Consider the following 57,671-nt stretch of genomic DNA (forward strand, 5'->3'; position numbering starts at 1 on the left):
TACCATAAAAAATCGGCAGCCGGTCAGGAATATTCCTGACCGGCTGCCGATTCTGTTTAATCTAATTTCTAGGCTTTTAAATTAATTTTCTTCCCTGTTTCAGCGGCTTGATAAATTGCCTGTAACAGTCGTGTGTCACGTAGGCCTTCTTCGCCGGTTATATGGTCGGGTAATTTTTTGCCATCGAGTAAGTCTTTGCATACGCCATCCATGTGGGCAGCCTGGTGGTTCACGACTGGCATCTCGATGGGACCTTTGCTGGTACGGCCTTTTAACGGACCATACCCGAAAGCAGGGGATAATTCAAACCAGCCTTTTTCGCAGGAAGCGTAGAGTCGTTCAACGCCCGATATATAACTAGTCGTCGAATTGGAAACCGCACCGCTCGGAAATTCAAACTGCCAGAACATCGTCTCCTCGACATCCTTAAATTTTACGGGGTCAGTTTTAGGGCCGAATTGTGCAGTCACCGAAATAGGTTCCTCGCCGGTTACGTAGCGGGCTCCCTGTACGGCGTATATGCCTACGTCCATGAGCGGACCACCACCAGCCATACTTTTCTTCAAACGCCACTGATTTGGATCGCCACTCCGAAAGCCATCACTACTTTCAACAAACTTAACCGCTCCGAAAACTTTTTCCCGACCCAACCGCATAACTTCCTGTGTGAATGGTTCATAATGGAGTCGGTAGCCAATGGCTAACTGCTTATTTGCTTTTTTGCAGGCATCGATCATATTCTGGCAGGCCTTGGGCGTAATCGCCATGGGTTTCTCGCAAATGACATGTTTCCCTGCTTGAGCTGCCCGAACAACATATTCCTCGTGCATCGAGTTAGGCAACACAACATAGACTACGTCAATGTCTTTATTATCGGCAATGCGGTCGAAGGTTTTATAATCGTAGACGTTTTCCTTCGGGATGTTATATTTCTTCATCCACTCGTCTGCCTTCGATGGTGTACCCGTCACAATTCCCGCCAATCGGCAGTTTTGCGTTTGTTGTAGAGCAGGAGCGAGGAGATTTGCGCTGTAATACCCCAATCCTACCAACGCAATTCCTAGTTTCTTACCGGGTTGGAACAAATTTGAGCCATCGGGCTCGGTAAACAAAGATTGAATACGTTCGTACTCGCTCTGGTACGAAAGATTGTCGGCATGACCGAGAAGCGGCAGAGACAAGGCTGATGCGCCCATGCCAAGGCTTCGCAAAAAAGTACGTCGGGAATTGAGTTCGTGGTTTTTCATGAATAGCCGGTTGTTGACACTCGGTAAAGCTCGACTGAAATGCGATACGTACCATAGCCCATAAAAAAGTACCGAAGCTGGTTTTTCTACCACTCTTCGGTACTACTGTTGTTCACTATTCAGGAAACAAGCTTAAATAATGGCTATTTGAATCTCAGTTACGCAATTCGCCATATTTTCAAAATCAACTTTACTATAAACCTCACGAATGCGGCCGTCACTCTGATAACCATCCCGATAGAGTTGAGCAAAAAGCACAGTATATAGTTCGCCCAAGTCGCTCCACGGTCCGGTGTAGTTGTAGGATACACACCGAAATGACGGAAAGACCTGATAGGTAAATTGGGCAGATGGCCTATCTGGTTGGTTAATAGGCAGGGCAATCTCCAGTTGGAATTCATTTGTTTCGTCGCCATTAACACCCGTATAAACCCACTGTATAGGTCCCGTTACGTCCAAATTTAGCCGGGCAGCTTCATAGTGAAGATTTTCCGCTACGCCACCAACATGCTGTGAGAGCGTCAGCAACGTAGCACACGTAGTGAAGGTGAGCGCTGTAAAGGCTGGTATTTCCGTTACTTGTAAAGCATTTTCAAGAATTGACAGTTGCGTTGTCATGATTTGTGTTGGGTTTTGTAAATGACCGTAACAAAAATCGGTTGGCATAGTGACAGCGGTATGTCAATAGGGATTGGTAAAAACCAATGTAATTAAAAAGGCCGCTTTCCTCATTGGAAAACGGCCTATATTGAGGCTTATAAGGTTACAGGCCGGCTTCTAATCAAATTAAAAAATATATTTGTTCTCTTCAATCATAGCATCGGCAATCTGACGGCGGGCATCTTTGAGGTTCAGGGGCTCAATTTTGGTAAACCGTTTCATGCCCATCAGCATACCCCGTAATTCATCTCCTTCGGCAAAGGACGTAACCGCTGCCCGACCCGCGCTATTAACTTTCTCAACGGCTTCGTGCAAATACACCAGCGCCATTTGCTTTTGTAGGGCAACAGCTTCTTCACCTTTTAGCCCAATCAATTTTTCAACACGTAGTAACACCGATTCGGCTACGTAAATCTCGATGGCCATGTCGGCTACGTTCATCAGAATTTCCTGCTCGTTCGATAAGGTCAGCATAAATTTCTGCACAGCGGCACCTGCCACCATCAGCGCAGCTTTCTTCAGATTCCGAAGTACTTTTTTCTCGGCAATGAATATGCCTTCCTCCTCATCCGAGCTGAAATCAGGAATAGACATAATTTCTTTGGCAACGGCCATAGCTGGTCCCATCAAATCGAGTTCGCCTTTCATGGCTCGCTTCAACAGCATATCCACGACCAGCATCCGGTTGATTTCGTTGGTTCCTTCGAAAATCCGGTTGATCCGGGCATCGCGATACGCACGGTCCATCGGTGCATCGGCTGAATAACCCATACCCCCGTATATCTGAACGCCTTCGTCAACAACATAATCCAGCGCTTCGGAACCGTGGACTTTCATGATGGCACACTCAATGGAAAACTGCTCGAGCGCCTTTAGTTTGGCTTTTGCATCGTCCATCCCCTGACTTTTCAGGTCTTCGATCAAGTCGTCGATGTTCTGGCCAGCACGATAAGAAGCTGTTTCTGACGCATAAATTTTCAGCGCCATTTCAGCCAGCTTATGCTTAATTGCCCCAAATTGAGATATAGCCGTTTTAAACTGTTTCCGTTCGTTCGCGTACCGCACTGCATTGTTAATAACCTCTTTGGAACCACCAACTGCCGCGATACCCAGTTTAATACGTCCAATATTTAGAATATTAACGGCAATTTTGAAGCCATTTTCGCGCTCGGATAACAGATTCTCAACAGGTACTTTAGTGTCGTTGAAGAAAATCTGACGCGTGTCGGAGCCTTTAATGCCCATTTTGTGCTCAGGCTCATTCATCGTTATACCTTCGTAGTCACGCTCCACAATAAATGCCGACAGGTTTTTGTCAGCATCAATTTTGGCAAAAACGATATACACGTCAGCGAATCCGCCGTTGGTAATCCACATTTTTTGTCCGTTTAGGACGTAGTGTTTTCCATCTTCGGTTAATGTAGCTTTGGTCTTACCCGAATTAGCATCCGAACCAGAATCGGGTTCCGTAAGACAATAAGCAGCTTTCCATTCGCCAGAAGCCAGTTTTGGTAAGTACTTCGATTTCTGATCCTCATTACCATAATATACAATTGGCAACGTACCAATGCCCGTATGTGCTGATAAAGCCACCGAAAACGAATGGCCTGCACCCGTCACTTCAGCTACCAGCATGGACGTATTGAAATTGGTACCAAAACCGCCATATTCTTCTGGAACAGAGGTGCCAAGAATTCCTAGCTCACCGGCTTTGTCCATTAAAGATGAAATCAGTTCTGGGGACTTAGCGTTATCAATCTCGTTTAAACGTGGCCAGATTTCTCGCTCCAGAAATTCTCGGCACGTAGCCGCAATCATCTGCTGTTCTTCCGTGAATTCTTCAGGTATAAAGACCTGTGATGCTTCAGTTTCTTTGATCAGAAATTCGCCACCTTTAATGGAAGCTTTTGGTTCTGCCGCGATCATGTTCTAATGGGTTTATTATGCTTGCATACTAATTCGTTAACAAATAAAATCAATTCAAAATTAGTATGCAAGCATACTAATAAGATTTTAAGAACGAATATAGATGACACTAAACAAAATTTCCCGAATGCTCTGAGCTTTCGGGAAATTGAGCTACAACGATCTTAATGTGCTGTTTGATTGAGATAGGCTGCTCTAATTTAAGCGTTCAAAAATTCCGGCAACGCCCTGACCACCACCTACGCAGGCCGAAACCATACCGTATTTCTGATCACGACGACGCATTTCGTTCAATAATTGAACCGACAAACGTGCTCCCGTTGACCCGAGCGCATGACCAAGCGCAATGGCTCCACCGTTTGGATTTATTTTGCTACGATCAAGATCTAATTCCTGAATGACGGCCAGCGATTGAGCAGCAAAGGCCTCATTCAATTCTATAAGATCAATGTCGTCCTGTTTCAGACCCGCCTTTTTGAGTGCGATCGGGATAGCAGCTACAGGTCCGATCCCCATAATACGGGGTTCAACACCTGCTGTAGCGTAAGACACCATGCGGGCAACTGGTTGTAAGTGTAGCTCATTTATTAACCGTTCCGACATGACGACTACAAAGGCCGCTCCGTCTGAAGTCTGTGATGAGTTGCCGGCTGTCACTGAGCCACCGGCTGCAAAAACCGGTTTTAGCTTGGCCAGCCCTTCAGCACTGGTATCTTTTCGTGGACCTTCGTCTTGAGCAACAGTCCACTCACGAGTTTTTTTCTTATTGCTCTCCGTATCGAAATACGTTTCACTCACTTTAATCGGGACGATTTCGTCAATGAATTTACCATCTTTCTGCGCTGCCAGTGCTTTCTGGTGTGATTCGTAAGCGAATTCGTCCTGGGCATCGCGGCTGATATTGAATTGTTGAGCAACCTGCTCGGCGGTCAATCCCATCCCGATGTAGTAGTCTGGGTGGGTTTTCGCGATTTCATAGTTCAATGCTGTCTTCCAACCCATTACCGGCACCATCGACATAGATTCGGTACCGCCAGCAATAATACAATCGGCCAGACCAGCATGAATTTTGGCCGAGGCAATCGCAATCGCTTCCAGACCCGAGCCACAATACCGGTTAATGGTCATGCCTGGGACGCTGTTTGGCAGCGAAAGAAGGGCGATGTACCGGGCAATCTGCATACCTTGTTCAGCTTCGGGTACGGCATTGCCTACAATAAGATCTTCAACGCGGGCAGGATCAAGAGTAGGAACCTGACTTAATAAATGCTTAATAACTTCAGCCGCCATATCATCAGGGCGGGTAAAACGGAGTCCGCCACGGGGGGCTTTTCCCACAGCAGTACGGTATCCGGCTACAATGTATGCGTCCATAAAAGCAATGTTGATTTACTGGTTAAGCAGAAAATTTATCTATTAACTACTTCTCTTGGGGAATAATTACAAACCTACTGAAAATTGTTATGCAAGCATACTATCTTAATCGGGATTTATTTAGTTTTAATGGTATATGTGATTTCAACGTTTTTAATGAAAAAAGCCGCTCAATGAGCGGCTAAAAAATCATTATAATCAGTAAAGTCAGATAAATTCCCTAGGGCCACCTGTGCGGTTAAAAATGACGATCACCCGTTTCACGCTTGCCCAACATCACAGCGCCAACCATCGCTATCAAAAACAGCACAGAAGCTAGCTCAAACGGTAAGATGTAATCACTGTAGAGTAGATTTCCTAACGTTTCTACTAGGCCGGTTTTGCTATTAAAGGGTGTCGTAGAACTCACTGTTGGCACTTGCGCGCTTTTTGCCCGGAAAATAGTAATAAGCATCACCATTAGTAAGCCACCAACAATTACCGATGCCATCTTGGTTAGATTTGTTTTTGACTCTTCATCGTCTTTCCGCAGGTTCAGAAACATAATCGTAAAGAGAAACAAAACCATGATGGCCCCGGCATAAACGATAATATTCACCGCAGCCAAAAATTGGGCATTCAATAAAATGTAATGACCCGATAGACAGAAGAACGTAGCAATCAAGGCTAATACGCTGTAAATCGGGTTCCTGGCTGTTACAACGCCAATAGCACTGAATAAAGTGAGCGCTGTCAGAATTAGAAATAAATAGCCGGTGCCCGTTAAGCCTTTAAAGAAAGTAATTATCTCAGTCATGGTTGATGCTCAAATAAGATCAAGAATGGTCAGGAATTGTCAAATGCCGTCGGAAAGTCTTTACAATTTCTGACGGCATTTGATTATACTCGACAGTTTGTTAAGTCGCGGCCCGAGTTAGGCTGGGTTCGGTTGGTGTTGCATTTACTTCGGGATTGGCAACGCGAATGTAGCGGTCATCCATATTTTCAACCAGGCGATCCTTGCCATAGATTACCTCATCGCGTTCCAGGAAAACTGGTACCATAAGATCATGTCGTAGATAAACGGCTTGTTTGGGGCAAGCTTCTTCGCATAGACCACAGAAAATACAACGTAGCATGTTGATTTCATAAACAGCTGCGTATTTCTCTTCCCGGTATAAATTCTCTTCGCCTTTTTTACGCTCGGCAGCTACCATTGAAATGGCTTCGGCTGGGCAAGCAACTGCGCACAGGCCACAGGCCGTACACCGCTCACGGCCTTGTTCATCGCGCTTCAGAATATGATGACCTCGATAGATTGGTCCCAGGTATCTTTTTACCTCGGGATATTGAATCGTCGGCTTTTTGCGAAAGAAGTGGCTGATTGTGATGGCAAGCCCACTAATAACAGCAGGCAAATACATCTTCTCGGCCAGCGTCATTTCCTTATTGCTGACCTGTTTGGAGCGGGTTGTTAGTTGCATTCTTTTCAGTTTTTCGGTTTTGGTTGATTGTCACATGGTTTGTTTTGCGTCAGCCAACAAAAACGAAAGCTTAAACCAGTTGAGTTAAACTGTTCGTTGCGGAATAGCCTCTCGTTTCGGAGCACGGGCTGTTGACATCACGGCCAGAACAATCATGACAATCGCAATCAGCCAGGTGGCGTATTTGAAATTATAGAGCAAACCAGCTCCCGTGATCACTACGTTAAGTATGGCCAACGGAATAAACGTCTTCCAGCCCAGGTTCATTAGTTGATCATACCGAAAACGTGGTAGCGTCCAGCGAACCCACATGAAAAAGAAAATGAAAAAGAAAATCTTGCTGAAGAATACGGCGATTCCAATAACTGTCGCTACGTTATGTCCGGCTATTGCTCCCATTGATTTTTCAAGAGCCGCGTTGACTTCGTTAATGAAGGGGTAATGAAAACCACCGAAATACAGCGCTGAAACAAACGCCGATGACACGAACATGTTGATGTATTCGGAGAACAGATAAAGCCCCAGTTTCATCGAGCTATATTCTGTGTGATAGCCTCCAACAAGCTCCGTTTCGCACTCCGGCAAGTCGAATGGGGTTCGGTTACATTCTGCAAACGAGCAAGTCAGAAAGATGACGAAACCCAGTGGTTGCGTGAAAATATTCCACTCAAAAAAACTGGCTTGTTCATCAATAATGGCACGTAATGATAACGAGCCCGACATCATCAGAATGGCAATGAGCGACAGGCCCAGGGCAATTTCGTAACTGATATTCTGTGAAGCGGCCCGGATGGCACCCAACAACGAGAATTTATTGTTCGACGCCCAGCCACCAACCATAACGCCATATACACCAAGGGAGACAACCCCAAAAATGTAAAGTACGCCAATATTAATTTCAATGCCCTGAACATTTACTTCGTAATTCACCTTGTCCCAGACAAAGCGAATGCTATCGCCAAAGGGAATAACGGCACTCGACATTAAGGCCGTTAGCATAGCTAAGCAAGGACCAAGTATAAACAGCGATTTGCTGGCCTGCGATGGAATAAAGTCTTCTTTGAAGAAGAGTTTACCCGCATCGGCAATGGGTTGTAGCAAGCCCCAGGGACCCGCTCTGTTTGGGCCAAGACGATCCTGGAGAAATGCAGCTACTTTACGTTCTGCGTAGGTCGAGTAAGTGGCAATCAAGAGCGATATCCCGAAAATGGCCAGAATAATACCCCCTTTAACTAATAATACGGTTAAGTCCATTTTGAATAATTTTCAGTTGTCGGTTTCAATTGGCTGATACGGAACTGGAAACCGAAGTTAGTTATGCACTAAACATCTCAAGGTTCTGGGTCCAGTGCAGATGGCAATACTTTAGCAAACCGTTCTGGTGCCAATTGCTGAATGCCTAACTGCGATGTATCCCGCTCGTCGTGTATGGCTTTGTATTCAGCGGCCGCTAAACGTTGGCCAAATGCTGGTTTGACCGTATCGGCCCGGTATTTGTTAGCCGAGATCACTGAACTCCGCGATATTTTCGTTGGCCCTTCAATCGTCCAGTCGCTGGTTTTCTTCTTCTCGAAGCGACAGGTGTTGCAGATGAATTCTGTTACTTCGTTCCACTCATTTTTGCGGGCGGTTACGCGAATTACGTCCTCACCTCTATACCAGAGTGTTACGTTGCCAGAGCAGGTTGGACAATCACGATGGGCGTCGACAGGTTTGGAAAACCACACCCGATTTTTAAAACGATATGTCTTATCGGTTAATGCGCCTACTGGGCATACGTCGATCACGTTTCCAGAGAAATCGTTATCAATTGCTTTTTCTATATACGTACCAATCTCAGACGCATCACCCCGTCCCAACACGCCATGAACCCGTTTGTTTGTGATCTGATCGGCTGTAAATACGCACCGATAGCACAAAATACAACGAGTCATGTGCAACTGAATGTACGGGCCAATATCTTGTTTCTCGAATGTGCGACGCTCTTCTTCGTAACGAGTTGTTACTTTACCATGGTCAAACGCAAAATTCTGGAGATCGCATTCGCCCGCCTGATCACAGACTGGGCAATCGAGGGGATGGTTCAATAAGAGAAACTCAACAATACCATTACGGGCATCAATTACCTGCGGATTCGTTGTGTTTTCGACGATCATACCATCTTGTACTGCTGTTAGACAAGAGGCTACTAGTTTAGGCATTGGACGTGGGTCTTTTGCTGACCCAGCGGCAACACGTACCAGACACGCCCGACACTTACCTCCACTTGCTTTCAAGGGCTGATAATAACACATTGCTGGAGGAGCCACCTCTGGGCCGATTTTGCGGGCGGCCTGCAAAATGGTCGTTCCTGGTTCTACCTCAACCTCAATTCCGTCGATAGTGACTTTTAACAACTGTGGCTTTACGTCTTCCATATATATCGTAGTGCGGCTGAGAAGCCGCAGGTCAATCATTGCTAAGCGGCTTTCGGCCGCACTACTTTTTTATACCAAGGCCATTTCTCCCTTGTAAACAGCTCCGGGCTTAGTGGCTTCAGACGGGTTATCAATATGCCACTGAAACTCATCACGGAAATGTCGGATAGCACTAGCAACAGGCCAGGCAGCCGCATCGCCAAGGGGGCAAATAGTATTTCCTTCGATTTTTTTCGCTACGTCGACCAGCAAATCAATGTCCTGCTGATGCCCGTGACCATATTCGATACGGTGCAGGACTTTTTCCATCCATCCCGTTCCTTCGCGGCAGGGGCTACACTGACCACAGGATTCATGATGATAAAAACGTGAGAAATTCCACGTATTACGCACAATGCAGGATGTTTCATCGAATACAATGAAACCTCCAGAGCCCAGCATAGTACCCGTTGCAAAGCCTCCATCCGATAGGGATTCATAGCTCATTAAGCGCTTTTCTCCATTGGCTAATGTTAATGCCAAGTTGGCGGGTAGAATGGGAACCGAGGAACCTCCGGCGACAAGCGCCTTGAATTTATGTCCTGGCCGGATGCCACCACACCATTCATCGGCATAGAGAAAATCTTCGACTGGAAGACCTAGTTCAATTTCGTAAACCCCTGGCTTTCTGATATGACCCGACGCTGAGATCAGCTTAGTCCCCGTGCTACGTCCAATACCAACGGCAGCATAGGCATCTCCTCCGTTGTTGACAATCCAGGCCGCAGTGGCGATGGATTCGACATTATTAACGACAGTTGGGCTTTGATATAGGCCCTTTACGGCTGGAAAAGGCGGTTTGTTGCGAGGGTTTCCTCGTTTTCCTTCCAGCGATTCGAGCAAAGCTGTCTCTTCACCACAGATGTAAGCGCCACCACCCGGTTGTACAACCAGTTCGAGGTCGTAGCCGGTACCAAGAATATTTTTACCTAGAAAACCCTTTGCTTTCGCTTCGGCAATGGCTTTTTCAAGGATATTAATAACGTACATTAACTCACCCCGAACGTAGATGAACGACTTATTTGCACCAAGCGCAAACGATGAAACAATCATTCCCTCAATGAGTAAATGGGGAATGTTTTTCATCAGGTAGTGGTCTTTGAACGTACCTGGCTCCGATTCATCAGCATTGCACACAAGGTAACGGGGGACGCCTTCTGGTTTAGCTAGAAAACTCCATTTCATTCCCATGGGAAAGCCAGCGCCACCCCGGCCCCGAACGCCCGCCTTTTTAACTTCTTCAACAATGGCTTCGGGAGTCATTGTTTTTAATGCCTTTTCAACGGCGGTATAGCCACCTTGCTTCCGGTAAACATCAAAAGTTTCGATGCCGGGAACGTTGATATGTTCGGTTAATATTTTGGTAGCCATGTGGTTATTTCGACAATTCGTCAATAATCTCGTCCACGCGTTCGTTGGTCAGGTGCATGTAATATTTCTCCCGAACCTGAAATACGGGACCCATACCACAAGCTGCCAAACACTCCACTTCTTTAAGTGTAAACTGGCCATCTACTGTTGTTTGGCCCGTATCAATGCCAAGCCGCTGCTTCAGATGGTCGTAAACTTCTTCTCCACCCATCAGGCAACATGGCCCTGTTCGGCAGTACTCAATAACATGCTTCCCAACGGGATTGATATGGTACATGGTGTAGAACGTTGCCACCTCATATACTTCAATCGGCTGAATGTCAAGCATCCGTGCTACGTAGTCCATGCCCTCGGGGCTGGTCCAGCCTTCCTGTTCCTGCAATAGATGGAGCAAAGGCAATAACGCCGATTTTTGCTTACCCGCCGGATAACGGGCTATGATTTCCTGCGCCTTCACCAATCGTTCGGGCGTAAATTGTACAGCAGGGTTGGTTTCAGTTGTCATAGGTTACGGCGGATTTTATGCGTCTAGTTCGCCTGCAATGACGTTCATGCTACTCATAATCACAATGGCATCAGAAAGCGTCAGTCCTTTACACATTTCTGGATAGGCCTGGTAATAAATGAAACATGGGCGACGGAAGTGTAACCGATATGGAGCCCGGCCGCCATCACTAATGAGGTAGAAGCCAAGTTCGCCATTACCGCCCTCAACGGCATGATACACTTCTCCAACTGGCGCGTCGATCTCACCCATCACAATTTTGAAGTGATAAATGAGTGCTTCCATGTTTTTATAAACTTCCTGTTTGGGAGGTAGATAATATTGTGGGGCGTCAGCATAGTAGGCACCTTCAGGCAAATTATTCATTGCCTGCCGAATGATGCGCATACTTTGCCACATCTCCTCGTTTCTGACCATAAAGCGGTCATACGTATCACCACTTTGCCCAACTGGAATGTCGAATTCAAAGTCCTGATAGGATGAATAGGGGTTCATGACCCGGACGTCATAATCTACACCTGCCGCCCGCAGGTTTGGACCTGTGAAGCCGTAACTTAATGCCCGCTCTGCCGAAATACCGCCAACGTTCACCACGCGATCCATGAAAATACGGTTTCGGTTGAACAGATTTTCAAACTCGGTCAGCACTTTCGGGAAACGATCCAACAGTTCATTAATCTTGCGGATAGCGGTAGGAGAGAGGTCCCGCTCCATGCCGCCAATACGTCCCATATTGGTAGTCAACCGAGCTCCGCAGATTTCTTCGTAAATCTCATAGATGTTTTCACGCTCCTGATAAATGTACAGGAAGCCCGTAAAGGCACCCGTATCTACGCCCAGAATCCCATTACAAATCAAGTGATCGGCCATACGGGCTAACTCCATCAGGATAACCCGAATATATTGCGCCCGCTTTGGAATTTCTATACCCAATAATTTCTCAACCGTCATGTGCCAGCCCATATTGTTGATAGGGGATGAGCAATAGTTCATTCGGTCGGTGAGGGTTGTAATCTGGTAGAATGGACGACGTTCCGCAATTTTTTCAAATGCCCGGTGGATATAGCCAATCGTCTGCTCCCCCGACACGATTTTTTCCCCATCCATTTGCAGAATGTTTTGAAAAATTCCGTGTGTGGCAGGGTGGGTAGGTCCCAGGTTAAGTGTCGTCAGTTCATTAACGTACTGAACCGGGCCTTGTTCGGCAGGCAAGTTCTTTTTGGTTATATTGAGTTCTTCAGAAACCATTTCTCAATGAGTAAAAGAGCAAAAGAGTGATGATGAATCAACAAGTTGGTCGATCATTCACTCTTTTGCGTTGTTTATCGTCCAAACAGAGAATCAATTTTATCTTCCCGGGTACCATCTTCCAGGGGGTATTCTTTACGCATAGGATGGTAATCCATCTCTTCCATATTCAAAATCCGGCGCAAGTCTGGGTGACCGTCAAAAATTACCCCAAACAAATCGAAGGTTTCGCGCTCCATCCAGTTCGCACTGGCGAAAAGTGGAATGGCGGTTGGAATATGGATGTCGTCTACCGACAAATAGACCTTTGTCCGAAGCCGGAAATTATTCGTAAGACTGTGTAAATGATAGACAACGCAAAACTCTTTACCAACAGAGTCGGGATAATGAATTGCTGTGATGTCAGTCAAAAAGCCGACCTGTAACGTTGGATGAGCTTTCAGAAAAGTTATCAGAGGAATGATCTGTTCCCGGCTAGTTGAAAACGTTAGCAGGTCATATGGATCATCAAAGTCACTAACGGCTTCGCCAAACTGATTTATGATTATCTGCGCAACTTCTTCGTTGGTCAGCATTTTTAAGTCGTGAATGAGTGAATGAGCGAATTTTCGAATAGCACGGGCGCTAATTCACTCATTATTGAATATTATAGGAATTCAGTAATTTCTGATACTCATCGGTATTGCGACGACGTAGCAACTCATTTTTGGCTAGTTCCTGAACCTGCATCACGCCATCCAGAATTTGCTCTGGACGAGGAGGGCAACCAGGCACATATACATCGACAGGAATGATCCGGTCAATACCCTGCAAAACACTGTATGTATCGAAAATGCCACCACTTGAGGCACAGGCGCCAATCGCTATAACCCAACGGGGTTCCGCCATTTGCAGATAAACCTGTTTGACGATTGGACCCATTTTCTTCGCTATTGTTCCGGCAACGAGTAACATGTCGGCCTGACGGGGTGAAAAGCTCGGACGCTCTGATCCGAAACGAGCCAGATCATAGGTTGAGGCCATCGTAGACATAAACTCAATACCGCAGCAGGAGGTCGCAAACGGCAATGGCCAGAGCGAATTCGCCCGGGCTAACCCAATTATTTTATCGAATGAAGTGGCTGAAAATCCCGGTCCATCATAACTTGCGGGGGCCTCAGCCAGTTTTATATCAGTTGCCATAAAACGTTGTAATTGCTTACTGTAACAACGATTAAATATGTCCTAAAATTCATTTATTAAGACCTATTCCCACTTTAATACACCCTTTTTGAGAATGTAATAGAAGCCAGCTAGTAATAAGCCCATAAACAGAACCATTTCTATAAAACCGGTCATTCCTAACCCTTTAAAGTTAACCGCCCACGGATATAAAAAGATTACTTCCACATCGAATAGAACGAACAGAATCGCAATCAGAAAATACTTGATAGAAATTGGAGTACGGGCGTCGCCTTGAACAGGAATACCGCACTCGAACGGATCGTCTTTTTTCTGGCTATGACGCTTTGGGCCGATGGCATGGGTTACAAGCATAGTTGTAACAATGAATCCCAGTGCTAAACCAAGTTGAATGAGTACCGGTAAATAATCAGCCGGAACGTAGGTTGCGTTCATATAAATAGTTGTGAAGACAGGTACAAATGTAGCGATAAAACCAATAAGCTCACGATAAGGGGCCTATTGTGCTAGGCACCAACTATATCTCAAAGATACAAAAACAGGCTTGCTTTATCAACTCTATTAGAACGACTTGAATGGGGTAAAATAGCTGAAGCCTTTCCTGTAGGAAAGGCTTCAGTCATAAAATGGAACGTATCAGATTATTTATTGATAATAAAGCGTCGTGAAATGTCAAAACCGGCCGACCGTACCCGCACCAGATACATTCCTTGGGCTAAACCCGAAAGGTCAAGCGCTTTACGTTCGTTAAAGGAAGGAACCTGTGTCGAAAATAGTAGCTGACCCGTCATTGAAACTACATCAACTTCAGCATCTTTAAGGTCTTCAAACGTTTCAAGTGTGACCATACCGGTAGTTGAGGGGTTTGGATAAACGCTCACTCCCCCATTCGATTGGTCGAACGTAAAGCCTTTAGGTGTACTATAATTCGAATAACAAGTCAAATTAGAGCCGTTACCTAAGGTAAATGTTGTTCTGGCACGGGCGGAGTAGTTGGATGAAACAATTACTTTCACTACAGCACTACTCTGCGGAATCAGTTCGCCACCTCGTTGCCAGTCAAATAGATCAGGCTGTCCACCGGTTGGTGTTGGCAAAACGGCTTGTAAAGTATAAGCCCCTATTTGCTCCACACTTGGCGTGGGTACTTTGGGCCGTACAGTTAGGTTTATGCTGGTCGGAGCTGATTTGCAACCGTAAACATTTACCGCCTGCAACGAGTAACTGCCCTCTTTGTTCAGCATAATAGTTCGACCGACAACTGCACTGGTACTAACGCCACTGGTGCTCGTCGTTCCACTGGTCCAAAGCCCTGTACTGTTTGTCGACGTATTTGCAATCAACGCCAAAGCAGAGTCAGCACAAATTTGCTGTTGACCAGCGATTGTAGCACTAAGGTTACTAACCCGCGATATTGTTGGCGTTACTGGCTGAATAGGGCTTTGTACATCAATGGCAGGCGATAAAGAGGTGTTGCCCACATTATCTTTCAGTATAGCCCGGTAAGTACCTGGCTGAGTAACCGTAATCGTTTGTGTGGTTTGACCTGAGTTCCAGGTATACGACTTATAGGCACTTGGCAGGCTAAGTGTCAATGTGTTATTGGCAGTGCCGCAGTTAACTGTAATTGCCGGTGGAGCTATTGGGGCTAGTGGCCGCGAGCTGGCAAAGAATACCGCATTCAGGCTTTCGTACCATGCTTGTCCTAATTGAACCAAGCCAGGGCCACCGAAGTGAACATCACCTTCATAACGCGGAATTTGAATATTATCCGTAAAGGGCCCCGCAAAAACGTTGTTGTTATAGGTATTAATTACGTCATTTTGCGCCTGAATAATGTTCTGACTTACCTTTCCTACGTTATACGATGACCTTGCCAATACCCAGGCCGGATACCGATCTGTATCTGCACGCGTTTTATTGACAATATACTGCATAAGGTCGCCATAATCTTTCCGTGTAGAATTCAAGGGGACGTTATCGTTTTCGCCTTGTTGCCACAGCACAGCCCGCAATCCCTGAAGCGAGCAATAATAACGTAGCGCAATCAGCAGATTAGCATAAGGCATTCCAGCTGGAAAATTCTCATTGGGCGTACCGATGGCAAATATGTTTTTAGTGATTTGACCATTAGCGCTTTCAGACCAGTTTCGAATAACCGTTCCAGACCAGGCAGTATTAATAAAGAGGACGGGTACGTTGAATTGTTTTACAAGCAGGTCACCTAGTGTTCCCCAACACCAGGCGCTCTGGCCACGGGGTCCAATTAATGCCGTTGCATTAAGCTGTTGGAATGTTGGCGCTGGTGGATCATTCAACGAATTTGCCGTAGTGTTGTCATAGGTTACGCAGTTGACACGATCGTCAGTGGCACCAACTGCCCCATAGCCCTGAAAGCCCTGTGCATTGGATTGACCGGTAACTATAAATACTTCGCCAACGCCGATCTTACGGACAACATCACTGCCTACTACCTTACCATCTGCAAATGCCTGCACCTCCACCCGGTACCAACCGCCTTTGGCCCGTATTGAACCTTGAAAAAGTCCTCCCTGTGGTTTTTTTTGAATGGTAACCCAGTCCGTATTTAAACCCTGTCCATTTTCTTCTGCCTGCACACGGGCCTGTACACTGTCGATTGGCTGATATAAACCACCCGACAAATAAATGGGAGTAGTGTTATCAGTTTCTCGCTGAAAGATGGCTCGGCTTCCAGGATACGTAATTTTAATTGCCTGGCTAGTGGTTTGAGCTGAAACCCGTAATCCCATGGTAATCAGACCAAATGCGAATAGGCGCAGTAAAAAATAATGGTTGTTCATTTCGTATCAATCAATGCCAGCTTTTGTATATCTGATTGCCAGTTCTAAAACTTAAAAACAATTTAAACAAAGCCAGACTGCTCTCAATCACCGTGTTTAGTAGACAATCCGCTAAATGCGATTTCCCGGTAAAATGCAAATTTAAAGCTAATTTTTAAGATTGAACGGTCAATTGGAGATTAATATTACAATCCGAGTAGAATCCGTTTAGAAACATCGAAATCGCTTGACTTTACATGTAGTATATAATGACCTGACGGCAAGCCCGTTAAGACAAGCTTTTGACGGTCATTTAATAGAGGAACGGTCGTTGTAATAACTTCCTGACCCGTTAATGTATAGATCGTAATGACTGCATTTACCAGATCTGCCTGAGTTTCTACCAATACAATTTTATCCGGGTTAGGATTTGGATAAATACTTAGCCCTTGGTTGTTCAAGTCGATCGTAAACGTAATTGGGGCCGATGGCACTGAGTAGCAGACCAATGTTTGTGAATAAACAATGGATGATCGAGCGGTGTAAAGACCAGACTGATTTGCTTTGATGACGGCTGATTGGGCTGCCAGTGAATCACTGCCCCGCTTCCACCGGTATAATGTACCATTGGTCGAACTAACAGCCTCCAGCGTATAGGTACCAATAATGTTTATTGTGGGCGGAGGGGGAAGCGGACGTAATTCAACGGTGGTTGCACCTGCTTGAGCTGATACACACCCGTTCACGTCCCGAACTTTAGCCGAATATGTACCCGCCAGTCCCGTAATAATACGTTGGGTCGAATCGCCGGTATTCCAAAATACAGTATAAGGACCATCAACACGTAACGTTACCTTATCGCCTTCGCAAATTATTGGGGAAGGGTTGGCGAGAATAGTGGGTGTTGCGGGTAATGGATTAACTTTTACGGCGATAACGGTTGAGTATGGCGATAAACAGCCAATCTGATCACGCGCCTGGGCTGCGTAATTACCCGACGACGTGACCGTAATTACTTTATCGCTTTGGCCACTTGACCAGATGATGTCAAGTGGGCTACTGGCTGTTAAAGCGACCTTATTTCCATCGCAAAACGTTGTTGACCCACCGGCTGAAACCGAAGGCGATTGTGGTAAAGGATTTACTTTAATCGTAACTACATCTGACTGTTCGGAGCTACAATTAAATTGATTCCGGGTACGTACAGCAAAATTGCCCGATTCATTGATGGTAATACTCTGGGTCGTTTGGCCGCTGGTCCATTGATAAGCCAGTTCCTGGGGCGACGTTAGGGTAATGTTACGGTCAGCGCAGAATGTAGTTGGTCCGTTGGTAGCAATAATAGGTTTGACAGGTACTGGATTCGCCGTTACGTTAATTGTATTCGACCGGGCTGAAGTACAACCGAACTGGTCGGTTACTGTTAGAAAATAAGCGCCTGAATTACCAACCGTGACCGTTTTATTTTGTTGGCCATCACTCCAGTTATAGCGAGCAATATCGGTAGTAGTACGTAGGACGGTATTATCTCCCTGGCAAAATGTCGTTGGTTTATCATTAACAATTGTGGGCGTATCAGGTAAAGGTTTGATAGAAACACTAAGCGTATTTGACGTAAATTCGCAACCGCTCACGTCACGATAGCGAACAAAATAAGCACCTTCAGACGTGGTAGAAAAGTTGCGTGACGTAGCGACCGTCGCGTTATTCTGCTGATTTATCCACGTTACGTTATCGTAATTGGTTGTTAAGTTTAAGCTGCTACCAATGCATACATAGGGCGGGCCATTATTAATGACGGCAGCCACTGGCGCATCGGAAACACGCACCTGCCCCGTGAATAGTGTATTACCAAACCCATCCTTGATTTTGGCCCGGTAAGTACCCGCTCCTCGGGTAATAGTATTACCTGACTCTCCCGATTCCCATTGCACGCTTGAGTAATTGCCGTTTACAGTAAGCGTCAGATTATTATTACTGGCGCACGCAACCGAAATGGAGGGAGCGGGAGCCGGTCCAACAGGTGTGGAATTCTGAAAAAATGAATCATTCAAACTATTATTCCAGGCATTGGCAAGTTCTATAAGACCATCGTAATCAAAATGCAACCCATCAACATCAAAAAGAGGAGCCCGTTTGCGCGGCACCTGAATACCATCTGTATTGGGACCCGCAAACACATTTCCGGTAGAACCAATCACTACGTCCTGTGCACCCGTAATAACCGGGTCAATACCACCAATAAAATCTCCATAACTAGCCCTTGCTACTACCCAGGCCATGTTTTTGTTGTAATCACGGCGCGTTTGATTGATTACAAACTGCAAATCACTAACGTACTGACCAGTACCTGTATTAATTAAATTATCTGCCTCACCCTGATGCCAAAGGACGGCTCGAAGTCCCAATGTATTTGCATAGAATTGGAGCGCAAGTTTAAGGTTGATATACGGTTGCCGACCAGGATAGGGCTGTCCATTATATACGCTATACGCCGTACCGCCATCGGGTGCGCTTTGCCGCCAGTTTTGAACAGCTGTACCGGCGAAAGCTGCATTAAAAAACATGACGGGAACATTTAACCGTCTAACTAAAAGATCCCCTAACTGTCCCCAGCACCAGCTACCAATGCCACGGGGTGCGACTGTGAAACCTCCTGAATTATCGAGTTGAGTAAAAACAGGGGTCGGCGGATCGTTCGGAAATCCATCAGGAGGATATTGATAATTTACACAATTCACCCGATCATTGAGCGGATTGGGGGCACTTTGGTGAATTCCCTGCGCATTGGATTGACCAGCAACAATAAATACTTCGCCAATCCCAACACGCTCAACGGTGGTTGAATTACCAACCTGCTGATCACCATTCATACCCCGTACTTCGAGATTGTACCAGCCACCTGAGCCCGTCAAATCCCCGGTATATACACCACCCGCCGGATTACCCTGAATCGTGCGCCAATCCGTTGATGAACCTTGTCCATCACGAGCCTGTAAGCGGGCTTCAATTCGGGTAACCGAGGATGTATAATAGCCGGTTATTCGAATAGTGGCCTGATTCGCGTTATCCCGTTGGAGAACAGCTCGACTTGTTGGAAAGGATACTTGAATCTGAGCAATAGTAAGAAAAGGAAGCAAAAAAAAAGCCGTACAAAGAGCTTTAGAAAAATAGTTCATAATGGTTAAAACATGACTAGGTGAGGAGCCTAGATTAGTCTTATAGAAATATGTCCCATCAGACTGATTCCGTAGTCGTCAGATTTTGCCAGATAATATCTTTTAGTTCATCCAGTCCCCTCTGACTTACAGAAGAAATAAAGGCAACAGGTACTTTTTTGGGTAAATCATCTTTGATCCGCATCAACGTTTCATCGTCAATAAGGTCAATTTTTGTTATAGCTAACAAGCGGGTTTTATCCATCAACTCTGGATTAAACTCGCGTAATTCATTTAATAATGTATTGTATTCTTGCCGAATATTTTCTGAAGTGGCAGGAATCAGAAACAGCAGTACAGAATTTCGTTCAATATGCCGTAAGAACCGGAGTCCTAATCCTTTCCCTTGCGAAGCCCCTTCGATAATTCCAGGAATATCAGCCATTACAAATGATTTGTAATCTCTGTAGGCTACGACCCCTAAATTAGGGACAAGGGTTGTAAAAGGGTAATCTGCAATTTCAGGTTTTGCTGCCGACAGGACTGATAATAAGGTCGACTTGCCCGCATTCGGAAAGCCCACTAGGCCAACATCAGCAAGAAGTTTTAATTCAAGGACCATCCATTCTTCCATACCTGGCTCCCCTGGCTGTGCATAATAAGGCGCTTGCTGGGTTGCCGATTTAAAATGGTCATTTCCCAAGCCTCCCCGCCCGCCCGGAAACAGAATGACTTCCTGACCTTCTTCAGTTATCTCTGTTAATGTTTCGTTCGACTCCGGATCACGCGCAATCGTACCGAGTGGCACCTCCAAAATAACGTCTTCCCCCTGAGCACCGCTTCGTCGGCCACCTTCTCCTGCTACACCATTGCCCGCCTTAATGTGCTTACGGTATTTTAAATGCAGAAGGGTCCATAGCTGCGAATTACCCCGTAGAATAATATGACCACCCCGGCCTCCATCACCTCCATCAGGACCGCCTTTTGGTGTGTGTTTCTCCCGTCGGAAATGGACTGATCCAGCGCCACCGGCCCCAGAACGACAATTTATTTTTACGTAATCAATAAAGTTTGATGAAGCCATATGTATTTACTTCGCTACTGACTCATCAATTTTCTGGCAGATTGCCTGAAAAATATCGTCAATTTTACCGATACCGTCAATAGCTGCGAATTTTCCCTGTTGACTATAATAGTTTGCTACAGGAGCTGTTTTGTCATTATACTCTTTAACGCGTCGTCTAATCAGCTCTTCGTTCTGATCATCAGGCCGTCCGGAGGTTTGACCACGTAGCAATAAACGTCGTGTCAGTTCCTCGCTGTCAACAATTAGCGCTACCATTACATTTATTTTTGTCTGGTGCTCACTTAAAAGATTATCAAGAGCCTCTGCCTGTGGTACGGTACGTGGAAACCCATCGAATATAAAACCTCCGATTGATTTTTCTGACAAGGCAATCGACTGATTTTCTTGTAATTTACTCTCAATCATGCCAATAACAACTTCATCTGGTACCAGTAAACCCTGGTCCATTAGCTGTTTGGCTCGCAAACCCAGTTCTGTTCCAGCGGCAATCTGCGATCTCAATAGATCACCAGTTGATAAATGAACTAAGTTATACTTTTGAATCAAATACTCGCTTTGGGTACCTTTTCCAGCACCCGGCGGGCCAAACAGTACAAGGTTAAGCATACGGTTTATTAGGGTAATCTTGTTTTAGTCAAAAAATTTGCGCCCGCAAAGTTACAATACCCGCGGAAATTAAAAGCTCTATTCGCTGATAGTCATGAGTTTTATTACGTCCGTAAAATAAAAAGGCGCCAGTCGTACGACTGGCGCCTTTTTATTGCTACTAGAGAAGAGTCTTATTTACTGGCCACTTTCTTCTTAGCTGGTGCCTTTGGAGTAGGCCTTGTTTGCGTTGGTGTTGGCGCTGGCTTAGGCCCTTCAAGTGCCTTTTTGACACTTTCGTCATTTGGGTCGATTGCTAATACTTTATCGAAATACTCCTTTGCTTTAGCATCATCTTTCTTTAGAAGGCTAAATCCTGCCAAGGCCTTGTATGATGTTATTAAGTATCTCTTGTAATCCGTCTTATCCGAAGAATCGGGTGCCATTGCTTGCTCAATGAATTTTTCATAGAGTGGACCAGCTAAGGCAGCCGCTTTTTCTTTATCGTTGGGGTAAGCATAATAATTAGCTCCTGCTCGATAATAGTAAGCCAATGGATATTTCTTGCCGTCGGCTTCTATTTTTTGCGCCATCAATGTAAAAGCTGAATCGGCTCGTAAATAATACTGTTGCTTTACCTGCGGAATTTGTGCTGTGTCTATTGGAGCCGCTGTACTGTCTCGTCCAACACGCGGAGCATACTGATAATTAGAAAGACCTAACCACAGGAAGTCATTATTTTGTGGCTTCTTGTCATTCGCAATTGTCTTCGCATAATACGTGGCCGCTTTGTCGTACTTTTTCGTTTTGTAGTACTTCTCGCCGATTTCACGATACAAATTTTCCGTTGTATCCATAGGAGCTGCCTTCTCCAAGTTAGCTACACTAAGTGAATCACCTTCGGGTGTCCCTAACTGACCATAGGCACGACCTAAATATTTATAATCGTCAACCATCACTTTTTGTGGTGCAGTCGAGATAAAGCGATTTAGCGACTCAACAGATTCATTATTCTTACCCAAGGCAGAATACGCCCACCCATACATCCGATCAATGATCGGGTTATTAATCTTTCCTTTAAGTTGATCCAAGTATGTAATGGCTCCCTGATAATCCTGAGCCAAAAACTTATAGCGGGCTATATCCAGCAATTGCTCAGGATCTGTTGTGCCGCTTTTTTGTACATACAACTCGTAGTTTTGAGCCGCAGCTTTGTAAGCACGCGAATTGGCTAACGCATCAGCATAGGCACGATACGTAGGTGCAAACTCTGGATCGCCCTGGATCGCAAGCTTGAAAAACTCCTGCGCTTTCGTATAGTTTTTACCCCGTAGGTACAAACGACCAATTTTGTAATTGGCTTCGGCCAGCGTAGGACTAATGGCTAATGCATTTTCGTACTTGGTAATGGCGTTGCCACCATCATTTTTCAAGAAGTACGCATCGCCCATTAGCATTTCAATCTCAGCATTTTCGTTCTTCTTGTCCTTTTCATCAGCTATAGTCAAAAGGCTGAGGGCAGCTGCTGGATCGTTTTGCTTTGGCTGTTCCGATAACGTATACATCTCAGCGCCACGGATCAGAACGTCTTGATTCTTGCTTTTTGTTTGTGCGACGGCGTTATCAATTAACGTCTTTGCTGTAGCGCCATCACTTTTAGCCAGGGCCACCCCAGCTAGGCCAATATTGTTTAATTGGTTTTTAGAATCAGCAGCAGCTCCTTTTTCAAAGGCTGCTTTTGCTTTATCAATTTGTCCGCTTTTAAGGTAATAATAACCGAGATAAAACTGATTATCAGCCGTCGGCGAACTAGTGGCTAACTGGGTTAGAGTTTGCCCCGCCTTAGTATATCGCTCAGCCTCTATGTCCTTCAGAGCCGTTTGGACATCCTGCGCCAACAAAGGAGTCGCCATGGTTGCCCCAACGAACAGGATTGTCAACAGCGATTGCTTCTGGTTGTTCATCATGTAATTAAAGTTGGAAATTAGGGGAAAAGTTAGTGCTTATTTAACAATTGACAAAGCTAAAAAATTATGCTCAAACCAAAAAAACTTACTCATTTCGTCAAATTTATTACTCTATCATAGGGTATTCTAGGCCAAAGACCCAATTTGCCAATAATTAACGAACCAGCATCCCGGGCTATGTAGTTTATCAATCCTCCGCCAAGGCCCGGGTGTGTTTCCCGGCTTAATATATACACAGGGCGCCGTAATGGATACCGTTGCATACCTAAATCCTCTTGAAAAGGCTGGAAGTAGTCGTCCCGTTTTGTTGGATTTGGTTTCGCCGATACACCCATAACGCGCAAGTCCTTAGCTAATTCGAGTGATAATGGTTCATCGCTATCACTAATCCAGTTCACGCCGATGAAACCCAGCGCTGATGGATTTTTACGAACAAAATCAATAACCTCACGATTAGAGTGCGTAGTGAAAATGCGCAGGTTAGCAACGTTTTTCACATTAAAGGTTTTTAATACAAACTCCAGATTACTGGAATTGTTATTATCGAATACCAAGGTTATTGGACCCGTTTGATTTCCCTCTTTTAATTGTCCCCAAAGTTTTATTTGACCATCGAAAACGCTTTGCAACTCATTCATGGTGATAAGACTGTCTGTATTCGCCTTATTGATAATGAGCGCTACGCCGTCAGTAGCAATTTTTTCGGTTGCTCCTTTTATATTTCGTTGATCCAGTACACCTTTTTCATTAGGCTTCAGTGTGCGCGTGGCAAACACTAATCTGGCGCTATCATGGAGCATCATATTTATGGCTTGCTGCTCCGGCTTGAAAACGACCTTGAAGTGGGCATTTGGATAAATGCCTGAATAAGCCGATGTTAATTGAGTCACCAAGGGCTGAAACGATTCGTCGGCAGCAATAACAATGGAACCTTGTGACGGATTATCTAATGGTGGTTTATCATTTCCACACCCTACGAGGCCGAATATTAATCCAGTAAGAACCAAAAAACGACTAGTCATTTTCCTGAAAACGTTGATAGGCCCGATACGCTCGAAAAGCGCCGTAAATGATCAAAAGTGTGCCCATACTATACCGGAGTAAACCCGGTTCAGGCAACATCCCAAAAGACTGAGAGGAGGCAATCAGTGCGATGCCTCCTCCCAAGTACGCCAGCGAAGCCAGCACTGAAATATACAGCGTTAGCTGCGCTGGACCTCGATCTTGTCCGCGCATAGTGATTATTCCAGCGTGAAGTTGATCGGCAGGTTGTATTTTACCCGAACCGGACGACCCGACTGCTTGCCTGGGCGCCATTTCGGCATCCCTTTCACTACCCGTTGCGCTTCTTCATCTGTGCCGAAGCCCAGCCCCTTCAGTACTTGTACATCCTGAATACTGCCATCTGTATTTACAACGAAGCTTACGAATACGCGACCCGATACGTTAGCCCGTTGAGCTGCTGCTGGATAGCGAAGGTTCTTCTGCAAATACTGACCCAGTGCGGCCATACCTCCCGTAAACTCAGGCTGTTGTTCTACTACCGTGAAGATTTCCTCTTCTTTGGGAGCGGCTTCAACAGCTACCTCTACTTTCGTTGGAGCGGCTGATGCTTCAGGAGCCGCAATGACTTCCTCTGCATTTGGATCACCTTCCTGCGTTTTTTCAGCAGCAACAGCTTCCTTCAGTTCTTCAACAGCTGGTGGTGGCGTTTCTTCGGGCACTTCCTCATCCGGTTTTACTTCCGGCGGCAGGAATTTCACCGTATTCACTTTCGGCATTTCGACCGGTGGTGGTGGCGGTGGTGGCGGTTCATTCGGATCAATGGGTGGCGGTGGAAGTTTCATCAAATCCACCTCAACCATTGCCTGCTCTTCTTTTTCCGGAGTTAAAGCGGTTATAATGTTCGGTGTAAGTACGCCTAGTGTGAACAGAATGCCACCAATAATCAGGGCACGGGTTACAGTTCTAGGATACGTTTTCCGAAGATCGTAAGCACCATATGCTCTGTTCCGGTCGGCAAACACGATATCATCGAGCGTTGCCTTGGAGTCTAATTCTGCCATGGTATTATACGTCTATTTTTGCTTTGTCTTTGAGCAGTTTCTTCTCGTCTGGGGTCAACTGATCCACCAGAGCGTAGCGCTTGAGTTTGGTAATGGCCATTTCGTCCAACACATCAACCATGTTTTTATAGGTCGATAGTTTAGTTGGTTTAATAACAACTACAAACTTCTCGCCACCTACTTTCTTAACATTTTCCTGAAGTGCCTGACGAAATTCATAACCATAGCCTACAGTCTTTACTTCGGGATCTTCGTTGGCCGCTTTACCGAAAATGTAATACGCCTTGTTGTCTTTCCCCAAAAAGACTGTCATTACGTTGGACGCCTTAATAGGCTCCGTTTCTTCCTGTTTTGTTTTATCTGGCACGTTGAGCGTCATCGAAGATGGTTTGCTCAGGGTGGTAGCCAGAATGAAGAACGTAATAAGGAGAAATCCCAGGTCTACCATTGGCGTCATATCCACACGGGTTGACGCTTTCTTAGACCGAACCTTACCACCATCATGCTTACCACCACCACCGCCAGTATTAATTTCTGCCATGTTTTCTTAACAGATTTGCGAGGTGAAAATCGAATTGAGTTGCAACCGCTACGTGCTTAATCAGCTTTCCAACCAGCCGGGGGAGCTTCCGTTCCCGTAATCAAGTTGAATTTATTGATATTCTGCGCTTGTAGCGTAGCTAATACGTTCTTGAATTCGGGGAATTTGGCAAGATTATCGCCTTTCAACGCAATTCGTAGATTGTTATTAGCCTTTCTTGAGTTGTATACCCATTCTTTCAGTTCATTCGTTGGAGCCGCACCCGTCGAATCGGTTGGTATGCCTGGCTGCACTACTTTAGCCTGCTGTTCTTTGGGCAGATTCAGGAACGACTTTAACTGATTAATGGGTATTCCAAAGTTCGACATCAGCGAAAATTCTTTCTTTTCGTTGTTTGTGAACGTAATTCCCTTCGCTGCCGCAATGTTATCCAGCATAGCAATGCGCATTTGCGCATTGTCGATCCCGAAATAGACTTTGCCATCGCGACCAAGACCAATGGTCATGATATCGCTATCAGGGACTTTGATGCCCGATATGGATGAGGGGGTTTCGATCGCTGCCGCATCCTGCGACCGGAACTGGGCCGTCAGGATAAAGAACGTCAGCAATAGAAATGCCACATCGCACATCGCGGTCATATCCACCGAGGAACTAGCGCGTTTTACTTTAACTGCTGGCATGAGTTGTTGTTAAGATTAATAATGAGCTGCGAAATTCTGCTGAATGCTCAAGCCGATTTCATCGATATTGTAAGTCAATACGTCAATACGGCTGGTGAAGTAGCTATACATGATCGTCGCGATAGCTGCTGTACCGATACCAAGAGCCGTGTTTACAAGGGCCTCTGAGATACCAGTTGAAAGCGCACCTGTGTCAGGTTGACCTGTGGCACCCATAGCTGCGAAAGCCCGAATCATACCAAGTACCGTACCAAGTAGGGCGATAAGAGTCGAAACCGATGCCAGCGTTGCAATGATGGTTAAGTTTTTTTCCAGCATTGGCAACTCGAGCGTGGTGGCTTCTTCCACTTCTTTCTGTAATGCTACCAGTTTCTGCTCTTTGTCTAACTGAGTATCGGTAGCTAGTTGCTGATACTTCACTAAGGCAGTTTTTACTACGTTACCGATCGAACCTTTCTGGCGATCGCATTCCTGGATAGCCGCTGCCACTTCATTGCGGTCAAGCTGAGCTTTTACTTTCCGAACGAAATCGTCAATTGAACCTGAGCCATTAGCGCGACCAATTGTGATGAACCGCTCGATGGAGAATACCAATACCGTTAAGAAACAGGTGAACAGAATTGGTACGATAAAGCCTCCCTTGTATACGGTACCGAAGTAGTCGCCAGGAAGGGGTTCTTTTGTGTTATCGCCTTCCTGGAAGTGGCTGCCATCACCGAAGACGAACATGTACGTCAGGATGCCGATTAACAGCAGAACCGGAATTACGAAAGCCGGGTTTAGACCACTCGACGACGACTTTTTTGGTGCCGGTGCTTTGGCGGGTGCTGGAGAGGGAGTTTGTGTTTTCATTGGAACTGGACTGTAGGGTTAAAATTTAAAAGTTGGTTTACCCGGTAAAAAAAGTGAAAAATTTAGACTCTTTCGGTTTGTTCAGCTAAAAAAATAATGGAAATGCCGTCAAACCTTCACAAAAATATGGGTTTTCAGGTGAAAACCATACATTTCTCTATGTCAAATCGTTCACTTTTATTGTAATCCAACAATAAATACTTGGATATATCTGACTTTGCTAACTTATTTTTAATAAAGAAGTTAGCAGGGTAAAGCCTTGTTTCTCAAGTGTCACACCAAAATCTCCACTGCCAAGCTGCGGGTTTACCATGTATAAGGAGGGGCGTTGATCATAAAATAATTGTTAAGGTTGATGAAAATAACTTTTTCGGAGACTATGAAGGAGTTACTTTTTTAGGATAGATGCGGGAAGGAGAGGAATTCCATAAGTCGATTGAAAATAAATAGTGAAGCTAATGCTACCATATTGAAGGAGTAAGTTGGTATGCTAACCAAATTCTGTCCGCCTTTTACAAAGAATCGACCTTGGGTAGCATTTCGGCGAAAGTCTGCTCTGGGTATTTGTTATATTGAATGATAAGCCCTGAAAACCTCCTTTTTATCTGGGCGTATGTATGAGAAATTCCTACCAGAGTTCACATAACCGGAACCATTAACCAGTCAGTGTAGCTTCGTACTTAGGAAAAAGCTTAACAGTTAAATTGTAGCTTATCTAACCGTGATTTATCTTGTGACCGGAGCTTTAGCAGGAGCATGGCGTCAGTTCATCGTGACTCTATCTAACCATACTGCCCCTTTAAAGAGCAGTGTAAGAGTTATGAGTACGCTACAGTTATTAGGTGTAACCAAGAGTTGACTACATACCACCGGAGCCGCTTAAAACCACCTGTATCCTCAGACAGGGAATGAGTTCAAGAGTGAACTCAGATTTCATTACACCGACGCTGAAAATCGTTATGTGGAAAACATTCATTAATACAGAACTTTATTTCTCTCAATGTAGAAATCTGTTTGGGCTTGACCATCCTAACAGGAAATTTGGCAATTGTTAGGTTTGATAATAGCCAATCAGAAATAGATAACCCTTAGAAATTGTAGTATATGGACGATTTGATACTTATGCAGGAGTGTGATTGTATACTTAGCCTTTGGGTTAGGGTAGGCTGGATTAGATCAAGGTACCATTCGTTGAGATAGATCGGAAACCCATCAATACAACCTAAACAACCATCAGTAAAATCTCTGGCAAACCGTAGCGCCTTAGTCCTACTTGCAATTCCTATTCCACTATCGCTTAGAGCCTCTGTGTCGGTAACTGTTATTATGGTTACTATTTTGAAGTTCCAATTGTATACTGATTACAGTTTATCGCCGATCTCTAACCGTTTGGATTCCATGCCTATAAATAAGGTGGAAAATCCAAAGAAACAAGGTTAACTTACTGATTATCAACTCTAAAAATATATTACATTAGATCATAAAATAAACTAATTTTATATAAGTCATATATAGATTTCTTAAAAGAAAGAGAATTGATCTTTAACAAATATTACTTGTTATGTAGCAAATTAATCTATAGCTATTCAATAAAATTTTCATACGAATTGAAACATTACTTAATATAATCTGTGCTCATGGCTATTTCCCGATGTGATTCAAGTGGGTTTTACTAAGTTCTTCGGGATAAACAGTATAGTTTTCGTTATCTAAGAAGGGCTTATCAATCGTGTTGAGCAGGTTGACTAGTCTGTTCTGATCCTCTGGTGAAGCTGATTCGATAAAGTTAGTGGCAACATTAAATACATATAGTTCTAATAGGGCGTGAAAGGATTGTTTCATATTTAATAATACAATTAGGATGAAGGAGATCCAAAGTTAGTTGTTTTTATTAAAATTGTCCTGTTTACACTGATTCTATTTCCGGTATAAACAGTTGATTACTACCACTAAAGTTTTAATAAGGATAGTGTAGTAAATTAATAAGTAAGGAAGAGGTTGACGCTCCCAGAAGCTACCTTTCGCAAGTTCTTCCCATCGTCAAGCTTCTTTAAGGTCAACGCTTTAAATTTATTCTGCTCTTTCAAAGGTTCCAACTTTGCTTGTCTCTACGCTCCTAATCTAGAGGATCATTTTTAAATATATTTAATTCCGAGGATAGCGTGTGCAAACTTTGGTCATTATAGGGTAAGAGCAATTAAGAAAAAGCATTCAAACACACGAGAGTAGTTAATTAGATAGAAGTATACTAAACGTTACAGGTGAAAGCAAATCAGCCACTTACAAGATTTGTAAGTGGCTGATTTCTAATGTCGGGAAGGCGGGATTCGAACCCACGACCTCTTGCACCCCATGCAAGCACGCTACCGGACTGCGCTACATCCCGAATTGGTTTGCAAAAGTAGTGTATAATGAATAATGTACAATGGATAATGATGGAAATTCTATCGCATCATTATCCATTGTACATTATCCGTTAATTCTTGCCGCTTCCCTGAGTAGCAGGTGGTGGCGTGGTTCGTCGTTGTTGCATAGGGTTTGGCCCTTGACCGCCCCCGCGCTGCTGTTGCTTAAACAACTGGAAACGGGTAGGCTGAGCAACACGGGGGAATGAGTTATTTTCTGCGTCGATGTCGGCAATCTCCTGATATGGATCGAGTGTCCATTGCGTTACTTTCTTGCTACTGGCGATTACTTTTTTGATCGATACGTCATTGAATCGCCAGATTTCGGCCGGGAAACGAGCTACTGAGTCTGTACCGTCTTCAAACTGCATCCGAATGATCACAGGCATAGGAACGCCCCCTTTGTTCTTTAGCGAAAGCGTGTAGAAGTTTGTGCCGCTGCTCTTCTCAAGAGATTTACGTTCGTCGTCACTTAACGTAGCGAGGTAATCCTGGTACCTTTTTTTGTCAGTATCCGTGACGGCGTAAGGGTTGTAGCTGTTGTAGAAATCCTTCATTGTTGAATCCTTTGCCACGACCGTCTCCGCTTGCGTAGCTGCGTCACGCTGCTTGCTGATAGTGCCAGCGCGACGCTTGGCTTCAGCCGCTGCGGCTGCTTTTGTAGCTACAGGATCGCCTGAATCAACCTGGAACCAATCAACCTCAACTAAATCCTGATCGACGGGTTCAACACCATAAAACCAGCCTTTCCAGAACCAATCCAGATCAACACCCGAGGCATCTTCCAGAGTTCGGAAGAAATCAGCAGGCTCGGGCGATTTGAAGGCCCATCGGCGGGCGTATTCTTTAAAGGCGTAATCGAACAGGTCGCGACCCATCACTGTTTCGCGCAATATGTTTAGGGCAGTCGCCGGTTTCGCGTAGGCATTGGGGCCGAGACTAATGACATTATCAGATGAAGTCATAATAGGCGACAGTACCGACTTGTCTGATTTCATATAATCGACAATATACTGAGGCTCTCCCCGACGGCTTGGGAAATTGTAATCCCATTCCTTTTCGGCTAGATACTGGCAGAACGTATTAAGCCCCTCATCCATCCAGGTCCATTGCCGCTCATCGGAGTTAACAATCATGGGGAAGAAGTTGTGCCCCACTTCGTGGATGATTACCCCAATCATGCCTGCCTTAACTTGCTCTGAATACGTACCGTCAGGCTCGGGGCGGCCGCCATTAAACGAAATCATCGGGTATTCCATGCCGCCCCCCGCCGTAGCGTGACAAGAAATAGCGACAGGATAGGGGTATTTAATCGTACGATTGCCGTACGATTTCAATGTATGCTCCACTACGCGAGTCGAATATTGCCCCCAAAGTGGATTGCCTTCTTTGGCATAATAGGACATTGACCAGATTTTATGCCCATCCCCGTAAACATCTGTCTGCATCGCATCCCAGATAAACCGGCGGCTGCTCGCAAAAGCAAAATCGCGCACGTTCGTTGCGGCAAACACCCACGTTTTCTTACTTACTTTATCAGTTGGCTTGGTTTTCAAAGCGGCTTCGGCTTCGTCTTGTGTCACGATCACAATTGGCTTTTTAGACGTAGCAGCTTGTGCCATGCGCTTCTGCTGCGTAGCGGTTAGCACTTGCTTGTAGTTCTGACACTCGCCCGTGGCGCCAACGATGTGATCGCCTGGAGCCGTGATTGCAACCTTATAATTGCCGAAAATAAGGGTGAACTCGCCCTGGCCCAGAAATTGCTTGTTCTGCCAGCCGTTGACGTCATTGTAGGCGCACAAACGCGGGAACCAATGCGCAATGAAGTAGTTGTAGTTGCCGTCTTTCGCGAAAAACTCCATACCACTGCGACCGTAATATTCAGTAACGAAGTAATTCCAGTCAACGTTGAACGAATACGTACCACCCGGCTTTATGGCCGCTGGCAGATCAACACGCATCATGGTTTGGTTGATTGTGTACTTCAACACCGTGCCCGATTTAGCATCCTTAACCGACGTAATATGATAGCCAAATTTGTCAGAAGCTTGCTGGCTGCTACGTTCCCGAACGGAGGTTAGATTTTGCAGCTGAGCGAAACTCATGCCGCTTTCGTTGACCCCGCCCGTACGCGTTACGCTGCCAGTAGAACCTTTCGCAAATAGATTCTGATCGAGCTGGAGCCAGATGAATGGTAACTCGTCAGTTGAATTGTTGTGATACGTTACCGTTTCTGAGCCAATGATTTTCTGATTGGCATCGTCAAGCTCGACTTTGATGTCATAGTCGGCGCGGTTTTGGAAATAATCCTTTCCAGGTGCTCCCGACGCCGTGCGGAACGTATTGGGCGTGGGTAATGTGGGGCCGAGTTGTTCAAAGCGCGTGTTGGCGCTTTGGGTTTGTGCCGCTGGTGCCTGCGCTAGCAAAGCTGACGACCAGATGGTCAAACTAGCCAGTAATACTACTTTTTTCATAGTCTGTTGTAAGTTAAGACGCTACCTAATTTTTGCCACTGCCTTGCTTGGCGGGTGACTGTTGACGTTGTTGCTGCATTGGGTTAGGACCTGCTGCCGTTCCGCCACGCTGTTGCTTAAATAATTGGAAACGTGTTGGTTGTGCAACCGGTGGGAACGAATTGTCTGCGGTGTTAATATCGGCTATTTCGTAATAGGGATCGAGCGTCCATTGCTTCACTTTTTTGTTAGTGGCAATTACTTTCCTGATCGATACGTCATTGAATCGCCAGATTTCGGCGGGGAAACGAGCTACTGAGTCCGTGCCATCTTCGAACTCCATACGAAGGATGACTGGCATCGGAATTCCGCCTTTGTTTTGCAGCGATATTGTATAAAAATTAGTGCCAGCTTCAGCCAGCAGACGTTCCTCTGCTGATAGGGAGGCTAGATAGTCCTGATACTTTTTCTTGTCTTCTTCTGTGACTGCATAGGGATCGTAGCGGTTGTAGAAATCCCGCATCGTGCTGTCTTCAGCCACTACGCTCTGGTCTTTACTTAGGGCATCGCGTTGTTTGCTGATCGTGTTCAATCGGCGTTGAGCGGCTGTACGGGCTTCGGCTTTGGTGATCTCAGGATTTTGTGAGTTGGCCTGGAACCAGTCAACTTTTACGAGCGACTGATCAACAGGTTGAACGCCGTAGAACCAGCCCTTCCAGAACCAATCCAGATCAACGCCCGAAGCATCTTCCAGGGTACGGAAGAAATCAGCCGGTTCAGGACTTTTGAACGCCCACCGACGAGAAAACTCTTTGAAAGCGTAGTCAAACAGGTCACGGCCCATAACCGTTTCACGCAGAATGTTAAGAGCGGTAGCAGGTTTGGCATAAGCGTTTCCTCCAAACGTACCACGGGGAATGTTATCCGAACTACTCATAATCGGAACCTGCTGGCTTGAATCGAGCTGCATGTACGGCACAATATATTGAGGATCGATGACATGGGCCGGATAATTAGCATCCCACTCCAGGCAGGCTAATCCTTCAAGAAAGCTATTCAACCCTTCGTCCATCCAGGACCATTGTCGTTCATCAGAATTGACGATCATGGGGAAGAAGTTGTGACCAACTTCATGAATAATTACCCCGATAAGTCCATTTTTGGTTCCCACCGAGTAGGTACCGTCCGCTTCTGGGCGAGCCCCGTTAAAGCTGATCATTGGGTATTCCATGCCACCAACCGGGCCATGAACAGAATAGGCTACTGGATAAGGATAAGCAATTGTCCGGCGCGAGTAGGAGCGAAGCGTGTGGGCTACAAGCCGGGTTGAGTATTGGCCCCAAAGCGGATTGCCTTCTTTGGGATACAAAGACATAGCCCAGACACGTTTTCCTTCTACATTAGGTTGCAGGGCATCCCAGATGAATTTTCGACTGGTGGCGAAGGAGAAATCACGAACATTATCGGCTTTATAAATCCATGTTTTTGTGCCGGTCGGTTTTCCTTTTTCAGCGGCTTCGGCTTCGGCCTGCGTGACGATGACAACGGGATTTTCGCCGGGTTTGTCGCCCTTGCCTTTGGCTTCATTCCAGCGTTTTTGTTGCGTAGCAGTCAAGACCTGAGCTGGATTCTGCAACTCACCTGTTGCGCCAACAATGTGATCGTTAGGTACAGTCAGGGCTAGTTTATAGTTGCCAAAGATCAACGTGAACTCGCCCTGCCCTAAAAACTGCTTGTTTTGCCAGCCGGTTACATCACTGTACGTACAAAGCCGCGGAAACCATTGGGCTATTTCGTAGATGTAGTTACCGTCTTTTGGGAAATATTCATATCCTCCCCGAGCGCCTACTCCCTTAACATCTACGATCTGGAAATTCCAGTCAATTGAAAATGTCACAGTTTTGCCCGGTGCTACAACCTGCGGCAAGTCAAGACGCATCATCGTCTCATTGATGGTGTACTTCAAAGGTTTGCCTGCCTGATCCTGTACCGAAGTAATTTTATGTCCGTAATCTTTGCCTTTGAGCGATCCGGCCGGGTCAATCTGTTGGAGAGAAGCACCCCGTTCAGCACTGATGCTGCTAGTGGAAGCAGTTCGGCCAATAACATCGGGCCGGAACAGATTTTGATCCAACTGTAGCCAGAGATAAGGAAGGGCATCCGTCGAGTTGTTATGATACGTAACGGTTTCAGATGCCGTTATTTTCTGCTTAATATCATCAAGAGAGGCTTTGATGTCATAGTCGGCGCGGTTTTGGAAGTAATCTTTTCCGGGTGCGCCCGACGCCGTCCGGAACGTATTGGGCGTGGGTAATGTCGGACCAAGCTGCTCAAAACGCGTATTGGCTCGCTGCGTTGGTGTTTGCGCCTGTGTATAGCCTATTGAAATGGCTAAACTCGTCGCTAGCAAAATTATCTTTTGCATATTTAACGTATAGTTGTTGATAAAAAGGGTAAAGTTACGAAAAAGGGTCTTTAAATAATTTTATTATGATGGATGGCAAACAGTTCGTTCATAAATAATTGCTTTATTTCAGCAATTCACTCAAATATTCATTATTGATAATGAGTGATAACGACATGCCTGCGACGATTCCAGACACGATGAGGGTCCACCGTAATCGACTGCTACGTAGTATATCGAGCAGGACAAAAGCCAGCGATAGTATCAGGCCTACAATAACCAGCTGACCAATTTCCAGGCCGATGTTAAACGCCAGTAGTGGCTTAACAATAGCGGCTTCACGCCCCAGCAAACTTCGTAGGTAGTTGGAAAACCCCATACCGTGAATCAAGCCAAATAGTAAGGCCAGACCGTATCGCCAGGAACGGTTGGACGTCTGCTGCTTTGACGACGACCTGCTTTTGGATTCCTGAAAAAAGAAATTGGTGATGGCCGTAATAAGAATAGTAATTGGGATGAGCAATTCTATCAGATCCGTTTTGTAATGGATGAGATTCAGGGTCGCCAACGCCAATGTAATCGAGTGCCCAATTGTGAAGGCCGTAACCAGAATGAGTACCTGCCGCCATTGTCGGATTGTATATACAGCGCAAAGGGCAATTACGAACAAAATATGATCGTACCCTCTTGGGTCCGTAATGTGGTCGAAACCTAAGCGGAGGTAAATGAAAAACTCATCCATAGGCTATTCGTTGAACCAGCTGGCATACATAACGTAGTTGTTGGCAGTACGTTTGAAAATCTCTTCCTGCTCCGGCGAAACGGCTTTCAGGAAGCGGCCAGGATTTCCCGCGTAAATAGAACCCGGTGGCACAACCGTATGCTGTGTGATGATCGCTCCTGCCGCAATAATACTTCCTTTGCCAATAACTGCTCCGTCCATTACAATGGCCCCCATCCCAACCAGCACATTGTCTTCAAGGGTACACCCATGAACGATGGCATTGTGGGCAATGGAAACGTAACTACCAATCGTCGTTTTGTATTTCTGGTAGGTGCAGTGAATAACCGCTCCGTCCTGAATATTGGTGCGGTCCCCAATGGTGATGGAGTTAACGTCGCCCCGAACAACCGCGTTGAACCAGACCGTGCAATCGCGGCCCATCGTTACGTTGCCAATGATTGTGGCATTTTCGGCGAACCAGCAATTCTCGCCAAATTGAGGATGGATATTATGAACAGATTTAATAAGTGCCATAACACAAATATAGGCCCAGGCAAATAGTTTGTATACTCGGTTCGTATATACATAAAAAAAGAAGGGCTGATTCGAGAGAATCAGCCCTTCAACGTAACAATATGCTGGTTATTTTTTGTCAATCTTATCGGCAGCCTTCTCAATCGAGTCCGAAATATCATCGACAACTTTATTTGCTTGTTTCTTCACTTTATCGAAGTCATCGGCACTTGACCGTTGAACCTTGATATACGAATCCGATAGTTGATTCCGTTTGTCTTCCAGGTCTTTAACCCTATCTTCCCGTTTTCTCCGATCTTTCCGGCTTTCGTTCTTCACTTCGGCTTTGGCCTCATCAAGTTGTTTGTCAACTTTATCCATCTGTTCCGAAATGCGGTCGCTTAAATCACGACGATCCTTATCTGCTCCGTTATTACTGGATTGATCGTTATTGCGGTTGTTGTCCCGATCATTCCGGTTATTGTCGCGCATGTCGGAGTTATTCCGGTTATCGCGGCTATCCTGGTTTTGGTCAGATGAATTACGTCGGCTGTCCCGATCATCCATGTTGTTATTCCGACGATCATCCGAGCGATTATTATCCTGACGGTTGTCAGAATTATTGCGATTGTCCCGATCATCCCGATCGTTCATTTGACGACTGTTGCGATCGTCATTCCGGCTATTGTCGGAATAATTCCGGTTGTTATTCGATCGATTATCGTTCCGATCGTTGTTAGAATTCCGGTCGTCATTTTGACGGTCATTATTCCGGTTATCGTAGCGATCATTGGATGAATACCGGTCATTGTTCGATCGATTGTCGTTCCGATCGTTGTAGGAATCTCTGTCGTCATTACGTCGGCGGTCATTATCCCGGTCGTTGTAGGAAGAGGATGAATTCCGATCATCGTTCCGGCGATCACTATTTCGGTTGTTATAACGATCCCTATCGTCATTAGACCGGCCATTATCACGGTCGTTGTGCGAATTGCGGCTGTCAGAATAGCGATCATTGTACGAATCGCGGTCGTTATACGTCCGGTCATTGTCAGAATAACGGCTATTGCTTGACCGGCTATCGTACCGATCATTGGAGTCATCGTTGCGATCGTTGTATGAACTCCGGCTATCATCCGACCGGCTCCTGTAGGGATTGTTGTAAGAACTACCCGACATTTGGCTTGACGAACTATAGCGATCATCATCTGATGACCGATATGAATTACTATAAGGATTGCGGTATGAGCTACCACGAGAATCGTTGCGGCTCATCCGCTGATCATCCCGATTCCTACGGCTGGACGAATTGTTATCATTCTCATCATCACGATCCCGCGACACGCGTGTATCGCTTGTGCGATCCCGTTGTACAATGTCCTCCTGGCTATTTTTAGAATTTCCGTAGAGCCAGCGCTCAGTTGATGCGCAGGACGATAAACCAATCGTAGCTGCCAAAAAAGCCCCTACTACCCATATTTTGCGTTTCATAACGTTGTATCATTTGTGGCAAATACCAATAAATTAGATTAAAAGAGCGGATTCACGCCATTTTGAATGGTATAACCAGTGGAGCAAAACAAATGTTGGGATTTTGTTAGATAATTAAGGGCAAGTAGTGTATTTCCAACTTCTCCAATACATTGGCGGCCAATGTATTGAGGGAAAATTTATTGAATCGTTACGTTCCGGGCTCCATTATAACTTCTATATTCTCCATTGTACATCGCATCAGCCGAAACAGGACCTACTACGAAGCGGCCTTTCGAAATCGCTCTGGCTAAGTAATAAAACGTTCGTTCCGTGCCGGTAGCGGAGGTATAAAAATTGATCCGGTCGTCGCGTAGATCGAAATGGTCAGGAACGTCAGGCTTATTTATCCAGGGCATATCCCGTGGCTCTGTCAAACGCGGATTTTCGATTTCAAAGCCAGCCGGTAGTAAATCAGTTATCACTACGTTATCGACGTTCAGGCCATTGGTGCTGCTCAGCGTGATCTTCACAACGACCAGATCATTCTGCCGAATCTCGCCCACCACTTTGCCATCACGGTTCAGGTACTGCCGACGCACGCGCAAACCGTTGTCCTCTTCCGCAATTTTACCGCTGGCCGATCCCGGCCGGGCCGGTACGCCTTCGCTCTGCGCAAAGTAATAAACATTGCCCGATCCTTTGGCGGTTAGCGTCAGTAGTACGTTAGTTGGCACCCGCTTAAGATTCAGTAGAGTATTGGACATCGTGCCAAGCGACGTACTACCTGTGGTAAGGGTGGCCGTAACGGTACTGTTCGCGGTTTGTCGAGCCAGCTTACCAAGAGCCAGAAAGGCAAAAGCGGCTTCCTGTGTATTGAGATAGCTGGTTTGATTGAGCGCGGTAGATAGCTGGCGAGCCAATGTGGGAATCTGAATATTATCGCGGTCAGTGTCCACCAGAGCGTCGAGAACGAGGGCCAGATTACGTAGCGGTGACGCATAACTACCACCCGTTTGCCGCCCGGTTGTGTTATCCGTAAATCGCTTGGGAAGCAGGGTCGTATAGCTACGTGTGTCGCCCAGTCGGAAGAAGGTCGATGCCAGCAGATAACGGCTGTCGGATGTTAGCAGACCGGCGTTCTGTTTGTAATAATTCATGGCTGATCGGTTGGGTTTCCCCGCTACCGCCAACGCATACAACGAATAAATACTGGTTCGACTGGCTACTTTATGAAGTGTCTTGGTGCCAGCCTCATCGAAGGTAACGGCGTTTTCGGTAGTTGGGCTATTCGTATAGGTAGTCAAAAAGTCAATGGCCGAACTTAAAACCGATGCGCGTACTTCATAGCCTGCTTCCTGCGCTTCGGCCAGAAAATGTACGGCGTAGGCAGTTGCCCATTCATCGACATTCGACCGTCCCCGCGTGGCTTCACCCGACACGGCTGCCATGCCCGGCCACATGGTGAAACCGCCGTTCTGCGTCTGCAACCCTTCAACTGCCTGAACCGCCTGCCGGACATTGGTCGTTGGATTGAGGTCACTGTCGCCCGCGCGAACGAAATACGTATTAGTCGCTAATTGCTTCGCCAAATCCGCGAAGTAGAGCTGCGGGAAGGCTTTCGAAATCGTCTGCTCAATGCATCCGTGCGGATAGCCAAGCAAGTAAGACAACTCACGACTGTACTGAGCAGCTGGTGATCGGCTCAATGTTATGCTAGCCTTTGCGGTACCGGGCAGGAAATTGCCCGCCAGTTGGAACGTTTGTGCCTTGCCACCCGCTACAACACCTGCCAGCGTCGTCTTTTGCAGAGAAGCCGCCGGGCGAACTGTTACGTCCGTTTTTTCGGTAAACGTTTCGTTTAACCCATTAACCGTTACGGTAATGGCAGCCGCACCAATCGCCTGTTTCGCAGAAATTCTGAAAATTGCGCGGCTCTCCCGACCGGGTTGAATCGTCAGTTTTTGTGTACTCAAACTATCGGCTACTAGCGGGCCAGTCAAACTTATTTTTGCTGTAACAACTGCCGTTTGTTTCGTCGTATTGCTCAGGTTAACAGGTAATTCGAGCTGATCGCCGGGGGTCAAGAAACGGGGTACGCCTGTACTGATAACAATGGGGTCAGCTACTTTCATGTTGCTGTTGGCTGACCCGAACGCATTGTCTTTGTAAGCGACCGCCATTACGCGCAGATCCCCCGAAAACTGCGGCACATCGACCGAGAACTCCGCTTCACCATCCGAGCCCGTTTCTAAAATCCCGCTCCAAAGCGCTACCAGTCGCACGCGACCATTGCTAAGGGGATTGACCCGTCGTTCGAGATCATAGCCATCCCCCCCGAAACTTGAAGTTGACTTCAACGAAAGTTCGGGATAAAGTAGCGCGTAGAGATCGTGACTACCCACTTCGAGGGCCCGCTTCTGGTAGAAAAAACCGTAAGGGTCTGGCGTTTTGAAGTTCTTAAGTTGCAGGATTCCTTCGTCCACAACGGCCACCGTTACCTGAGCGTTGCTTGCTGTTTTAATATGTATCACCTGCTTCGTTTTTGATCGGGATTGCGTTGTTGCCGTAATCGTCACGGGCAACTTCGTGTCGGCATCCTGAACCGCCACTGGCGCAAAGCCATGCGCAACAGTCAGTGGAAGATGGTCTGCGCCAGCACCCCGGTTATCAATAGCCCGAATGAGCGTTGCTGTTACGTAAACGTTCGGTAAGTGTTCGCTCCCAATCGGGAAACTCCACTCCGCCGATTTGTTATTCGTTGTCAGCCAGTGCTGCTCAAGCACGCGATTACGCTCAACGGTCACGAGCAATTTACCGTCAAAGGGCGCTTTAAATAGTACCTTGGCTTTATCGCCAGTTTGATACGTTGGTTTATCAAGCGTCATCAGAATTTGTCCTTCCTGACTTACCTCAAATGACGATGCGGACGTACTGCCGTAGCCATACGCATAAAACGTAGTGGCTGTATAACCCAAGGCGTCTGGTCTGCGAATCCGTATTTCGTACTCACCCGAAACGGTTGGCACGTAGCGGAATGCCGACTTTCCGGCTTTGAAAAGTAATGTATTCACGTAAACCTGCTTCTCCCGTCGTTTCGTTGTGTACTTTACCTGCTGATCTTTCTTCTCAATAACCGTCTGATAATCATAGCGTACCACTTCGACCGCTGCCGAAGCCGAAGCACGTAGCGCGCCATTTGGATCAAGAGCAACTAGGTCGGCGGCAACGGGTGCGTTGGTGGCTACGTATCGGTCAGGCAGTCGGACCCCGAAAAACGTGTCTTGGGTAAGTACGTCAAAGCGCCGGAGTCGATTGACAGGTCGGCCATTCTCATCGAATACAGTGATAAATAACTTTCCTTCCAACAAGCCAATGTCCTGGTAAAGGGGAGAGATGGGGAATTTCTCGGTTGCCTGTCCATTCGCGTTAGTACGTCCCTGCCGAAGCTCTTTCGGAAAAACGCCAGCCTTACTCGTCGCGTCGCCTGTACTCGTCGCGTTATCGCTGGGAATATCAAAGTCATAGTCACCGAATCCTTTGGGCGCAAAAACTTTCCGCTTCAGTTGCAATTCCATTTCGTACGCCCGATCGGCAGCAGGTGGTCCGAACAGGTTCAGGGCTGTAGCAGAAAGGGTGATGGTTTGTCCTGATTTGTAGCTTGTTTTATCCGTCAGAACGTCTACTTTAATTCGGTCAGGGACGAACTCCTCAACACTTACCGCCTGCGATGTCAACAGTACGTTGTTGGCATTCAGGACTTCAATGGAGTAGCTTCCCGTAACAGCGGCTGGATTGAGCGGTATGTCGGTTGTTACGGCCCCCTGGGCATTGGTCATTTTACGAAACGCCCTCAATTCGCGCCCGTTGGGCATCAGGACGCGAATCAAAACCGGAATTTCGCCAACACTTTGCCAGGTCTGTGATCGGATGACGGTGTTAAAATGGATCGTTTCGCCGGGACGGTAAATGTCACGGTCGCCATACACGAAGGCATCGAAGCCTGATTCGTTGTCGCGTTTCCCCCCCACCTCAAAGCGGGATGTTTCGACCTGCGTATCTGGCAAAAAGAGAAAATTGAAATCGTCGCTGTTGGGTTTGCCGGATGTTCGGGCGGTGAGTAGGGCAACCTTGAAACCGGGTGCTTTTTCGCTTACTTTATCAAATTTGGCAAAACCGGTGCCATCGGTTTCGAGCGTATAAACAGATTGGTTATTGCTGCTCACCAGCGTTATCTCTACGCCCTGCAAGGGTTCCGCGGTACGTATCGAATTCGCCCAGACCAGTACTTCATCCTTCGTTTGCCGGGCCACCAGACCAATGTCAGAGATTGACACTAATTGACTGGCTTGCAGATAAGCCTCATCTTTGGAGTCAACGGAGATTAAATAAACGCCCCGGAGTGGATGCTCGTTGAAATTATTACTCTGATCGGGTAGCGCCAGATTCAAAGCTGAAACGCCACCTACTTTCGGCAAGTCGGCCGTCTCGACTGTTTTGTTAACCAGTACGTCGCTTAGGTCGCCTGAATCGTCGTTACCGTAATTGAATGCCCCCGACGGCCCCCATTCGCCGTTCGCTTTTTCCTTGTATTCTTCGTAGCGATTCGAGCGCAGGTAATTCAGGATGTTGTTCTCGTAGACCTTTGCAATCTTCACCTGCACCTTGGGCACGTTGACGATATTCAGGCCAATATTCCGTGCTCCTTTTGATGACAGATAGAGCGCCTTTTTATTGGCAAACTGAATACTGGCGGGCATTTTTCCGAAGAACAGATCGCGCGTTACAGGTTCCTCTAGCTTCGTCCCCAACACGCCCCGAATCTGATCGGTCAGCGTTAAAACATACGTATCTGTTTCGTTAAAATCTCCCCGGATGATAAAGCCATTTTCGGTTAGTTCGGCCGTAGTGGCAACCTGTGGCTGGATTGAATAATACTGGCTTAAGTCGCCCGGCTGTAACTCCTGCGTGGTTATAATACGTACTACCCCTCGGTTATTTTCGAAACGTGCCTGCACATCATTGATCTCAATTTTGTAGCGAGAGGGCAACGTAGTGGTTTGCTCAATAGCTTCTTTGCTGACATAGGCCGTGTTGGGTACTTTAAGCCCTTTCTCCAGTTTTATGGTAAGCGGCTGTTCATTCTTTACCGCTGGTGCATTTGGCAGGGTTAAGGCCAGCGTGTTCGGAGCATCACTGGACGACGTTTGCGACGTAATGGACTTGCCTTCAATGGAAATCGATAATTTTTCGGCTACATCTGCTGTGGAAATTGGATAGTTAAAATTGAGTCGGGACTTGGCGACAGGCTGGCCGGTTTCGCGCGAACGGGACCACCAGTTTTCGGTGCTGGTTAGTTGTAGATACGGGGTGTGAAACGATATATCATCGCCCGACACGTTCAGGTCTTTTTGGGAAGAACGTTTCAATAAATTATCAGTTAGCTCGGCGCGGTAGTCTGTGGCAGGATCGAAGGCAAGAGCGGGTGAAAAGACCAGTTCGTTAGACGCTGTCCACTTGAATTTACCCCGAACCGCCGGTATGAAGCGAACATACTGCGTTGAATCCCACTCATTGAGTTGACTGGTGGGACCAACGTTTTTATTGAATGTAAAGATCAGATTCTGAGTTTGTTGGATCTCATCGTCAAAGTTTCGACCCACTACCGAGACTTCGTTAAACGGCAATCGTGAACAATTTAAAAGGGTAAAGACGAGGAATAGGAAGAAGAGAAAAAGAGCAGGAAAACGCGTTTTCATGGGGTTATTGGAGAAGAGCCGAATATTAACGAAAAACCCGTTCATAACAGATGAACGGGTTAGTATTCGGACGGAATTTGTAGGTATCGTTGCCCCATTTTTCTGAAACAACAACTACTCATTTTTAATAACTATTCGGATATCATTGCTACGTCCTTTATCGTCGGCGCAGGATACTTTTAACGTACCCAGTCGGGGTTGGAAAAAGACGGCTTCGGTTGGTTTGGCCCGACGATATAATTTGTCGTTCAGATACCAGAAGACGGTTTGTACGTCATTGGCAGCCAGGCAGCCCAGCTCCATTTCGACAGGGTGTTTTGCGTTGATAAAATAGTCGCTACCATCGTTTAAACTCGTTATCAATGGTCTCGTTTGCCCAACTTCCGTACTTCCGAACACGCGCTCACAGGCTGGGTTATGCGGTGGTGCGACTTCAAATGGAATATGGCGGCTTTGATAAAATGCGGTAACCTCCGGCGATAAGTTTGGGTAAGAACGGGTTATGGCACCCGAGTCGGGGCGGCAGTGCGCGCAATACGAAATTGTTCCGGTAGCGTTTGTGAAAACAGCCTTCTGGTGCTGACAGCGTCGGTAACGTGACACACCCATGATGCAATAATCAGCCACGGGATTGGTGCAAAACTCGCCAGGAATTTCGCCTGTTTCGGGGCAGATGAGCCGCATCGCCAGTTTAGTGGCCGTTTTAGGTGCTTTGAACCAACCGCTTGGTGAATTGTAATCCAGTACGTTGAATAGCTGGAACAGCAAGGGCGTTGCGGTATTGGCACCACTGAGTTCGGCCACGCCCACGCCCGAAAAATTTCCGACCCACACGCCAATCGTATATCGTTGATTGTAGCCGATGCTCCAGGCATCCCGGCGTCCATAGGACGTGCCGGTTTTCCAGGCAATGCGAGGCAAGTGATAGCTATTGTCGAAATTATTAGGCAAGTCGGGGCGGGTAATCTGGGTAAGCGTGTGTGTGACAAGGTAAGCCGCTTCGGGGGAGAGAAGGTTAACTGGCCCCACCGACCCGTTTGACCGCCCAGCCCTCCCCTTAAGAGAAGGGAAAGGGGTTACTGGCTGGCTTCCTCCCTCCCCTTTTTTTAAGGGGAGGGCTGGGCGGTCCGACGGGTCGGTGGAGTAATACATCCGCAACGCCCCCAACTTCCCCCCATTGGCTAGCCCCGTATACAGGCGTGTCATTTCTTCCAGCGTAACGCCACAGCCGCCCAAAATCATGGAAAGCCCTAATTCCTTAGCCTGTTTTTTTATGGTTGAAAAGCCTGCTCTCTGAAGCGTCGAAACAAGCGTTGGTGTGCCGATCTCTTTTAGCAAGGCCACTGCCGGGATATTGAGCGAGTTTGCCAGCGCAAACTCGGCCGTGACTGGGCCGTTGAATCGACGGTCGTAATTGTCAGGCTCATACCCACTGAAATTGGTAGGTACGTCGGCCAGTTTGGTTTTTGGCGTAACAAGGCCCGCGTCGAAGGCCAGGCCGTAGAGTATGGGCTTTAATGCACTTCCCGGCGAACGTACCGCCCGAACACCGTCCACCTGTCCACCATCAAATGCATTTCCAAAATCGGCAGAACCAACGTAGGCAATTACCTCCTGAGATTGGTTATCCACAATCAGTACGGCCGCGTTGTGGATATTGCTGGCTCGCAGTCGATCCGCATAATGTTGTACCAAACGTTCTGTAGTTGACTGAGCCGTTGGGTTGAGTGTAGAATGAATGATGGGAGCATTTGGATTCTCCGCCCGCAACCGGCGCGATAGGTGAGGAGCCAGCTGGGGCGCTTCGCGCCGGTAGGCCGTAAGTGGCTCGTCGATGGCGTCGGTAATGGCTGCCTCATCGAAGAGCCGGGCCGAGCGGAAGCGACTGAGCCAGCGATTTCGTTCCTGCACGACGAGCGCATTATGCACACCTAACCGCAGGCTCGATGGCCGGTTTGGGATAATGGTTAACGTAGTGAGTTCAGCCAGACTGAGCAAAACGGGCGGTTTTCCAAAATAGAGCAGTGAAGCCGATTTCAGCCCTTCAATATTGCCCCCATATGGAATCAGATTCAGGTAGAGTTGTAGGATCTCGTCTTTGGAATAATGAACTTCTAACTGAATCGCCCGGAATAGTTCGATGAGCTTACTGCCGTAGGTACGTTCGCGGGGCTCTAGTAGCCGGACGGTTTGCATCGTAATCGTTGATGCGCCCGATGTACGGCGACCTGTAAGCAGGTTTCTGCCTATGGCACGTAGCATGGCGACGGGATTGAAACCGGGATGGTACCGGAAATATTTATCTTCCTTGAAGAGAATGGCCTCGCGAAGGGTAGGTGTAATTTCGGGTAGTTCGGCATACATCCGCCATTTATCGTCACGACTTAGAAAGGCGTGTAAAATGGACCCGTCCCGGGCGGTGATGATGGTCGAATAGGCAATATCAGTTTGGACGGGAAAGAAAAAATCCAGACCTAAAAAAATCAATATGGCAACGGTCAGGGTTTTCACCAGACGTGATTGCCAAATTCGTTTGGCGATACCGCGAATGTTTTCCAATATTGGCCTAAACATTAGTGTATTTCTGGTTACTTCCCGCTGTGCCCTTGCGTCAGAGCAAAGTTCATTTGACTGCAAAAATCAGTGAATTCCCTTAATCAACGAAACCATACCGGGTTACCGGTGTAATTAAAAATGACCATTCAATTCTTTGGCGCAGCCCGAACCGTAACTGGCAGCAAGCACCTGATCACAACCGCCAGCGGTACACAAGTTTTGCTCGATTGTGGGCTTTTTCAGGGTATCAATACAGATGAACTGAACCAGCAATTTGGTTTTGATCCAGCTCAGGTCGATTATATGGTGCTGTCGCACGCGCACATCGACCATACAGGGCTGATTCCCCGGCTTGTGCGACAGGGATATAAAGGACCCATTTATACTACGTCCTCAACCATTGACCTCTGTGAATTGATGCTGATGGACAGTGCCCGCATCCAAGAGCGCGATCTCGAACGCGTCAATGAACGGCGCAAACGGCGTAATGAGCCGGAACTGGAAGCCTTATACGACGAAAAAGATGTGCAGCAGGCCCTTGACCAAATGCGGCCTGTCGACTATAATACGCCGTTCGTTGTCTGCGATGAAGTGACAGCTTTACTGACCGATGCCGGCCACTTGTTGGGCAGTGCATCGGTCAGTCTTACCATCAAGGAAAACGGAGCTGAAAAGCATCTGTTCTTTAGTGGCGATATTGGTCGGCCCGATGATAAAATACTACGTTCACCCCAACCGTTTCCGCAAGCTGATTATATCATTTGTGAATCGACCTACGGCGACCGGCTCCACGAAGCCGAACCCGATATGAAAGCGCATTTGCTGCGTATCGTACAAAAAACCTGCGTGGAAGGACGGGGAAAACTAATTATTCCAGCTTTCGCAGTTGACCGCACGCAGGAAATAATTTATGCACTGGATCAATTGTCAAGTGAAGGGCAGTTGCCGCGATTATCCGTATACATCGACAGTCCGATGTCAGTGAAAGCAACGCAGGTTATGCGGGATCACGAAGAAGATTTCAATCCTGATATTCTGGCGTACATCAAAAAAGACGGTGATGCGTTTGACTTCCCGAATCTGCATTATATTACGGATGTCGAAGAATCGAAGGCGATCAACGACAGCAAAGAGCCGTGTATCATTATTGCGCCCTCGGGAATGGCCGAAGCCGGCCGTATCAAACACCATATCAAAAATAACATTACCAAGCCCAATACGACTATTTTAATGGTTGGCTATGCGTCTCCCAACAGTTTGGGAGGTGCCTTAAAACGAGGTGATAAAGAAGTGACTATTTTTGGTGAACGCTATCCTGTTGTTGCACAGGTCGCCATTATGGATTCATTCTCGGCCCACGGCGATTACCGAGAGATGCTTCAAGTCTTGAGCTGTCAGGATGCCTCCCGTGTTAAACGCATTTTTCTGGTTCACGGGGAGTATGATAAGCAACTAATCTGGAAGGATCATTTGCAGGTAGCTGGATTTCAGCATATCGAGATACCGGAAATGCGGGAAAAGATTACGTTATAATGGGCTCATATAAAACCGTAAATAAATGAAATGCCCCCGGCTTCTAGAAGCCGGGGGCATTTCATTCCAGGAAAATGAGTCGTCAGATTAGGTAAAACGAGCACGGGCAAATGGAACCCGCGAGAAACAGTGATTCAATACTACGCGATATACTTTACCAAATTGCGCGTAACACCACCGTTTAAGTTGCTTGAGTTCTTTAGGAATAAGCATTTTAATGGCTTTCGCCAGTTCTTTTTCAAAGAGGGATCTGTCAAAACTTACCTTCTGAAGGATTGTTTTGATGTATTCAAGCATAGAGAGCATAATACGTCATTTTCTAGTTAAGGAAGCCTATGGATATTAAAAGAGGTCAGTTGGTTCGTTCTTATTAAGCGTAACGATCTAGTCAACAATTTGTTGCTCAAAATTATCAATGTTTTTTGACATATTCCGCAAATTTTTTGTACTATACTTTTATTGTGGATTTGCTGTATTTGGGCAAGTCACTGATAATGTTGCAACTATAGAATTAGGCGAAACTGACTTTCCGATTGAACGGCCTTTTACCATCTCAGTCATTATCGCGAATAGTGAAACGCGCCCAACGATCAACTTTCCAGATATTACCGGCTTTACGAAAAAGGGAACATCGGCGAGTGTAACGACAAGTGAATTAAGCGGAAAAACAATTACTAATCAAGTAATTACGCAAAATTATCAGGCTCGTTTGCCGGGTCGGTACCGCTTGCCTCCTTTTTCCATAGTCGTCAATAACGAAACAGTGGAGTCGGATGGCGCTACACTTACAGTTCAGCCTTCATTAACCAGTTCGTCACCGCTCAGTGCTACGTTAAGTACAAACGATATTGTGCCCACTGGCGCGGCTTTCCTGTCGCTCAGGTCGTCGAAGGCCGCGATCTATACTGGTGAGGGCGTTGCACTCACATTGTCGTTTTTCGTCGCTGATAATTATCCTTTTGAACTTAATTTTACGGCGCTCAATACTCAGCTACAGGTAATAATTAAAAAAATACGACCGGTTAATTCATGGGAGGAAAATCTGGCTATCAATGAGCTAAAACCCGTTCCGGCAATCGTTAAAGAAAAGAAATTTCGTGAATATCGGCTCTACCAGTCTATCTTTTTTCCACTATCAAATCAGGCGCTGAACTTACCTGCTGTATCGCTTCAATTAGGGCGACGGCCTGTTATTGGTCCACCACAGTCAGACGCCGAAAAAGTCGTCTTTACCAGCAAGCCATTGACTATCGTTATCAGACCGTTACCTGCGCACCCCTTACGAGGTCGAGCACCCATCGGAACGTTCCGGCTGGAGGAGAGGTTGGAAAGGCAACGCATTGGTGTCGGGCAAAGTGTTCGCTATACGTTTGTAGTTGCAGGTATGGGTAATATTGCTACGCTCCCAGCACCGACGATCATGAATGAAAATACGGACGTTGATGTATTTCCACCCGAAAAACGTCATGTACTTAGTCAGGACGGTAATCAGGTAACGGGTAATAAGACCTTTACTTATTTTCTTATACCGCACCAAAATGGAGCTGTTTCGTTGGCAAATCACTTTCAATGGATTTACTTCGACCCGCAAACTGCACGCTATGATACGCTTCGACCTCAACTGACGCTGCAAGTAGGTGGTAAAGGTCCATTAGATGCTACGTTATTAGCATCTGGAAACGGGGAAATTGGACAAGGTATGCCTGTTGGTAATTCGTTCTATACCGGAATCGAAGCTATGGATAGCTCCAAACAGCCAATTAGTGTCTCGGCTTTGATTAGGGCCATAGCCAATGTGCTGATCGTGATCATGTTATTAGGAATGATTTTTGTGTTTATAAAAAAGTAAAGCTGCCGGGTAGGAACCAAAGTGTAACAATACCGGGCGAAATTCACCAGCATGAGCAGTACTTACGGAATACTATTTAAGATTTCTACATTCGGCGAATCGCACGGGCCCGGTATTGGTGTTGTGATTGACGGCTGTCCTGCCGGTTTGCCATTCGATGCTGATTTCATTCAGCATGAGCTGGATCGACGCAAGCCCGGCCAGTCGCGCATTACGACCCAACGGCGCGAAGCCGATGAGTTTGAAGTGCTCTCGGGCATATTTGAAGGCAAAACGCAGGGAACGCCCATTGCCTTGCTCATCCGCAATACCGACCAGCGTAGCAAAGATTATGGCCACATTGTCGAACAGTTCCGGCCTTCTCACGCTGACTATACGTATCAGACGAAATATGGCTCCCGGGATTATCGGGGTGGCGGTCGGTCGTCGGCCCGCGAAACAGCCGCCAGGGTTGCGGCTGGTGCCATTGCCAAATCACTGCTGGCGCAGCAGGGCGTTCAGATACAGGCTTACGTCTCACAGGTTGGTAAACTCAAGCTCGAAAAACCATATACGGAATTAAATCTGGCCCTTGCAGAAGAAAATGCCGTCCGTTGTCCCGATCCTGAAACGGCCGAACAAATGTTTCAATACATAGACGAAACCCGCAAACGAGGTGACTCGATTGGAGGCATCGTCGACTGTGTTATAACCGGTGTACCGGTAGGCTGGGGCGAGCCTGTCTTTGATAAACTCCACGCAGAATTGGGTAAAGCTATGTTGAGTATCAATGCGGTGAAAGGCTTCGAATATGGTAGTGGATTTGCTGGAGCAGAGTTGTACGGCTCCCAGCACAACGACGAATTCTACACGGATGAACAGGGCCGCGTTCGGACGAAAACAAACCAGTCAGGCGGAATTCAGGGAGGTATAAGCAATGGTGAGGATATCTACTTCCGCACAGCATTCAAACCTGTGGCTACGATTATGCAGGATCAGGATAGTGTTGACGTAAACGGCCAACCCGTAACGGTTTCAGGCAAAGGTCGCCACGATCCCTGTGTGGTTCCCCGTGCCGTTCCCATTATTGAAGCGATGGCCGCATTGGTGCTAGCCGATATGTATTTGCGGAACAAGGTAGCCCAAGTGTGAAAATCGCCCGAAAGGTCTTATTTTTTCTTGAAGACGGCTTGCATAATGGCGAACCCCAGAAAAGCGAAGCCAATCGCCTGCGCCGAAATACCGACTGTCAGCAACGTACCTGTTGCTTCCCATTGATGGCTCTTTCCATAAGCCCCCAAAAGTGTCAGGACAAGACCGGATAGCCAGAACCCGGCTGCCAAAAGTATGTATTTGTTTTTCAGAGTAACCATTAGTACGTCGATGCTGGTAAGACGGCTATATTAAAACATCTTGAGCGCCCGTTTATCTTTTTGCTTTCTACTAGCCTTTGCGATGGCTATGTTGTTGCCGGGGTTGGTTATGGCGCAACCTGATCTGGCTCGGTTTTCGTTCCGCCGTGGACTGATGGGGACGCAGTTTAACGTTATTTTCTACGCGCCCGACAGCCTGATCGCCCATCGTGCCTATGCAGCCGTTTCGGTTCGGATGGACTCCCTAAACCAGGTCATGAGTGATTATATGGATGGTTCAGAGATCAATCGGGTATCGGCAACAGCTGGCTCTGGTAAATGGGTCCCGGTATCAACAGACTTATTTAACGTATTGGGCAAAGCCCAAACTATAGCCCACTTGTCGAATGGCCACTTCGATCCAACGGTTGGCCCGCTGTCGTTACTATGGCGTAGGGCCGTTCGCCGGAAGGAGTTTCCAACCGCCAAAGAACGTCGCCAGGCCAGGCGTTCAGTGGGCTACAGGCTACTGGAGTTGGATATTACAACGCGATCAGTACGTTTACGTCGAGCCGGGATGCGGTTGGATGTTGGTGGTATTGGGCAAGGATTTGCCGTTGACGAAGCGCTAATGGTTCTAGGCCGTTTTGGCATCCGCTCGGCCTTAGTCGATATTGGAGGTGACATTTTAGCCAGTGATCCGCCACCAGGAAGTGCTGGCTGGCGAGTAGGGATTGGATCTGGTAAAGCTGGTGATGCAGACACGACAACGATTCTGCTGAGAAATGCAGCGATCACTACCTCCGGGGATACGTATCGTTTCCTGGAACATAACGGCCGACGTTACTCACACATCATGAATCCACGCTCGGGTCTGGGGCTGAAGCACTTTGTTCAGGCAACCGTTTTCGCGCCCGATGGATACCATGCCGATGCACTTACCAAGGTGTTCAGTGTGGCAGGTATGCGCAAAAGTCGTCGGTTGCTACGTCGTTTTCCGGGCGCCAAACTCCTCCTGCTGGAAAATAAACGGGGTCGATTGCACAAATGGCAATCGACCCCGTTCTGACAACGTATTGAGTTTCTATACTGTTATTGTTTTACCTGGTACGGCAATTTGATATAGACCGTTGGCATCAGGCAGGCTTTTGGGCATGGCATCCCATGCCAACGTGGTGGGGAACAAGTCGATTTGAGAATTTAAGGCTTCATCCCACTTTACGACTTTGCCAGAGTACGTCGCCATACGACCCATAATCGCAGTCATTGTACTTTTCGCTACGCGTTCGGCGTCAGCAAATTTGTATTGACCTTTAGCAATGGCGTCGAATAATTCATCGTGTTCAATCTGGTACGGATTCCCGTCTGCTTTGGCATCGTGGGTGTACATTGGTTGCCCATTATAACCCATCAAGGCGCTACTTTTCTTTTCCATTCCTTCAATTTTACCTTTTGTTCCGAGGAACATTTCGTCCACCCGACTATAGGTACCTTCGTAGTGACGGCATTGACTATTAATGGTGGTGCCATCGGCGTAAACGAAATCGACGATGTGGTGATCAAAAATCTCGCCGTAATCTTTTCCCGTCCGTACCTGCCGCCCGCCCGTTCCCTGACAGGACACCGGATAGCTGTTTTTCACCCAGTTAGCTACGTCAATGTTGTGGACGTGTTGCTCATTGATGTGATCGCCACATAACCAGTTGAAGTAATACCAGTTACGCATCTGGTAATCCATTTCGGTTTGGTTTGGCTGGCGAGGCTTTTGCCACACGCCCCCGCTGACCCAGTATACCTGTCCACCTACGATTTCTCCCAAAGCTCCATCGTGGATGCGCTTGATCATATCGCGGTAGCTGGGCTGGTAGCGCCGTTGTAAGCCAACCACTACGTTTAATTTTTTCTTCTTGGCTTCTTCCGCAGCTGCCAATACTCGCCGAATGCCTGGCGCGTCGGTTGCTACGGGTTTTTCCATGAAAACCTGCTTGCTCTGACGGACGGCTTCCTCAAAGTGGCTTGGCCGGAAGCCGGGAGGGGTAGCAAGAATCACCACATCCGCTAAGGCCATCGCTTGTTTGTAGGCATCAAAACCAACAAATTTATGATCCTCCGGTACGTCCACTTTGGGTGAACCGTCAGCTGCTTTAAGGCCACGCTCGGTTAAGGCTTTGTAAGCCCCGTCCAAACGGTCGCGGTAAGCATCGGCCAGGGCTACAATTTTGACATTCTGTTTTGTACTGAGCGCCTGTTGAGCCGCGCCAGTGCCACGACCGCCACAGCCAATGAGGGCCACCTTGATGGTATCATTTACGGAGAAGTGATAGCCTCGATTTGGTTGGTCTGCTGCGTTGGCGCCGAAGGGGAGGCTGCTCAAAATAGCGCCACCTGTGAGTAAGCCAGAATTTCTTAAAAATTCCCGGCGATCCTGATTCGACTCGTTCTTCATATTCTGGAGAAAATTTCGGGTGAGAAAGTTGTCTGATACAGAAGTCAATACGACTAATAATTTACTATCTGAATTAAAATATAAAAGGATAAGATTCTACCAACTCATGCTTAAAATTCATTAATGTCAAGAAAAACTTGCACGAAATGAAGAGTTATTCCTATGTTTAACCTCAAAGCCAGTAGGTTTTACTTCAATCTCTCTATACGCTATACCTATGAAAAAATCATTTACTTATTCAGCATTCGTACTAATGCTCTTTTGGTTACTGAGTATTACAGCATTAGCGCAGACGCGCGTCGCTGGAAAGGTTACGGACGAAAGTAAAAAAGAGGAATTAACGGGGATCAGCATTGCTGTGAAAGGCAAGGTTATTGGTACCATCACTGATCAAAAGGGAAATTTTTCATTAAGCACAAATACGCCCACACCTTTCACGGTGGCTGTATCGGGTGTGGGTTTCCAGACGCAGGAATTTGTAATCAATGGCGATCGCACCGATCTTAACGTGAGCCTGAGAGAGCAGGTGACACTTGGTCAGGAAGTGGTAGTAGCTGCTTCGAGGGTTGAAGAAAGTGTTATGCAATCGCCCGTTTCGATCGAAAAAATGGACATCCGTGCGATCCAGAACACGCCCGCGCCGAGTTTTTACGATGCTTTACGGAACTTAAAAGGGGTTGAAATGTCAACGCAAAGCGTTACGTTTAGCAACTTCAATACAAGGGGATTCTCAGGAAACGGTAACACACGAGTTGTACAAATGATGGACGGTATGGATAACCAAGCGCCCGGCCTGAATTTTTCTGTAGCGAACATCGTCGGTATGTCGGAACTGGATGTTGAAAGCGTCGAATTACTACCGGGAGCCGCTTCGGCTCTTTATGGACCAAACGCTATCAACGGTCTATTGTTAACCACAAGTAAAAGCCCTTTTTTATATCAGGGACTCAGTGCTAATGCAAAAGTTGGTCTGATGAATGCCAGTAACCGAACTAAGCGATACAGTGAAGAGAAACTTGGTGCCACACCCTATACCGATTTTTCTATACGATATGCCAAAGCATTCAATAACAGATTTGCGTTTAAAGTGAATGTTGGCTATTTGACGGCTCAGGATTGGCAGGCTACTGATTATCGTGATCAAAGTTTGGTAAATGGGGCTGGTCTGTCGGGTACGCGTGCTACAAACCGGGGTTATGACGGAATCAATATTTATGGCGATGTCGATCCTGGATTCTCCCAATATCAAATTTTGAGAAGTGCTCTGGCACAGGCTACTCCGGGTTCAGGTTCTCCTCTTTTGCCCCTTAATCAGGGCATTATGCAATTAGCTACTCAGTTTGGACCAGCGGCTGGATTAACCCCCACGCAGGCTTACGATCGGGTACTGACCGATTTGTATGCTAATCCACTTGGCTTTAATTATACCAGAACGGGTTACCGCGAACGTGATTTGGTCGACTATTCGGCTCGTAGTTTAAAGCTGAATGGTTCCCTGCATTATAGAATCGGAGAAAATGCAGAGGCTATTCTCCAGGCCAACTGGGGAACGGGAACAACGGTTTATACAGGTGCTGACCGGTATTATCTGAATAAATTTAACATAGGTCAGTATAAAGCAGAAATACGTGGTTCAAATTTCTTTGTTCGGGCTTATACAACACAGGAACGATCAGGCGATGCTTATGCGGTTGGTATTGCAGGACTAGGTATGAATAATACGTGGATAGTCGATCAAACGGCAAACGGTCCTGTTGTCAATACAGCACCAACAGCTACCTATTTTGGCACGGTGGCAGGTACGTATGCAGGTGTTAGTTTTCCCGCTTTTGTAACGGACCTTCAAACCCGTTTAGCCGTTCCTGGGGTAAATCCATTAGTGGCTTATCAGGGTGCAGTGCTGGCAAGTCAGGCTAATTCTGCTGCCTATTTCAATCAAGTTCAGCAATTGGTTGGAAATGGACAGGTTTATAAGCCTGGATCGCCCGAATTCGAGGCAAAACTTCGGGAAGTTACTGGCAAAGCAATTCCGGGAGATGCTAATGGAGTAGGGGCCAAGTTTCAGGATCGTACCAATTTGTACCACACTGAAGCTATGTATAACTTTAATAAGGTTATTGATCCCAAAACAGCCGAGATTATTGTTGGGGGTAATTATCGAGTCTATGAGCTAAACTCTGGCGGTACCATCTTCTACAGCAATAATGGCAAAGAACCGACGATCAGCGAGTTTGGCTTATATGCACAGGTGCAAAAAAGTATTGCTGATAAATTGCGGTTAACTGGTGCTTTGCGGTTTGATAAAAATGAGAATTTCAAAGGGCAGTTTAATCCACGTTTGTCGGCAGTATATAGTGTGGACCGAAACAATAATATAAGGGCCTCTTTTCAGACAGGATTCCGAATTCCAACCACGCAAGATCAGTACATTGACCTCTTAACTCCCCAGGCTCGGTTAATTGGATCCTTGTCTCCTTTACTTCAAAAATATAATCTTACGCCAGCCAACACATTCACCTACGAATCAATTTTGGCTGGTCAGCCCAAAGCATATGATTTTCCCACCTTTAAGCCCGAACGTGTCTCCACTATAGAGTTTGGTTATAAGGGTCTGATTAATAAACGGTTATTGATTGATGCCTATTATTACAATAGTACATATCATGACTTTATAGGAACAGTCACTCTAATTCAACCGACAGGTGCTACCACGCGTAATGTGTATGCAGTAACAAAAAATTATACGAGTCCCATTAAAACACAGGGTTTTGGTATTGGGTTGGATTATTCCCTGCCTGGTAATTTTCAAATAGGAGGAAACGTATCGAACAATACGTTAAATACGGGTGGTGTTAGCTTGTTCAGTGGTGAAATGAATAAAAATACGCTGGAAGACGGTTTTCAGGTTAGATACAACACACCTAAATATCGCTATAATGTTAGCCTTGGAAACCGAAATATTAAGGGTAGTGGGTTTGGCTTTAACGTAGTTTATCGTTACCAGGATGCTTTTGAATGGCAGTCGTCGTTAGGAAACCCGAATATCAATATCACGTCTGATATCAGTAATCGACCTATTATTGCAGCTTTTGGCACCCTTGACGCGCAAATCAGTAAACGAGTTCCTTCGATTCACTCGACCTTCAAAATAGGGGGCAGTAATATTCTTCAGAAAGAATATACTACCGGCTGGGGAAACCCGACAGTTGGGTCAATCTACTACGTTAGCCTGACGTTCGATCAGTTGATGAACTAGGTTAAATAAATCAGGTTATAAAACGCCCGGCTTTCTCCCTGAAAGCCGGGCGTTTTTGTTGTATCAGGCGACTGGCTGGTCGAACTTTTAGGACAGTTCTGCCCTTACTTAAATAAGCCTGCATCTAACGAATCTGTTATCTCGTACGCTATTGAGCAACGTTACGTCTTCTGATCAACTTCCCGACGCTCTCCCCCGGCGGTTGAATCTACTGCAAGGTACGGCCCTGAACATGATCGACATGGTCGGCATTGGGCCCTTTGTTGTATTACCATTAGTTATCAAAACGCTTGGTGGACCGCTGTTTTTATGGGCCTGGATACTGGGCGCCTTTGTATCACTGATTGATGCGTTTGTGTGGGCTGAGTTAGGAGCGGCTTTTCCTCAGGCAGGCGGTAGTTATAACTTTCTTAAGATTTCGTACGGCGAGCGACGCTGGGGACGATTACTATCATTCCTGTACGTCTGGCAAACGCTCATTCAGGCTCCGTTAGTCATGGCTTCGGGCGCCATTGGGTTTGCCCAATATGCCTCCTATCTGATGCCGTTGGATGAGTGGCAACGTAAAGCCGTTTCGGGAGGAGTTGTTCTGATTATTATCGCTCTTTTGTATCGAAAAATAGATTCAATCGGCAAAATTGGGCTGGTTATGTGGGGGGCGGTACTCTTAACGTTGGGCTGGATTATTGTTGGTGGATTGAGTAATGCCCGAATTCCATTAGCTGATACGTTTCAGTCCATGGGCTCGGCTAGTGGTGGACTCATCGCGGCTGGCTTGGGCCAAGCTTCCGTCAAGACCATTTACTGTTATCTCGGTTATTATAACGTCTGTCATCTGGGGGGCGAAATCCAGCGGCCCACGCGCAACATCCCGGCCAGCATGTTCATTTCGATTGTGGGGATTGCGGGGTTGTATTTGTTGATGAACCTGAGTGTAGTAAGCGTTGTGCCGTGGCAAATCGCTCAGGACAGTAATTTTATTGTTAGTACGTTCGTAGAAACATTATACGGACCTGGTGCCGCCCGACTGGCAACGATTCTAGTATTGCTGGTGGCCTTTTCGTCGCTGTTTGCCGTTTTGCTGGGGTACTCTCGTGTACCCTATGCCGCTGCCGCTGACGGTCAGTTTTTTCGAATTTTCGCTAAACTGCATCCGACGCGTCAGTTTCCGTACGTATCACTTCTGTTCCTGGGTGGTCTGGGCTTTGTATTCAGCCTTTTGTTCCGACTGGGCGACGTAATTACGGCTATTCTGGCCATGCGTATTGTCGTACAGTTTGTTGGGCAGGCAATTGGCTTGTTACTTCTCCATCGCCGACGGGCAGCGTCGGAATTTCCCTTCCGAATGCCACTTTATCCATTGCCCGTACTCTTAGCGATCGGTGTTTGGCTGTTTGTTTTCTTCTCGACGGGTCTAACCTTTATGCTATCTGGCCTGACAGTTATCGGGCTCGGTATTGTAGCCTTTCTGATATCAGCGGGAGTCAGGAAACAGTGGCCCTTCGAAAAAACGTAGTGCCGACCGTCCACAATACGCTATTTCAAAGCCTCAAATAGAATCTCCGCTGGATGTTTCGCTTTGCGGGATGTACCATCTTTAATCTGGTGACGGCAGGAGGTTCCGGGCGCGGCAATAATTACTTCGTCTGGCTGTTGACGTACTGTCGGGAATAAAACCAGTTCGCCTACTTTCATCGAAACGTCGTAGTGTTCAGCCTCATAACCGAATGATCCCGCCATACCGCAGCAACCGGATGGAATCAATTGCACCGTATAATTTTTAGGCAGTGACAACGCTTT

General features: G+C 46.6%; 42 protein-coding genes and 1 tRNA gene (1 of these 43 cut by a window edge). 6 read left to right on the plus strand and 37 right to left on the minus strand.

Annotated elements, in window-relative coordinates; genetic code table 11:
• Window positions 1-68: 68 nt before the first annotated feature.
• From BM202_RS09825 to pbpC, 33 genes are all read right to left on the minus strand, one after another.
• Window positions 69-1,247: a Gfo/Idh/MocA family protein gene (locus tag BM202_RS09825; RefSeq protein ID WP_093825464.1), complete on the minus strand. Its 1,179-nt coding sequence runs from the start codon at window positions 1,245-1,247 to the stop codon at window positions 69-71.
• A 132-nt stretch (window positions 1,248-1,379) separates the two neighbouring features.
• The gene (locus tag BM202_RS09830) at window positions 1,380-1,865 is read right to left on the minus strand and encodes a GyrI-like domain-containing protein (protein WP_093826246.1); all 486 of its coding nucleotides are present in this window, start codon (window positions 1,863-1,865) and stop codon (window positions 1,380-1,382) included.
• 168 nt (window positions 1,866-2,033) lie between these two features.
• Complete coding sequence (locus BM202_RS09835) at window positions 2,034-3,833, minus strand: acyl-CoA dehydrogenase family protein (protein ID WP_093825466.1); 1,800 nt, start codon at window positions 3,831-3,833, stop codon at window positions 2,034-2,036.
• 195 nt (window positions 3,834-4,028) lie between these two features.
• Window positions 4,029-5,207, minus strand: coding sequence for an acetyl-CoA C-acyltransferase (locus BM202_RS09840; RefSeq protein WP_093825468.1), 1,179 nt, complete (start codon window positions 5,205-5,207; stop codon window positions 4,029-4,031).
• A 238-nt stretch (window positions 5,208-5,445) separates the two neighbouring features.
• On the minus strand, window positions 5,446-6,003 hold the full coding sequence (locus BM202_RS09845; protein WP_093825470.1) for an NADH-quinone oxidoreductase subunit J family protein: 558 nt from the start codon (window positions 6,001-6,003) through the stop codon (window positions 5,446-5,448).
• A gap of 100 nt (window positions 6,004-6,103) precedes the next feature.
• Window positions 6,104-6,670, minus strand: coding sequence for a NuoI/complex I 23 kDa subunit family protein (locus BM202_RS09850; protein ID WP_093825472.1), 567 nt, complete (start codon window positions 6,668-6,670; stop codon window positions 6,104-6,106).
• Window positions 6,671-6,754: 84 nt separating this feature from the next.
• Window positions 6,755-7,924 carry an NADH-quinone oxidoreductase subunit NuoH gene (gene nuoH / locus BM202_RS09855; RefSeq protein ID WP_093825474.1) on the minus strand — a complete coding sequence of 390 codons (1,170 nt, stop codon included), beginning with the start codon at window positions 7,922-7,924 and terminating at the stop codon, window positions 6,755-6,757.
• Window positions 7,925-8,001: 77 nt separating this feature from the next.
• Entirely contained in the window at window positions 8,002-9,087 is a 1,086-nt protein-coding gene (locus tag BM202_RS09860) for an NADH-quinone oxidoreductase subunit G (RefSeq protein WP_093826248.1), read from the minus strand.
• Between the two features lie 69 nt (window positions 9,088-9,156).
• A complete protein-coding gene (nuoF, locus tag BM202_RS09865) occupies window positions 9,157-10,497 on the minus strand; it encodes an NADH-quinone oxidoreductase subunit NuoF (protein WP_093825476.1) in 1,341 nt (446 codons plus the stop codon).
• 4 nt (window positions 10,498-10,501) lie between these two features.
• Window positions 10,502-11,002: an NADH-quinone oxidoreductase subunit NuoE family protein gene (locus BM202_RS09870; protein WP_093825478.1), complete on the minus strand. Its 501-nt coding sequence runs from the start codon at window positions 11,000-11,002 to the stop codon at window positions 10,502-10,504.
• A 15-nt stretch (window positions 11,003-11,017) separates the two neighbouring features.
• Complete coding sequence (nuoD, locus tag BM202_RS09875; RefSeq protein ID WP_093825480.1) at window positions 11,018-12,250, minus strand: NADH dehydrogenase (quinone) subunit D; 1,233 nt, start codon at window positions 12,248-12,250, stop codon at window positions 11,018-11,020.
• A 74-nt stretch (window positions 12,251-12,324) separates the two neighbouring features.
• The gene (locus BM202_RS09880; RefSeq protein WP_093825482.1) at window positions 12,325-12,825 is read right to left on the minus strand and encodes an NADH-quinone oxidoreductase subunit C; all 501 of its coding nucleotides are present in this window, start codon (window positions 12,823-12,825) and stop codon (window positions 12,325-12,327) included.
• Between the two features lie 61 nt (window positions 12,826-12,886).
• Window positions 12,887-13,432 (minus strand): NADH-quinone oxidoreductase subunit B, encoded by a 546-nt coding sequence (locus BM202_RS09885; RefSeq protein ID WP_093825485.1) that lies wholly within the window; start codon window positions 13,430-13,432, stop codon window positions 12,887-12,889.
• 63 nt (window positions 13,433-13,495) lie between these two features.
• Window positions 13,496-13,867 carry an NADH-quinone oxidoreductase subunit A gene (locus tag BM202_RS09890; protein WP_093825487.1) on the minus strand — a complete coding sequence of 124 codons (372 nt, stop codon included), beginning with the start codon at window positions 13,865-13,867 and terminating at the stop codon, window positions 13,496-13,498.
• Window positions 13,868-14,073: 206 nt separating this feature from the next.
• Window positions 14,074-16,254, minus strand: a complete 2,181-nt coding sequence (locus BM202_RS09895; protein WP_394333787.1) for a T9SS type A sorting domain-containing protein — start codon at window positions 16,252-16,254, stop codon at window positions 14,074-14,076.
• A gap of 185 nt (window positions 16,255-16,439) precedes the next feature.
• Entirely contained in the window at window positions 16,440-19,412 is a 2,973-nt protein-coding gene (locus BM202_RS09900; protein ID WP_093825489.1) for a T9SS type A sorting domain-containing protein, read from the minus strand.
• Between the two features lie 58 nt (window positions 19,413-19,470).
• Window positions 19,471-20,475 (minus strand): GTPase ObgE, encoded by a 1,005-nt coding sequence (obgE, locus tag BM202_RS09905; RefSeq protein ID WP_093825491.1) that lies wholly within the window; start codon window positions 20,473-20,475, stop codon window positions 19,471-19,473.
• 6 nt (window positions 20,476-20,481) lie between these two features.
• The gene (locus BM202_RS09910; RefSeq protein WP_093825492.1) at window positions 20,482-21,084 is read right to left on the minus strand and encodes an adenylate kinase; all 603 of its coding nucleotides are present in this window, start codon (window positions 21,082-21,084) and stop codon (window positions 20,482-20,484) included.
• 173 nt (window positions 21,085-21,257) lie between these two features.
• Window positions 21,258-23,030 carry a tetratricopeptide repeat protein gene (locus tag BM202_RS09915; RefSeq protein ID WP_093825494.1) on the minus strand — a complete coding sequence of 591 codons (1,773 nt, stop codon included), beginning with the start codon at window positions 23,028-23,030 and terminating at the stop codon, window positions 21,258-21,260.
• Between the two features lie 89 nt (window positions 23,031-23,119).
• On the minus strand, window positions 23,120-24,052 hold the full coding sequence (locus BM202_RS09920; protein WP_093825495.1) for a PstS family phosphate ABC transporter substrate-binding protein: 933 nt from the start codon (window positions 24,050-24,052) through the stop codon (window positions 23,120-23,122).
• Window positions 24,045-24,266, minus strand: a complete 222-nt coding sequence (locus BM202_RS09925) for a hypothetical protein (protein WP_093825497.1) — start codon at window positions 24,264-24,266, stop codon at window positions 24,045-24,047. Before BM202_RS09925 ends, BM202_RS09920 begins: the two co-directional genes overlap by 8 nt.
• Window positions 24,267-24,271: 5 nt before the next feature.
• Window positions 24,272-25,096 carry an energy transducer TonB gene (locus tag BM202_RS09930; protein WP_093825499.1) on the minus strand — a complete coding sequence of 275 codons (825 nt, stop codon included), beginning with the start codon at window positions 25,094-25,096 and terminating at the stop codon, window positions 24,272-24,274.
• Window positions 25,097-25,100: 4 nt separating this feature from the next.
• A complete protein-coding gene (locus BM202_RS09935; RefSeq protein ID WP_093825501.1) occupies window positions 25,101-25,637 on the minus strand; it encodes an ExbD/TolR family protein in 537 nt (178 codons plus the stop codon).
• A gap of 56 nt (window positions 25,638-25,693) precedes the next feature.
• Window positions 25,694-26,320 carry an ExbD/TolR family protein gene (locus BM202_RS09940; RefSeq protein ID WP_093825503.1) on the minus strand — a complete coding sequence of 209 codons (627 nt, stop codon included), beginning with the start codon at window positions 26,318-26,320 and terminating at the stop codon, window positions 25,694-25,696.
• Between the two features lie 15 nt (window positions 26,321-26,335).
• Window positions 26,336-27,172, minus strand: a complete 837-nt coding sequence (locus BM202_RS09945; protein WP_093825505.1) for a MotA/TolQ/ExbB proton channel family protein — start codon at window positions 27,170-27,172, stop codon at window positions 26,336-26,338.
• A gap of 2,312 nt (window positions 27,173-29,484) precedes the next feature.
• Window positions 29,485-29,558, minus strand: a tRNA-Pro gene (locus tag BM202_RS09955).
• 90 nt (window positions 29,559-29,648) lie between these two features.
• On the minus strand, window positions 29,649-32,051 hold the full coding sequence (locus tag BM202_RS09960) for a M1 family metallopeptidase (protein WP_093825510.1): 2,403 nt from the start codon (window positions 32,049-32,051) through the stop codon (window positions 29,649-29,651).
• A gap of 25 nt (window positions 32,052-32,076) precedes the next feature.
• Window positions 32,077-34,455, minus strand: coding sequence for a M1 family metallopeptidase (locus BM202_RS09965; protein WP_093825513.1), 2,379 nt, complete (start codon window positions 34,453-34,455; stop codon window positions 32,077-32,079).
• A gap of 103 nt (window positions 34,456-34,558) precedes the next feature.
• On the minus strand, window positions 34,559-35,176 hold the full coding sequence (locus BM202_RS09970) for a HupE/UreJ family protein (RefSeq protein ID WP_093825516.1): 618 nt from the start codon (window positions 35,174-35,176) through the stop codon (window positions 34,559-34,561).
• Window positions 35,177-35,179: 3 nt separating this feature from the next.
• Window positions 35,180-35,692, minus strand: a complete 513-nt coding sequence (locus BM202_RS09975; protein WP_093825518.1) for a gamma carbonic anhydrase family protein — start codon at window positions 35,690-35,692, stop codon at window positions 35,180-35,182.
• A gap of 108 nt (window positions 35,693-35,800) precedes the next feature.
• Window positions 35,801-37,162 (minus strand): sll1863 family stress response protein, encoded by a 1,362-nt coding sequence (locus BM202_RS09980; protein WP_093825520.1) that lies wholly within the window; start codon window positions 37,160-37,162, stop codon window positions 35,801-35,803.
• Window positions 37,163-37,341: 179 nt separating this feature from the next.
• The gene (locus BM202_RS09985; protein WP_093826251.1) at window positions 37,342-42,900 is read right to left on the minus strand and encodes an alpha-2-macroglobulin family protein; all 5,559 of its coding nucleotides are present in this window, start codon (window positions 42,898-42,900) and stop codon (window positions 37,342-37,344) included.
• Between the two features lie 114 nt (window positions 42,901-43,014).
• A complete protein-coding gene (gene pbpC, locus BM202_RS09990; RefSeq protein WP_093825522.1) occupies window positions 43,015-45,474 on the minus strand; it encodes a penicillin-binding protein 1C in 2,460 nt (819 codons plus the stop codon).
• Window positions 45,475-45,594: 120 nt separating this feature from the next.
• Between pbpC and BM202_RS09995 the strand changes: the two genes are divergently transcribed.
• Window positions 45,595-46,989, plus strand: a complete 1,395-nt coding sequence (locus BM202_RS09995; RefSeq protein WP_093825524.1) for an MBL fold metallo-hydrolase RNA specificity domain-containing protein — start codon at window positions 45,595-45,597, stop codon at window positions 46,987-46,989.
• Window positions 46,990-47,076: 87 nt separating this feature from the next.
• Here BM202_RS09995 and BM202_RS10000 read toward each other — a convergent pair whose 3' ends face one another.
• A complete protein-coding gene (locus BM202_RS10000) occupies window positions 47,077-47,295 on the minus strand; it encodes a hypothetical protein (protein WP_093825526.1) in 219 nt (72 codons plus the stop codon).
• A gap of 109 nt (window positions 47,296-47,404) precedes the next feature.
• Between BM202_RS10000 and BM202_RS10005 the strand changes: the two genes are divergently transcribed.
• Both BM202_RS10005 and aroC read left to right on the plus strand, forming a co-directional pair.
• Window positions 47,405-48,838, plus strand: coding sequence for a BatD family protein (locus BM202_RS10005; protein ID WP_093825528.1), 1,434 nt, complete (start codon window positions 47,405-47,407; stop codon window positions 48,836-48,838).
• Between the two features lie 51 nt (window positions 48,839-48,889).
• The gene (aroC, locus tag BM202_RS10010; protein ID WP_093825530.1) at window positions 48,890-49,969 is read left to right on the plus strand and encodes a chorismate synthase; all 1,080 of its coding nucleotides are present in this window, start codon (window positions 48,890-48,892) and stop codon (window positions 49,967-49,969) included.
• Window positions 49,970-49,986: 17 nt separating this feature from the next.
• On the opposite strand, the gene BM202_RS10015 is transcribed toward aroC, so the two are convergent.
• Window positions 49,987-50,190: a hypothetical protein gene (locus BM202_RS10015; protein ID WP_093825532.1), complete on the minus strand. Its 204-nt coding sequence runs from the start codon at window positions 50,188-50,190 to the stop codon at window positions 49,987-49,989.
• A 40-nt stretch (window positions 50,191-50,230) separates the two neighbouring features.
• Between BM202_RS10015 and BM202_RS10020 the strand changes: the two genes are divergently transcribed.
• Window positions 50,231-51,238, plus strand: coding sequence for an FAD:protein FMN transferase (locus tag BM202_RS10020; protein ID WP_245776606.1), 1,008 nt, complete (start codon window positions 50,231-50,233; stop codon window positions 51,236-51,238).
• A gap of 15 nt (window positions 51,239-51,253) precedes the next feature.
• Here BM202_RS10020 and BM202_RS10025 read toward each other — a convergent pair whose 3' ends face one another.
• On the minus strand, window positions 51,254-52,615 hold the full coding sequence (locus BM202_RS10025; RefSeq protein WP_093825536.1) for a Gfo/Idh/MocA family protein: 1,362 nt from the start codon (window positions 52,613-52,615) through the stop codon (window positions 51,254-51,256).
• Between the two features lie 217 nt (window positions 52,616-52,832).
• On the opposite strand from BM202_RS10025, the gene BM202_RS10030 reads away from it, so the two are divergent.
• Together BM202_RS10030 and BM202_RS10035 are read left to right on the plus strand one after the other, a co-directional pair.
• Window positions 52,833-55,871, plus strand: coding sequence for a TonB-dependent receptor (locus tag BM202_RS10030; RefSeq protein WP_093825538.1), 3,039 nt, complete (start codon window positions 52,833-52,835; stop codon window positions 55,869-55,871).
• 151 nt (window positions 55,872-56,022) lie between these two features.
• The gene (locus tag BM202_RS10035) at window positions 56,023-57,387 is read left to right on the plus strand and encodes an APC family permease (RefSeq protein WP_093825540.1); all 1,365 of its coding nucleotides are present in this window, start codon (window positions 56,023-56,025) and stop codon (window positions 57,385-57,387) included.
• A 20-nt stretch (window positions 57,388-57,407) separates the two neighbouring features.
• Here BM202_RS10035 and BM202_RS10040 read toward each other — a convergent pair whose 3' ends face one another.
• Window positions 57,408-57,671, minus strand: the end of a protein-coding gene (locus BM202_RS10040; protein WP_093825542.1) for an FAD-binding and (Fe-S)-binding domain-containing protein. The gene runs 2,718 nt beyond the window's last position; the window shows 264 of its 2,982 coding nt (coding positions 2,719-2,982); the start codon falls outside the window, past its right edge; it ends in the stop codon at window positions 57,408-57,410.

Origin of the sequence: Spirosoma endophyticum (assembly GCF_900112365.1) — a bacterium.
Classification (GTDB): domain Bacteria; phylum Bacteroidota; class Bacteroidia; order Cytophagales; family Spirosomataceae; genus Spirosoma; species Spirosoma endophyticum.

Bases quoted from the DNA above. Each gene is read 5' to 3' on its own strand.
- BM202_RS09825 (WP_093825464.1), bottom strand. From the start codon at position 1,247: ATGAAAAACCACGAACTCAATTCCCGACGTACTTTTTTGCGAAGCCTT.
- BM202_RS09830 (WP_093826246.1), bottom strand. From the start codon at position 1,865: ATGACAACGCAACTGTCAATTCTTGAAAATGCTTTACAAGTAACGGAA.
- BM202_RS09835 (WP_093825466.1), bottom strand. From the start codon at position 3,833: ATGATCGCGGCAGAACCAAAAGCTTCCATTAAAGGTGGCGAATTTCTG.
- BM202_RS09840 (WP_093825468.1), bottom strand. From the start codon at position 5,207: ATGGACGCATACATTGTAGCCGGATACCGTACTGCTGTGGGAAAAGCC.
- BM202_RS09845 (WP_093825470.1), bottom strand. From the start codon at position 6,003: ATGACTGAGATAATTACTTTCTTTAAAGGCTTAACGGGCACCGGCTAT.
- BM202_RS09850 (WP_093825472.1), bottom strand. From the start codon at position 6,670: ATGCAACTAACAACCCGCTCCAAACAGGTCAGCAATAAGGAAATGACG.
- nuoH (WP_093825474.1), bottom strand. From the start codon at position 7,924: ATGGACTTAACCGTATTATTAGTTAAAGGGGGTATTATTCTGGCCATT.
- BM202_RS09860 (WP_093826248.1), bottom strand. From the start codon at position 9,087: ATGGAAGACGTAAAGCCACAGTTGTTAAAAGTCACTATCGACGGAATT.
- nuoF (WP_093825476.1), bottom strand. From the start codon at position 10,497: ATGGCTACCAAAATATTAACCGAACATATCAACGTTCCCGGCATCGAA.
- BM202_RS09870 (WP_093825478.1), bottom strand. From the start codon at position 11,002: ATGACAACTGAAACCAACCCTGCTGTACAATTTACGCCCGAACGATTG.
- nuoD (WP_093825480.1), bottom strand. From the start codon at position 12,250: ATGGTTTCTGAAGAACTCAATATAACCAAAAAGAACTTGCCTGCCGAA.
- BM202_RS09880 (WP_093825482.1), bottom strand. From the start codon at position 12,825: ATGCTGACCAACGAAGAAGTTGCGCAGATAATCATAAATCAGTTTGGC.
- BM202_RS09885 (WP_093825485.1), bottom strand. From the start codon at position 13,432: ATGGCAACTGATATAAAACTGGCTGAGGCCCCCGCAAGTTATGATGGA.
- BM202_RS09890 (WP_093825487.1), bottom strand. From the start codon at position 13,867: ATGAACGCAACCTACGTTCCGGCTGATTATTTACCGGTACTCATTCAA.
- BM202_RS09895 (WP_394333787.1), bottom strand. From the start codon at position 16,254: ATGAACAACCATTATTTTTTACTGCGCCTATTCGCATTTGGTCTGATT.
- BM202_RS09900 (WP_093825489.1), bottom strand. From the start codon at position 19,412: ATGAACTATTTTTCTAAAGCTCTTTGTACGGCTTTTTTTTTGCTTCCT.
- obgE (WP_093825491.1), bottom strand. From the start codon at position 20,475: ATGGCTTCATCAAACTTTATTGATTACGTAAAAATAAATTGTCGTTCT.
- BM202_RS09910 (WP_093825492.1), bottom strand. From the start codon at position 21,084: ATGCTTAACCTTGTACTGTTTGGCCCGCCGGGTGCTGGAAAAGGTACC.
- BM202_RS09915 (WP_093825494.1), bottom strand. From the start codon at position 23,030: ATGATGAACAACCAGAAGCAATCGCTGTTGACAATCCTGTTCGTTGGG.
- BM202_RS09920 (WP_093825495.1), bottom strand. From the start codon at position 24,052: ATGACTAGTCGTTTTTTGGTTCTTACTGGATTAATATTCGGCCTCGTA.
- BM202_RS09925 (WP_093825497.1), bottom strand. From the start codon at position 24,266: ATGCGCGGACAAGATCGAGGTCCAGCGCAGCTAACGCTGTATATTTCA.
- BM202_RS09930 (WP_093825499.1), bottom strand. From the start codon at position 25,096: ATGGCAGAATTAGACTCCAAGGCAACGCTCGATGATATCGTGTTTGCC.
- BM202_RS09935 (WP_093825501.1), bottom strand. From the start codon at position 25,637: ATGGCAGAAATTAATACTGGCGGTGGTGGTGGTAAGCATGATGGTGGT.
- BM202_RS09940 (WP_093825503.1), bottom strand. From the start codon at position 26,320: ATGCCAGCAGTTAAAGTAAAACGCGCTAGTTCCTCGGTGGATATGACC.
- BM202_RS09945 (WP_093825505.1), bottom strand. From the start codon at position 27,172: ATGAAAACACAAACTCCCTCTCCAGCACCCGCCAAAGCACCGGCACCA.
- BM202_RS09960 (WP_093825510.1), bottom strand. From the start codon at position 32,051: ATGAAAAAAGTAGTATTACTGGCTAGTTTGACCATCTGGTCGTCAGCT.
- BM202_RS09965 (WP_093825513.1), bottom strand. From the start codon at position 34,455: ATGCAAAAGATAATTTTGCTAGCGACGAGTTTAGCCATTTCAATAGGC.
- BM202_RS09970 (WP_093825516.1), bottom strand. From the start codon at position 35,176: ATGGATGAGTTTTTCATTTACCTCCGCTTAGGTTTCGACCACATTACG.
- BM202_RS09975 (WP_093825518.1), bottom strand. From the start codon at position 35,692: ATGGCACTTATTAAATCTGTTCATAATATCCATCCTCAATTTGGCGAG.
- BM202_RS09980 (WP_093825520.1), bottom strand. From the start codon at position 37,162: ATGAAACGCAAAATATGGGTAGTAGGGGCTTTTTTGGCAGCTACGATT.
- BM202_RS09985 (WP_093826251.1), bottom strand. From the start codon at position 42,900: ATGAAAACGCGTTTTCCTGCTCTTTTTCTCTTCTTCCTATTCCTCGTC.
- pbpC (WP_093825522.1), bottom strand. From the start codon at position 45,474: ATGTTTAGGCCAATATTGGAAAACATTCGCGGTATCGCCAAACGAATT.
- BM202_RS09995 (WP_093825524.1), top strand. From the start codon at position 45,595: ATGACCATTCAATTCTTTGGCGCAGCCCGAACCGTAACTGGCAGCAAG.
- BM202_RS10000 (WP_093825526.1), bottom strand. From the start codon at position 47,295: ATGCTCTCTATGCTTGAATACATCAAAACAATCCTTCAGAAGGTAAGT.
- BM202_RS10005 (WP_093825528.1), top strand. From the start codon at position 47,405: ATGTTTTTTGACATATTCCGCAAATTTTTTGTACTATACTTTTATTGT.
- aroC (WP_093825530.1), top strand. From the start codon at position 48,890: ATGAGCAGTACTTACGGAATACTATTTAAGATTTCTACATTCGGCGAA.
- BM202_RS10015 (WP_093825532.1), bottom strand. From the start codon at position 50,190: ATGGTTACTCTGAAAAACAAATACATACTTTTGGCAGCCGGGTTCTGG.
- BM202_RS10025 (WP_093825536.1), bottom strand. From the start codon at position 52,615: ATGAAGAACGAGTCGAATCAGGATCGCCGGGAATTTTTAAGAAATTCT.
- BM202_RS10030 (WP_093825538.1), top strand. From the start codon at position 52,833: ATGAAAAAATCATTTACTTATTCAGCATTCGTACTAATGCTCTTTTGG.